This is a genomic window from Bradyrhizobium sp. CSA207 (assembly GCF_029051685.1).
Classification (GTDB): domain Bacteria; phylum Pseudomonadota; class Alphaproteobacteria; order Rhizobiales; family Xanthobacteraceae; genus Bradyrhizobium.
This window is the reverse complement of record NZ_JAACFT010000005.1, coordinates 1-57671: the sequence shown is the minus strand read 5'-3', so window position 1 is coordinate 57671 and position 57671 is coordinate 1. Positions and strand designations below refer to the sequence as shown.

Below are 57671 nucleotides of genomic sequence, written 5' to 3'. Positions count from 1 at the left end.
CCGGAAGGCCGGCGAGCTGCTCGAGCTGGTGGCGATGACCCCCTATGCCGCGCGGCTGCCGGCGCAGCTTTCCGGCGGCCAGCAGCAGCGCGTCGCGCTCGCCCGTGCGCTGATTACCGAGCCGCAGATCCTCCTGCTCGACGAGCCGCTGTCCGCGCTCGATCCGTTCCTGCGCGTCAGGATGCGCGGCGAGCTGAAGCGGCTCCAGCGCGAGCTTGGCATCAGCTTCATCCAGGTCACCCACGGCCAGGAAGAGGCGATGGCGCTCGCCGACCACATCGTGGTGATGAACCACGGCAAGATCGAGCAGCAGGGCTCGGCACGCGACATCTTTCACCATCCCCGCACCGAATTCGTGGCGCGTTTCATCGGCGGCCACAACGTGCTCAGCGATGCCGGCCAGCTCATTGCCGTGCGCGCCGATCAGCTCGGCATCTTGCCGTTTGTCGAAGGCGTGTACGGCGCGCCGGCGCTGCTGACCCAGACCGAGTACCAGGGCTCCTATATTGCCGTCTCGCTCACGCTCGACGACGGCACCGCCCTGTTCTCCCACCTTCCCGAGGCCGCCTTCGACGTCCACCCGTTCCGTCCGGGCGATCGCGTGCTGGCCACCTGGGATCCTGCCAAGGCGCAGCGCCTGCAATAGCGCCCGCCGTTTCTGAGAATGTGCAACAGAGGAGTGATCGATATGACCAAGACCACTGGGAAGACCGGCGTCAGCCGCCGTACGCTACTCAAGAGCACCGCGGGTCTCGCCGGCCTTGCCGCCGGCTCCGGCGCCATCACCGGCTTTCCCTATGTGATGTCGGCTGAGACGAAAGTGCTGCGCTATCTCGGCACGGCCGTGAACGAAGGCGACGAGATCTCGAAACAGTGCTTGAAGGACACCGGCATCAAGATCGAATACATCACCGCGACCACCGACGACGTCACCAAGCGCGTGATGACCCAGCCGAACTCCTTCGACGTGCTGGACACCGAATATTTCTCGCTGAAGAAGCTGGTGCCGTCCGGCAACATCCTTGCCCTCGACGCCAAGAAGATCAAGGAATTCGGCAACATCACGCCGGTCTTCACCAAGGGCGAGACGCCCGGCGGCAAGAAGATCGGCAACCAGGGCACCGCGCCCTGGAAGGTGCTCTATCTCGAGGGCAAGGACTCCAAGACCTTCTCCAAGACCGCGACCGAATTCGTTACGCTGATCCCGACCGTCTACAACGCCGACACGCTCGGCATCCGTCCCGACATCATCAAGCGCCCGATCAGCTCCTGGGCTGAACTGCTCAACCCTGAATTCAAGGGCAAGGCCTCGATCCTCAACATCCCTTCGATCGGCATCATGGACGCCGCGATGGTCGTGGAAGCCACCGGCAAGTACAAATATGCCGACAAGGGCAACATGACCAAGGAAGAGATCGATCTCACCATGAAGGTGATGACCGAGGCCAAGAAGGCCGGCCAGTTCCGCGCGTTCTGGAAGGACTTCAATGAGAGCGTCAACCTGATGGCCTCGGGCGAAACGGTGATCCAGTCGATGTGGTCGCCTGCGGTGACCAAGGTGCGCTCGATGGGGATTGCCTGCACCTTCCAGCCGCTCAAGGAAGGCTACCGCTCCTGGGCCTCGGGCTTCTGCGTCTCCAAGGGCGTGTCGGGCGCCAAGCTCGAATGGGCCTATGAATTCGTCAACTGGTTCCTGTCCGGCTATGCCGGCGCCTATCTCAACCGCCAGGGCTACTACTCCGCCGTGCTCTCCACCGCGAAGGCGCATATGGAGCCCTACGAATGGGCCTACTGGATGGAAGGCAAGCCGGCCGAGAAGGACATCAAGGCGCCCGACGGCTCGCTGTTGGAGAAGGCCGGTGCGGTGCGCGACGGCGGCTCCTACGAGGACCGCATGGGCGGCGTTGCCTGCTGGAACGCCGTGATGGACGAGAACGACTACATGGTCCGCAAGTGGAACGAGTTCATCGCCGCGTGATGGATACGTCGGAGGACATCCTGCAACAGGCATCCCCGGACCTCGTCCGGGGATCGGGCACGGCGCGCCGGACCAAACCGGCGCGCCTGTCGCCTTCCTTCGTCTCCTGGCTACAGGCCGGGCCGATGATGCTGGTGTTTCTCGCCTTCTTCCTGATTCCGCTGGTCTTCGTCGTCATCGTCTCGTTCTGGGATTACAACGAATACCAGTTGCTGCCGGCCTTCTCCGGCCGCGGCTACACCGACACGTTCGAAGGATGCATCGCGCAGCTCCCAGATCTCTGCACGATCGGGCGAACTTACGTAATGACGCTGAAGCTGTGCTTCCTGGTCTGGGCGATCACGCTGTTCGTCGGCTTCTGGGTCGCCTACTTCCTCGCCTTTCACGTCAAGTCCAAGACCTGGCAGATGGGACTGTCGCTGCTCTGCACGATCCCGTTCTGGACCTCCAACGTCATCCGCATGATCGCCTGGATCCCGCTGCTGGGACGCAACGGCCTGGTGAACTCCGGACTGGTCAAGACCGGGCTGATCAACCAACCGCTGGAATGGCTGCTGTTCTCCGAATTCTCCGTGGTGCTGGCGCTGGTGCACCTGTTCACCTTTTTCATGGTGGTGCCGATCTTCAACTCGATGGTGCGCATCGACAAAGCGCTGATCGAGGCGGCCTATGACGCCGGAGCGAGCGGCTCCCAGACGCTGGTCAACGTCGTCATTCCGCTGGCCAAGCCCGGCATCGTGATCGGCTCGATCTTCGTCATCACCATCGTGATGGGCGATTTCATCACCATCGGCGTGATGGGCGGCCAGCAGATCGCCGCCGCCGGCAAGATCATCGAGACGCGGGTGAACGCGCTGCAATTCCCGGCGGCCGCAGCAAATGCCGTGATCCTGCTCGCGATCACCTTCCTGATCATCACCATGATGTCGCGCATCGTCGACATCAGGAAGGAGCTCTAGACGATGACGGAGGGCCGCCCGCGCAGCTTCTATGTTCTCGCGATCTTCTTCGCGGCCTATGTGCTGTTCCTCTACGGGCCGATGATCGCAATCTACATCCTGTCGTTCCAGGGACCGCAGGGCGGCCTCACCTTTCCGATGAACGGAGTGTCGACCTACTGGCTGTCAAAACTGTTCCAGGGCACCGGCATCGTCGATCTCGGAGCCGCCTTCCGCCGCTCGCTGCTGCTCGGCCTTGTCGTAATGGCCGTCACCGTCGTGCTGTCGGTCGCCGCCGGCATGGCTTTCCGCAGGAAATTCAAGGCGCAGAGCATCCTGTTCTATTCGGCGATCGCGAGCCTCATCGTTCCCTCGATCATCACCTCGCTCGGTATCTCGCTCGAATTTCGCATCATCGACGACCTGATCAAGGGCTATTTCAACGAGAACTTCGAGACATCGATGGGCCTGCTGACCTCAGGGCTCGGCGCACATCTGACCTGGACGCTGCCATTCGGCTTGCTCATCATGTTTGCGATCTTCAACCGCTTCGATCCGCGCCTGGAGGAAGCCGCGCGCGATCTCGGTGCGACGCCGTGGCAGGCCTTCCGTCATGTCGTGTTGCCGATCATCCTGCCTTCCGTAATCGGCATCGGGCTGTTCGGCTTCACGCTGTCGTGGGACGAACTGGCGCGCTCCAGCCAGGCGATCGGAGCGGTGAATACATTGCCGCTCGACCTCCAGGGCCTCACCACCACCGTGACGAACCCGGACATCTATGCGCTGGGTACCGTGATCTCGGCGGTGTCGTTCGCGGTAATCACTCTGGCGCTCGGCACCATCCACATGCTGAACAAGCGGCAGGCGGCCAAGGGCTCGGACGCCGGCAAGGGACTTGTCTGAACCGATGCGACTTCACGTCGTCAACCCCAATACCACTGTGACGATGACGGCAAAGATCGCCGCTGCGGCGCGCGCGACCGCGCGGCCCGGCACCGCGATCGATGCGCGCCAGCCGACGATGGGCCCGGTCACGATCGAGGGCTTTTACGATGAGGCCTTTGCGGTTCCCGGCATGCTCGGCTGCATCCGCGAGGCCGACCGAGACGGCGCCGACGCCCACATCATCGCCTGCTTCGACGACACCGGCCTCGACGCGGCGCGCGCCGCCGCCAAGGCGCCGGTGATCGGCATCGGCGAAGCCGCCTTCCACATCGCGAGCCTGATCGCGGCGCGCTTTGCGGTGGTGACGACGCTCAGTGTCTCGATCGTGCCGATCGAGCACAATCTGAAGAAGTACGGCCTGGCCGAGCGCTGCGCCCGTGTGCGTGCCGCCGAGGTGCCGGTGCTGGCGCTCGAGGAGCGCAATGTCGAGGCGCTCGACAATATCTCTGCGGAGATCACCGCTGCAATCCGCGACGACCGTGCAGAGGCCATCGTACTCGGCTGCGCCGGCATGGCTGATCTTGCCGCCGAACTCGCAGACAAGCACGGCCTGCCCGTGGTCGACGGCGTCGCCGCCGCGGTGACGCTTGCGGAAGGACTGGTGCGGCTGGGGCTGAAGACGTCCCGCCTCGGCCCTTACGCAGCGCCGAGGGCAAAGACCTATGCCGGGTTGTTGTCGCCGTTCCAACCCTGAGCCGCGCCGATCAGGCTGCAACAAGATTGTTTTTCGGTCCTCGATCCGCGCAACCCAAGTTTCGCCCCAACCGTTGGTATGAGTAACGCCCACCGATTTTACGGGGGTTCCATGAAGAAGAACGATGTGACCTGTTCCGCCTGCGGTGCAGGCTTCCGCCGGCTCGAGTTGGCGACACAGCCGGGGACGAAGGGCGATTATCGATGTCCTGCTTGTGGCGAGGTGCTGGAGACATTCGACGGCAGCGCTCTTGTCGCCTATCGTCTCACGATCCAGCCCACGATGAAGGCCATTCGCCCCTAGTTATCGCGGCGAATTCCGGGGCTGTCACATCACGGTCCAAGCTGCGCGACGTGTGATCGCGGTGGCGCAGCCCTGCTCGCGCACATGCCGAATTCGGAACGAGCGCGATTTTGGCGAACCAGGCGCCAATCCCCGGATTTCCGGTCGCCGGGACGAGGCAGGCTACGCTTTTTCGGCCATCGGCCTCTTTTTGGTCCCATTCCTTGCCGAAACGTAACGTTTTCGAGACGTCCCGGCCGCCCTTGGGGATTGCCGGTCTTCGCCACTTTCCAAGTTTCAATTTGGGCTTTGTCAGCGATGATCGATCTCGCAGAGGATACGTCCTCCAATCCGTTCGCCCGTCTCGGTGCCCAGCCTATCGCGCTGACCGCCGCGGTCCTCCTGCTCCTGATCGCCGGCGTGACCTCGATCGCGATCTGGCGTGCCTACACCGGCAGCGCGCCGGAGAGCGATCGGGTGGCGGCGTCACGGCAGCTTCAGGCCCGCACCGCGCAGGCGTCCGAGCAGCTCGTCGAGAAAACCAAGGGGCTGGAGGCGACCCAGCAGGAATCGATCGATCAGCTCCAGGTCGTGCAGGACCAGCTCCAGGCGATGAAGCGGCTGCTCGCATTGCAGCAGGCCGACACCAAGCGCCTCTCGGAGCAGGTTGCAACCCTGAACGAGTCCATCGATGGCCTGCGGCAATCCTTTGCCAGCGCCCGGGCCACCGAGGCCGAGGCCCCCTCGGTTACCCGCAGGAAACCGGCGCGCCACCGCGTCCACGCGAGTGTGCGCAAGCAGAGCTAGTCGCGCGGCTGACCCGCGTCGCGTTTAATTTTTCGACTTGTGAACTGGATCACATTCACCCGCATAATTCCGAGCGATGCTCGGGTTCACCGGATGGCGTGAGCCGATTTCAATATCCGGGGCTGGCAAGGTCGTTGACGGTATACTGCGTCAACGGCCTTGTTTTTTGCTGGTACAGCCGGCGCTTCCGCCTCACTCGCAGACGTCGACGCGGCGGATTCGCCATCCCGAAGGTGTCATCACGCGCTTGCGCACGACGTAGCAGCCGCCATAACCACCATCGTAGCCGGTACCATAATAGTAGGGATCGCCGTAGTAGGGGGAGGCGTAGCCGTAATAACCATAGCCGCCGTAGTAGCCCGCCCCGGCAAGACCTGCACCAAGACCTGCGCCGAGCGCGACGCCGGGCCAGAAGCCGCCGCCATGCCAATGGCCATGCCCCCAGCCGCCGCCGCCCCAGCCGCCGTGGAAGCCACCACCATGTCCAAACCCTCGCGCCTGGGCCGCCTGCGGCGCCGACAGCCCGACCGCCGCCACGGCCAGTGCCGCCATGATCATCCTGCGTAACATCACTCGATCCTCCGCGTGGACACGCTCCACGCTCCAAAGCAAGATCAAGCTAATGTCACCCGGGCGTTCCTGACAGCCACCCTGTCTCACTTCCGCGCGAACGTCAGCAGCCGCGGCAGATGCTCTTCATCTTCTTGTCGAGCAGCCTGTTCTCTTCACTCACGGTCGCATCGGCGGACGCACCCGCGCCGCCGTCTGTGGTGGTCCCGCGCGCCGCGTTCGGGCCGGACGACTGCGCGGTGCCGAGGCTGTTGGTGCCGGGTGGCGGCGCCGGAGAATTGGCAACGCCGCCGCTCAATCCGGCGGAGCCGCCAGTGCTGCCAGTGCTGCCTGTGCTACCTGTGCTACCGGTGCCTTGGGCAAGCGATGCGACCGGCATTGCGACGATGCCGCAGATCACGATCAAGGCCTTGATTGAAACAGTTGCATGCGATGCGGCCATCGCAAATTCTCCCTTGGCAAAGTCTCCCTTACCGGTCAACGGCCGCGGCAAACACCGGTTCCGGAACAAATCCCGTCACATCCGCTTGAGAGCAAAGAGGCGGAAGGCAAAATCACGATGACCGATCGCGATCCCTTTGCAGAGGGCGAACGCGCCGCGAGCGAGAACATTCCGGCCGAAGCCAATCCGTACCAGGACGGCAGCGACGAGCATGCGCTGTGGGCCGCCGGTCACGAGAAGGTCGCCGGTGCGATTAAAGCGCGCAAGTCCGAGCGAAGCTGACGCTTCGCTTGCCATGGCGCAGCCGATCTATGCGGCCGCCACCATCGTCTCGGTTCGATCCTCGACCATGGTCACGAACATGTGGGACTCCTCGCCGGCGCCGCCGATCTGGACCCGGCGGGCGGAGATTACGCGTCGGCCCCGCTTGGGATTGTCGACGACATCGACGATCGGTTCGAGCTGCTGCTTCTGCGCGAGAAGTTGCCGGTCGCGCCGCTCGATCAATTCGGCCGTCTCCGGGGAGAACAATTCCCGCGCGGTCTTGCCGATGATCTCGCCGCTCGACATGCCGATCATCTTCTCGGCGGCCTTGTTGACGAAGACGTAGCGCAGATTGCGCGCATCCTTGGCGATGATGCCTTCCGCCACATTCTCGATGATGGTGGCGAGGAAACGCTCCATCCGCTCGAGGATGCGCTGACGCTGACGCTGTTCGGTGACGTCCTCCTGCACAGACACCCAGCCGCCGCCGTCCATCGGACGCTCGTAGATCTTGATGGTGCGGCCGTCATTCAAGCTGATCTCGTAGGCCGTCGGCTCGCGCCTGGCGATCCGGTCGAGAACACCCGAGACATATTTCGCGACATCGCCGCTGAACAGGCCGCTCTTGACCCGATGCTGGAGGATATCCTCGAGCGTCGATCCGGCCTGGATCGTCTCGGGCAGGTTGTAGATCTGCCGGTAGTTGGCGTTCATTGCGACCACGGCCGCCTTGCCGTCGAGCATGATCAGGCCCTGTGGCATGCTGTTGATCGCAGCCGAGAGCTGCCACTTCTTGGCCTGGTACTTGTCGTTGAACTTGTCCCGTTCGGTCCTGGCCGCGTCGCGCGCCTGCGCGGTGCCGAGCTCGAGCTCCTCGAGCTCGAAGATGCGCGCGACGGCATCGCGGAAGTTCTGCACAGCGCGCGCGAGGCGGCCGATTTCGTCATGACGGTACAGATGCGGCACTTCGCTCGTGACGTCGCCGGCGGCGATCCGATCGGTCGCCTGCGTGATCTCGGACAGCGCGCCGACCACCGAGCCGCGCATCACAACGACGTTCAGCGCCGCGAGCAGCAGCGCCGTAAGGCCGAGCGCGAACAGATAGGCCGCGGCGTAGCGGTTCTCGTTGGCGAGCTCGTCCGCCTCGCGGGCGCGCTGCCTGTAAATTCGCTCGAGGGTCTCGGTATTCTTACGGTATGGAACGCTTGTAGGTGCCGGGTGCACCGAGGCGTGCATGTCACCCGATCCGCTTCAGGCCCTTCTTGAAGCGCGGCCCGTTGGCGATATAGAACCTTGCCGCGCTCCCCATCTTCTGCACCTGGGTGTCGTCAAGCGTGCGGACCACGCGCGCGGGCGAGCCGATGATCAGCGAGCGCTCGGGAAATTCCTTGCCCTCCGTGATGACGGAGCCGGCGCCGACGATGCTGTTGCGGCCGATCCTGGCGCCGTTCATCACGATCGAGCCCATGCCGACGAGCGCGCCCTCCTCGATGGTGCAGCCGTGCAGAATGACGTTGTGGCCGACGGTGCAGTTCTGGCCGACGACCAGCGGAAAGCCGAGATCGGTGTGACAGGTCGAGCCGTCCTGCACGTTGGCGCCCTCGCCGATCTCGATCCACTCATTGTCGCCGCGCAGCACCGCGCCGAACCAGACGCTCGCGCCCGGCTTCAGGCGTACGCGGCCGATCACGGTCGCGGTCTCCGCGATGAAATAGTTGCCGTCGGCGGGAAGATCGGGCGCCTGCCCGTCGAGCTCGTAGATCGCCATGGGGGTCTCCTGTCACCTAACGCATGATCCGGAAAAGTGTGCAGCGGTTTTCCGGAAAGATCATGCGCACAAAGAGCAGAAGCGCGATCAACGATCGCGCTTTGGACCTGCATAGCGAAACGCGCCGCATCAGGCAAAGGGCCGCCTTGCCGGGCCTTCCGCGTCTGTCAGGTCAGAACGCCGGCTGCGCGCAGCGTCATCAGGAAGAAAGTGCCGCTCATCATGCTCCAGAAGCCGGCGATGACGGTCGCCATCATCACGAACTCGACGCGGCGGCTTTCCACCCGCATCCCGCGCAGCGTGTTGCGCATGATGATGAAGGGGGCGGCGAAGACCAGGAACGGCACTGCCGCAAAAGTCTTGGGGGCCACGCCCTCCTGCAACAGCCCGAAACCGGCGGGCCGCTGCGCCAAGGCCTGGTATCCGTTCACGAGGGCGCCCGCGAGCGCGAAACCGATGCAGATCGAGAAGAAAGTGTTGAAAGCTTCAGGTGTCATCGGAACGGTCCGCCCATACGCAACGCCGGCGTCTTCCTGTGACAAATAGTGCCGGTTAACGCTACATTATCCTTAAGCGAAGGTTAACGCCGCCTCCCCGCCAGCGCAGGGCCCTCTCCCGTTCCCAGCAGCCGGGAACCCTCCGCGAAACCGCCGCCGCGTGGCATATTTGCGCTGATTCGTCGGCCACCGGCCGACCTCCGGCTCAGTCGCGCAAGTTTCATGACGTTGTTTTCGGCAACTTCCCCTCCGTCCCGCAGCACGCGAACCCGGGCTCATTTGCTCCCGATCGCGCTCAGTGGCGGTTGCGCGGTGATTGCCATCGCGCTTGTCGCCTATCTGTTGTGGCCGACCTGGGGTGCCGGTGGCGGCGCCAACGCTCCGGACAAGCTGCCCGTGAGCATCGGCGGCACGCTGTTCAACCTGCCGGCGGCGGCGATCCGAATGAAGATCCAGCGGCACTCGGGGCCGCAGGAACGCATCGACCTCGACTTTCTTTATCCCTCGCTCGAGTCGCCGGGGGCACCGAAGCATGTCACCGTCGACAGCGTGGATACGACGCTGCAAGCGATCGACCGCATCTTCCTGTCGATCGCAGCGCATCACGATGCGCTGGCGCCGGAGCAGCGCGTCGGCACGATCTATCCGCGCTATCTCGACCAGGCCGCGACGATGCCCGAGGACGGGCTGACGATGCGAATGTTTCGCAGCGATACGCCCTATGCCGGCGAAGACCTCTATTCGGCTGCAAGCCCGGTACTGACCGCACGTTGCACGCGCGATGCGGCCACCCCGGGCATGTGCCTTTCCGAACGCCGCATCGGCGGCGCCGACCTCACCTTCCGCTTTCCGCGGAAGTGGTTGTCGCAATGGCGCGAGGTGACTGAAGCGATGGACAGGCTGGCGCTGCAGTTGCGCGGGCCGAGGGGCTGAGCGCGGCCCCGCCGCGGGATCGGCTGGAGCCTCCAAAAATAAAAACTCGAAAACAACCCCATGCACAGTAGCCAAGCATCGGCAGCATCGAGCATTTTCGTATTTTTCGAATAGCCGTTGATCCGTCGGGCAAAACAGGGGCATAATGGCATCATGGGAAGATTGGTTTGAATGGTGCGGTCATGCATCTTCCACCCGTAGTTTCTGGGATGGCCCCGCGGATGTGTGACTGATATCACTGATCGCCGGATAGCATTTTGGCCATTCTGCGAATACTCTGACGCTATTGCATTCGGGGGCTGGAATGCGGCTTCGGCTGTTTGTTTTATTGATTCTTGCGACTTGGCTCGGGACCAGCTCTGCGCTGGCCGAGAAGCGCGTCGCGCTCGTCATGGGCAACTCGGCCTACAAGAACGTGGCGAGGCTGGCGAACCCCGCGAACGATGCCGCGCTGGTCGGCGGCATGTTCAGGAAGGCCGGCTTCGATACGGTCGACGTGAAGCTCGACCTGAACGTGGTCGACATGCGCAAGGCGCTGCGCGAATTTGGCGGCAAGGCTCGCGAGGCAGATGTCGCGGTCATCTACTACGCCGGCCATGGCATCGAGCTTGACGGCACCAACTATCTGATCCCTACCGATGCCGCCTTGGAGACCGATACCGATGTTCTCGATGAGGCATTCCCACTCGACAGAGTGCTGTTTGCGATCGAGCCGGCCAAGCAACTGCGCCTCGTCATCCTGGACGCCTGTCGCGACAATCCGTTCGCCAAGACCATGAAGCGCACGGTTGCCGCCCGCGCCATCGGCCGCGGCCTTGCCAAGGTCGAGCCGACCAGCCCGAACACCATGATTGCCTTCGCGGCGAAAGCGGGCTCGACCGCCTCGGACGGCGACGCGAAGAACAGCCCGTTCGCCACGGCTCTCGTCGAACGTCTGCCGATGCCGGGCCTCGATCTGCGCAAGGCGTTCGGCTTCGTGCGCGACGATGTGCTCAAGACCACCGGCTACAAGCAGGAGCCGTATGTGTACGGCTCGCTCGGTGGCGATGACGTTTCGCTGGTGGCAGCGAAGCCGGTGGCGGCCGGGCCGCAGGCCAACCCCGACAGCGAAATCCGGCGCGACTATGAGCTGGCGCTCCAGCTTGGCACGCATGAAGGATGGGCGGCCTTCCTGAACCGCTTTCCCAGCGGTTTCTATGCCGACCTCGCTAAAGGCCAGTTGAACAAGATCGCCGCTGAAGAAACCCGCGCTGCCGCTGCGGACAAGGCCAGGCAAGCCGAGGACGAGAAGGCCCGGCTGGCACTCGACCGCACCAAGAAGGCCGAGCAGGAGAAAGCCGCTGCGGCCGCTAAGGCCGCTGAGAACGCCAAGGCAGCGGCGGAGAAGATCAAGCAGATCGAGGAGGCCAAGGCGGCCGCCGCCGAGCAGCGTCGGAAGGACGCCGAGGCCGCAGCGGCCAAGGCGCTGGCCGACAGGCAGGCCGCCGAGAAGGCGCTCGCCGACAAGACCGCGAGCGACAGGGCTGCCGCCGAATTGCAAGCCAAGCAGATCGCAGAGAAGCAGGCGGCAGAAAAGAAGGCGCTGGGTGATAGTGAGCAGAAAGTTGCAGCCATTGCCCCGACCTCATCACAGCCAACCTTGTCCCCCGCAGAGACGGCGAAGCTGGTTCAATCCGAGCTGCGCCGCGTCGGCTGTCTAGGCGCCGCGGCCGATGGTGACTGGAATGCGTCATCGCAACGCTCGCTGACGGTGTTCAACAAATATGCCGGGACGAAGTTCGACGCCAAGCTGGCGAGCTTCGACGCGCTCGACGCCATCAAGGCCAAGCCGGGCCGGGTCTGCCCGCTGGTGTGCGATCACGGCTTCAAGGCCGACGGCGATGCTTGCGTCAAGATCACATGCCGCGCCGGCTATCGCATCAATGACGACAATGAATGCGAAAAGGTGCAGGACAAGAAGCCGGTTGCGACCCGCGAAGACACTAAAAAGCGAGACGCGGAGCGGAAGCAAACCGAAGCGGCACCAGCGAAGCCCTCCGCGTCTGGGCAAATGGTTTGCAACGGTGCGGGCTGTCGTCCCGTCCGACCCGGCTGTCGCGTTGCACAAACACGTTGGTACAGCAGCACTCTTGTGAACAGCGAAGTCTGCAACTGACGACGAGCGCCAGGCGAGGAGGAAACCTGTACATGAATCGTGTTGGTGGCAGAACTCTCCGAATACTCTCGTCGTATTCTGATTTGAGGCTGAAATGAGCGCGCTTCGGCCAATTGCCTTATTGATATTTGCAGTCTGGTTAGGTTGCGGCTCCGCGCACGCCGAGAAGCGCGTCGCGCTCGTCATGGGCAACTCGGCCTACAAGAACGTGGCAAGGCTGGCGAACCCCGCGAACGATGCCGCACTGGTCGGCGGCATGTTCAGAAAGGCCGGCTTCGATACGGTCGACGTCAAGCTCGACCTGAACGTGGCCGAGATGCGCAAGGCGCTGCGCGAGTTTGGCGGCAAGGCCCGCGAGGCCGACGTTGCGGTGGTCTACTATGCCGGTCACGGCATTGAGCTCGACGGGACCAATTACCTGATCCCCACCGACGCGACGCTCGAGACCGACAGCGACGTCCTCGACGAAACGCTGCCGCTGGACCGGGCCCTGTTCGCCGTCGAACCCGCCAAGCAGCTCCGGCTCGTCATTCTGGACGCCTGTCGCGACAATCCCTTTGCCAAGACCATGAAGCGGACGATTGCCGCCCGTGCCATCGGCCGCGGCCTTGCCAAGGTCGAGCCGACCAGCCCGAACACCATGATTGCCTTCGCGGCGAAGGCGGGCTCGACGGCCTCGGATGGCGACGCGAAGAACAGCCCGTTTGCCACGGCTCTGGTCGAACGTCTGCCGATGCCGGGCCTCGATCTGCGCAAGGCGTTCGGCTTCGTGCGCGACGATGTGCTCAAGACCACCGGCTACAAGCAGGAGCCGTATGTGTACGGCTCGCTCGGTGGCGATGACGTTTCGCTGGTGGCAGCGAAGCCGGTGGCGGCCGGGCCGCAGGCCAACCCCGACAGCGAAATCCGGCGCGACTACGAGCTGGCGCTCCAGCTTGGTACGCGCGACGGATGGACAGCCTTTCTCAACCGCTTTCCCAGCGGCTTCTATAGCGATCTCGCCAAGGGGCAATTGAACAAGATCGCCGCTGAAGAAACCCGCGCTGCCGCTGCGGAAAAGGCCAGGCAAGCCGAGGACGAGAAGGCCCGGCTGGCAATCGACCGGGCCAAGAAGGCCGAGCAGGAAAAGGCGGCTGCCGCCGCCAAAACAGCCGAGGACGCTCGTGTCGCGGCGGAGAAAGCCAAGCAGATCGAGGAGGCCAAGGCGGCCGCCGCCGAGCAGCGCCGGAAGGAAGCCGAGGCCGCGGCGGCCAGGGCGCTGGCCGACAAGCAGACCGCCGAGAAGGCGCTTGCCGACAGGCTGGCAAATGACACCAAGCAGATCGCCGAACAGCGGACTACAGAGAAGCAGCAGGTTACCGACACCGCGCAGAAGGTTGCGGCTGTCACACCAACCTCATCGCAGTCGAGTCTGTCGGCGCAAGAGACTGCGAAGCTGGTTCAGTCCGAGCTGCGCCGCGTCGGCTGTCTGGTCACCGCGGCCGATGGCGACTGGAATGCGTCGTCGCAGCGCTCGCTGACGCTGTTCAACAAATATGCCGGGACGAAGTTCGACGCCAAGCTCGCGAGCTTCGACGCGCTCGATGCCATCAAGGCCAAGCCGGGCCGGGTCTGTCCGCTGGTCTGCGATCACGGCTTCAAGGCCGATGGCGACGCGTGCGTGAAGATCGCCTGCCGCACCGGCTATCGCGTCAATGACGACAATGAATGCGAAAAGGTTCAGGACAAGAAGCCGGTCGCGACCCGCGAGGATACCAAGAAGCGGGACGCAGATCGGAAGCAGATCGAAGCTGTACCCGCAAAGCCGCAGGCGTCTGGTCAAATTCTTTGCAACAATGGAGGCTGTCGGCCGGTCAAGTCAGGCTGTCGCATTGTTAACCCGAAGAATGGAAACATGGGAGGATCTCAAACGGAAGTGTGCGACTGAGCCGCGACCGAGACGCAAGCATTCCATTGCAGGCCAGATACGTAAGGCGCCAATGCGGCGACCGACTGTTGAAGGGATCTCTTGATAGGCTCGCCGTTTCATGACAGGTGCGGTGATCAATGAACGACGCGGCAGCAAATCTGCCACCGGGCGCCGAATTGCTGGGACGCGAATGGCTCGGCTTGGACGAGGGCGGGCGTGCCCTGATCCGTTTCCAGGCTCAGCCCGCATTCACCAACAGGCATGGGACGATCCAAGGTGGATTCCTGGCAGCCATGCTGGACTCCGCCACCGGGATGTACGCGCTGGCCGCGCTGTCGCCCGACCTGACGGTGGTCACAAAGAGCCTGAATACACGCTTCCTGAAGCCCGCGACGGTTGGGCCGATCACGGCGCAAGTGCGCGTCATCGAGCGGACGGAGCGCGACATGATTGTGCAAGCGGAGCTCATCGATACGGAGGGGCGCATCGTCGCTGATGCCACGGCCCGCCTGCGCATTCTTGCAAGAGATAGAGTTATGCAGCCGCGACGCTGATGCTCGTCATTGCGAGCAAAGCAAAGCAATCCAGAATCCCTCCGTAGAAAGATTTCTGGATTGCTTCGCTTTGCTCGCAATGACGGCTGGCGAACTATTCCTGATCGACGAGATCGTCCTCGAGGATCGCCATCTGGAACTGGAACGAGCGATCGTCGTCCTCGTCGTCGACGAACAGCACGCCGATAAACTCCTCGCCGATATAGACCTCGGCGGAATCATCCTTCTTCGGCCGCGGCACGACGCGGATCTTGGGATTGCCGAATACGCGCTTCAAATACGCGTCGAGCTTCCTTACTTCCTTGACGTCCACGGCAGTCTCCAATCCAAATCTGGGTTGGCGGGGTTTTAGGACGAGACGCGACGAACCGCCAGCATCAATTGCCAAAGAATTTGGGGACGAGAAAGGGCCGGAAAAATCAGGCCCTCTTCAAGCTCAAAGCCCCACCTCAAAGTCCGATCTCAGAGTCCCGTCTCAAAGTCCCATGGCGTTGATCATCTGATCCATGGTGCGCGAGGGCTCGGCGCAGCCGGCTTCGCCGACGATCTTGGCGGGCACGCCCGCGACGGTGACGTTGTGCGGCACCGGCTTCACCACGACCGAGCCGGCGGCGATGCGCGCGCAATGGCCGATCTCGATATTGCCGAGGATCTTTGCGCCTGCACCGATCAAGACGCCATGGCGGATCTTGGGATGACGGTCCTCGTTCTCCTTGCCGGTGCCGCCGAGCGTGACGCCGTGCAGGATCGAGACGTCGTCCTCGATGACAGCCGTCTCGCCGCAGACGAAACCGGTGGCATGGTCGAGGAAGATGCCGCGGCCGATGCGCGCGGCGGGATTGATGTCGGTCTGGAACACCGCAGAGGCGCGGCTCTGGAGATAGTACGCGAAATCCTTGCGGCCCTTCAGATAGAGCCAGTGCGCCAAACGATGGGTCTGGATGGCGTGAAAGCCCTTGAAGTAGAGCAAGGGATCGATGAAGCGCGAGGTCGCGGGATCGCGGTCGTAGACGGCGACGAGATCGGCGCGGAAGGCGTTGCCGAGGTCCGGTTCGTCGCGCAGCGCCTCGTCATAGGTCTGGCGCACGAGATCGCCCGACAGCGCGGCGTGATCGAGCCGGTCGGCAAGACGGTGGATCACCGAATCTTCCAGGCGGCTGTGATGCAGCACCGTCGAATAGATGAAGGTCGCAAGCTCCGGCTCGCGATGGACGATATCCTCCGCTTCGCCCCGGACCCGCTCCCAGATCGGGTCGAGCGATGCGAGCTTTCCTCCCGGATTGACCTGATGCACTGCCATGGAAACTGCTCTTTCGAATTGGCCCGTTTTGCTGGCTCTATAGCACAGCTTAGGCGACAAAGTCCTGACCGGCTTGCCTGAGAGTGAACAGCACCTTGCCTCGCGAAAGCCTGCCAAGGCGTTGAATCACAACACTTTCCCCTGACGCCCAAGGCGGCAGGGTCGGCTCAAAGTGGTCAGAGTTCTGCCAAATTCAAGCCGGGCGGCGTCAAACTATTGGTGAATTCCGTCCCGACCCTTATTGCAGTCATGGTCCGAACGACGATGGAGCGGTTTTGAGCACCACCACCGAAAGTTTGCGCGCGCGCGCCGCGGGCTCGTTCTGGCTGCGGCTGGCCGCGCTGGCCCTGCCCCTCTTCATGCTCGCGCCGGCGTTCTGGAATGGCTATCCCCTGCTTCAATGGGACACCGGCGGCTATCTGGCGCGCTGGTACGAGGGCTATCTCGTCCCCAGCCGCTCCACCGTGTTCGGCCTCTATCTGCACTATGGCGAAAGCTTCGGCTTCTGGATCAACCTCGCCGTCCAGTCGCTGGCGACGCTGTGGCTGCTGCAGCTCACCTTGCGCGTGCTCGACCTGATGCAGACCTTCCGCTTCGTCGCCATCAGCCTGCTCCTGATCCTGTCGACCGCCCTGCCCTGGCTTACCAGCATGCTGCTCACCGACATCTTTGCAGGGCTGTCGGTGCTGTCGCTGTTCCTCCTGGTCATCGGGGGACATCGAATCTCGACACGCGAAAAGGTCGCGCTGTTCGTCTTCACCGCCTTTGCCGCCGCAACCCACAGCGCCACGCTCGGCGTGCTGCTCGGCCTCTGCGCCGCAGGCTGGATGGCGCGGGCGCTGGTGGGACGCCGGCTGCCGCTGTGGGGGTTGGCGCAGGCGAGCCTGTCCATCGTCGCGGGCAGCCTGATGCTGGTGTCGGCGAACCATGCACTCTCGGGCAAATGGGCCTGGACGCCCGGCGGCTACGGCGTCGCCTTTGGCCGCATGATGCAGGACGGCATCGTCGCGCGCTACCTTGGCGACCACTGTCCGCGCGAGCGATTCAAGCTCTGTCCCTATCGCAATGAACTGCCGGCGACCGCAGACGAGTTCCTGTGGGGCAAGAGCATGTTCAACACGCTCGGCCGTTTCGAAGGCATGAACGACGAGATGGGCTACATCGTCGTGCATTCGCTCGCCGACTATCCGGCCTGGCAGGCTGGCGCGGCGCTGCGGGCGATAGGCCAGCAATTGCTGCACGTCGCGACCGGCGAAGGCACCAGCGGCTGGATCCCGCACACCTACGGCATCATCGAGCGCTACATCCCGGCGCAGGTGGCGCCGATGCGTGCGGCGCGACAGCAGCACTGGGCCGTCAATTTCGACACCATCAACTGGCTGCACGTTCCGGCGGCGCTGGTCTCGATGCTGGCGCTCGTCGCGCTGCTCGCGCATTCGCTGGCGAAGCGCAGGCTCGACGATCTGACGCTGCTGGCGGCGACCGTCACCTTGGCCCTGCTCGGCAATGCTTTCATCTGCGCCGTCATCTCCGGTCCGCACGACCGCTACGGCGCGCGGATGGCGTGGCTTGCGACCTTCGTGGTGCTGACGGCGCTGACACGTCGTTTAGGCGACGACGAGCCGGCGGACGACATCTCAGCCGCGGCGTGACAGGAAATCGAGCACGCCGGTCTTGTAGACCTTGTCGCCGACGGCACGCATGTGGTCGCGGTTGGGGATCTCAAGCACTTCCGAGCCGGGGATGAGTGCGCCGAGTGCGCTGGCGGAGCCTGCGACGTCGTCAGTGCTGCCGACCGCGATCAGCACGGGCACGTCGATACCCGCGGCTTCGTCCGTTGTCATGAGGTCGCGCGTGCCGCGCAGGCAGGCGACGAGCGCACGGCGGTCGGAACGGGTCTGATCGGCGAAGGCGCGAAAGGTGCGGCCCATGGGATCGGTGACGTCATCGAGCGAGGGTGCTTCCAGCGCCTTCGCCACGTTCTCTCCCGGCCCGGTCCCATCGATCAGGCCGCCGATGCCGATGCCGCCGAGGATCGCCGAGCGTAGGCGCTGCGGCTCGTTGAGCCCGAGCCACGCGGTCATCCGCCCGCCCATCGAATAGCCCATGATGTCGGCCTGCGGGATCGCGAGATGATCCATCAGCGCAAGCACGTCGCCGGCCATGGTCGGAATCGAATAGTGTACGGGCTCGTAGAGCTTTGCGCTTTCGCCATGGCCACGATTGTCCAGCGCGATGACGCGGCGTCCGTTCTTGCGCAGCTCGGAGACCCAGGTCGGATAGACCCAGTTCACGTTCTTGCTGGAGGCAAAGCCGTGCACCAGGATGATGGGATCGCCCTCGCCCTCGTCGAGATAGGCAATTTCAACGGCGCCGTTGTGAAAGCTCGGCATCACTTGTTCCGCGGTCTTGAGGGGAAGGTTGTGGTTATTGTTTGAGCATGATCTTTTCGGAAAACCGCTGCGCACTTTTCCGGATCATGCTTAGGCCATAACGGCCGCGTTCGTCAGATCGGCTTCGGCGGCGATCCGCGCCCGGCGAAGCCGCCGCGCTCGTCTGCGATCGCACCAGGACTGGGTCAGGCGCTCGGCGGTCGTCTTGATCGAGGACAGAAGGCCAAACAGCGTCAATGCGGCGCCGAACAGCCAGAGCGCGAGATCGAACGCGCCGCCCACGAGCAGCAGCGCACCGCGACCGAGCAGCTTCATGATCGCGCGCGTCTTGCCGCCCTGCGCTTGCGCAAGCCGCGCCGCACGCGCGACATCTTTCGGGCCTTCGGCGATACGCAGCGTGTCCATGGCGCCGCGCGCGCCGGTCTTTTCGGCGACGCGCGTGACGTCCTTGCCGAGCCGGACCAGCGCGCCGGCCTTTTCGGCGTGGAATGCTGCCTTAATGGCGCGTGCGGTCTCGCCCGGTCGTAGCACCGAACCGGAGGCAACCGCGTTCTGAAGCATCGGCGTATCGACCACCTCGCGCGCGGACCGGCCGGCCCATTTGGCCAGCCCCTCGCCGAGCCGCCCGACCTTCCGGGCATCCTTGACCAGCGTCAGCCCGGCGCGAACCGGCGCCGCGCCCCCGACGGACACGTAGGTTGCCGCCGTCACCGCAAGCCCCACGGCCGCGAGCCCGAGCACGAGACGATCGGTATCCTCGCCCATGGCGAGATGCTTGCCCTCGCGAACGACGTCCCTGATGTCGCCGATCACAAAGAGATCGCCGGCTACGGTTCCGGACAGGCTTGCGACGTCATCCGCGCTGCCGGTGACGAGGCCGGTGGCGAAGCGCCTGGCGAAATACGAGGTGGAATTTTCCTCTTTGACCGCGTCACTCACGCGCGTGAGGATGTCATCGGGAAGCGCGATATTGCGCTCACGCGCGAGCACGACGAAACTGTTCGCGAGATCGGCATCGCTCGATGCGAGCGCGGCTTCGATGTTGTCCTGAACCAGCCGCTCGTTCTGTCGCAGAACCGTGTCGAGCTTGAGCTCGGACAGTGCGGCCGGATCGTCCTGGGCGGCGAAGATCGCGCCGGCCTCGCGGGCATGCGGCGCTATCTGCGCGAGCACGAAGCCGCATGCCGCAATCCCGCTCAACGCTGTGCCGATTCGCAGCCACTTCATGCTGAAAGCCTGGACGTCTGCCTGATGGTTGGTCTTTTGCCGCAATTACCTTCGTCCGCAGACATAGTATGCCCAAATTGCGACACAACGTCCCCGACGAAAGAAGGGCTTCTCTCAGGCCGCAAGATTGTGTCGAATTTGCAAGAGCAAATGAGCATGGGGCATTGCGAACCTTTCGGTTCCGCCGGACTAGCAATCACCTATCCTCGCCAGTATGGTCCGCGGCGCCTTAAAGAAGCCGCGTCAGTCGTGATTGTGTCTGCCGCCATTGCCACTCCAGGATGAGTTACGATGTCCGACCATGTCGTCCCGCACTTCCATAACGATGCCGGTGTTCCCGTCATCGAGATCGGTTCGCAAGAATTCATGTGCGTGGGCGCCAATCCTCCGTTCGATCATCCGCACGTGTTCCTCGACCTCGGCAACGACAACGAGATCATCTGCCCCTACTGCTCGACGCTGTACCGCTTTGCCGCGGACCTGAAGGCCGGCGAGGCGCGTCCGCCGGAATGTGTCCTGAAGGACAAGGTGGCCTGACGGTCGCTTCAACCAGGGGTGGCGCTCTCCCGAACAATCGTCATCGCCGGTGCCGGAATCGGAGGCCTGACGGCCGCACTCGCGCTCGCGGCCCGCGGCTTTCGTGTCGTGGTGCTGGAAAAAGCCGAGCGCCTCGAAGAAGTCGGCGCGGGCCTGCAACTCTCCCCCAATGCCAGCCGCGTCCTGGTCGAGCTCGGCCTGACCGAGCGCCTCAGGCTCCGTGCGGTGACCCCCGAGGCGGTCAGCATCATGAGCGCGCGGGCCGGCGGCGAATTGCTGCGCATGCCGCTTGGTGAAGCCGCCTCGGCGCGGGCCGGAGCCCCCTATTGGGTGGTGCATCGTGCCGACCTGCAAGCGGCGCTGGCCGGCGCGGTCTCCGACCATCCCGACATCGAGCTGAAGCTCGGCGCGACCTTCGAGGATGTCGCGTCTCACGCCAAGGGGCTGACTGTCGTCCATCGCAGCGGCACGATACGCCGCAGTGATCTCGCGAGCGCGCTGATCGGCGCCGACGGCATCTGGTCGACGGTACGCCAGCATCTGTTTCCCGAGGTGCAGCCGCGCTTCTCCGGACTGATCGCCTGGCGCGGCACGATCGATGCCACGCAATTGCCGAAGGACTACACCGCGCGCCGGGTGCAGCTCTGGATGGGCCCAAACGCCCATCTGGTCGCCTATCCGATCGCGGGCGGGCGCCAGCTCAATGTGGTGGCGGTGCTGCCGGGCACATGGAACAGGCCGGGCTGGAGCACGCCGGGCGATCCCTTCGAGATGATGGACGCCTTTGCCGCGCCGCGCTGGCCGTCACCGGTGCGGATGATGCTCGCCGCGGTCGACAGCTGGCGCAAATGGGCGCTGTTCGGCGTGCCCGAGGGCTGCCCCTGGAGCAAAGGCCAGGTGGCGCTGCTCGGCGACGCCGTGCACGCGATGCTGCCCTTCGCCGCCCAGGGGGCCGGCATGGCGATCGAGGATGCCGCCGTGCTCGCCAGGCACTTGAGCTTTGAGGCAGCCGAAAGCGCAAGCAGCATCGCCGCAGCGCTGAAGCAATACGGCCGAACGCGCCAGACGCGGGTGCGGCGCGTGCAGCAAACGGCACGGCAGCAGGGCCGCATCTATCATTTGAGCGGTCCGCTTGCGCTCGCGCGCGACCTTGCGATCCGCTCGCTCGGGCCGGAGCGCATGCTGGCGCGGCAGGACTGGATCTACGGCTGGCGGGCCTGAAGCGCGGTGCGATTAGCAGCGATCATCATCGTCAGTGGATGGCGTCGCCGGATTTCGAGCCCAGCAGCTTCGACGGCTTGGCCGCGCCTGCCGGTGCAGGCACAGGTGTCGGCTGAGTCGGCGGATTGGCTGCCTCCATGTCGCTCTCGCGGCATCTGTCCCTCCGCCAGGTCTCTTCCAGCAACTTTTGCTGTCCGCGCACGGCGAGGTAGTCGTTGCGATAGGCGAGCTCTGCCACGACTGCGCCGCCTGCCCCGGTTTCGGCCTTCGCCATCAGCCGCTCCAGCTCATCACGGCGCTTGGCGAGGGTTTTCCGCTCGGGCGCGAGTTGCTTGCAATCCCAGAGGTCATAGCGGGCCGGATCGACGAAGGCCGGGCTGATGGTCTCGGAGATACCCGCGCAGCCGCCAAGCGCCGCGCAGAGTCCCAGCAGCGGAAGCAGCACACGCGCAAGGCGACGTTGGTGGAGAAACGAGACAGACATGTCGGATTGGTAGTCCCCGTGGATTGAGATTGCCTAAAGCAAGCCGAGATGTCCGGATTGAGGCTTTGCCTTGCGCGGGCGGCTCGCTTAAGGAAGAGACAACCCGTCCGGCTTCCGCCACCAAAAGCGGCCGAAACGGGACTTAAGTCGTTGATCTCGTTGGATCAAGCGGGCATGGCGGAATTGGTAGACGCAAGGGACTTAAAATCGTTACCTAACGAGATTAGAAATTAAAAAAAGTAAGTAATTTCAATACGATTGACAGGAATCTTAAGACGTGAGACTGTTACACATTGCTTACACAAATTACACAATTGGACGTTGCGGAGATGGACGTACTGACACCTGAGGCGAGCGCAGAAGCATCCCTGAAGCAGGACGGGACGACCGAGCGCCACGATCTAATGGGTGGCAAGTGCTACATCTACAAGCGCAGCGCCGATAGCAAATTCTGGCAAGCCGCCGCCTACGTCGGAAACCGCAACTATCGCGTCAGCACCAAAATGGAAGGCATCACCAGCGCGCTACGCTTTGCCGAAGAATGGTACCTTGAGCTTCGGGGCAAGCACGTTCGCGGCGACCTCGACAAGCTTGTTCTCGCGAACGCCGAGAAAACCTTCAAACACGCTGCGGAGCAGTTTCTCCGGGAATTTCCCGTAATCACCGAAGGTCAGCGCAGCCCTATCTATGTCGCCGGCCATGAACGGCGGCTGCGCAATTACCTCATTCCCTTCTTTGGCGACAAGCCGTTGTCCCAGGTCAACTCCGGCGCCATTCAGGAGTACCGGATCGACCGCATCGAGAAATCAAAGGCTGCGCGCGGAAAACTGCCTGCCCGCAACACCCTCCACCAAGAAATGGTGGCTCTTCGTCAGACGCTCAAAACAGCCCTCCGCCATGGCTGGCTCTCCAGCTTGCCAGACATGTCCCAGCCCTATCGCAGCAACAGCAAGATCTCCCACCGCGCGTGGTTCTCGCCGATTGAATACAGAAAGCTCTATCTGGCGACCTCGCGCCGGGCTGAAAATCCCATCAACGAGCGTTGGCGCTACGCCTGTGAGCAGCTCCATGACTACGTGATCTTCATGGCCAACACGGGCCTTCGTCCCGATGAGGCCAACCGCCTTGAGTATCGTGACGTTACAGTGGTGATGGACAAGGAAACCAACCAGCGCATCCTCGAGATCGAGGTGCGGGGCAAGCGCGGCGTCGGCTACTGCAAAAGCATGCCCAGCGCGGTTGCGCCCTTCTTCAGGTTGCGCAAGCGCAACAAGCCCAAGCCTACCGACCGCATCTTCCCCAGTTACCAGCACGAGCTCTTCAACAGAATCCTTGAAGAAGAAGAGCTGAAGTTCGACCGTGAAGGTCAGCGGCGCACGGCTTACAGCCTGCGTCACACCTACATCTGCCTTCGCCTCATGGAAGGTGCCGACATCTACCAGATCGCCAAGAACTGCCGTACCAGCGTTGAAATGATCGAGAAGTTCTACGCCTCTCATATCAAGAACCAGCTGAGCGCGGCAGCGATCAACATCAAACGGCCGCCGAGGATCGCAGAGGGCAAGGCTGCGGAAGATGGCCAATCTCAGCCGACCAAACCCGCTCCCACAAAACGAAAACTACAGCCTCGCTCCAACTACGTCCGGCGGAAGCCGCAGCATTCACCGGCTTGAAGGTCTCTACCCGGCATGACGCCCGTTGCTCAAAGCGTGTGCGAAAACAACTGTATTCCCTTTGCCTTAGGCAATTTGCGCCGTATAGATGGGCCGATGCGGGCGTGGCGGAACTGGTAGACGCATCGGACTTAAGCCATTGAGTGCCCTGGGGGAAACTCCAGGAGCAGAACTGCTCAAAGTCGGGGAAACCTTCACTGGCAATCCCGAGCCAAGCCCCCGCCAGGGGGAAGGTGTAGAGACTAGACGGGCAGCACCTACAGCGGGCATCGCCAAGGTGAAGGGATAGTCCAGACCACGAACGCCGGATCGGCGGCGGCGAAAGCCGAAGTGGTATGAAAATCCGTGGGGCCGCAAGGCCTGTGCCGGTTCGAGTCCGGCCGCCCGCACCAATCGGATTGTACGGCGAATCGAAAACTACTTTAGGCTTTACTCCGGTTGCAGTATTGTCGAGGTAATTGATTGGGGATCGATGACCATCGCGTATGCATACAACAAGGATTTTGCGTTCAACGCGATATGTCCGTACTACACGATGTTTCCGTTGGAATTTCCCTTACGGCTCCTGAAAAAGCACAGGAAGGACTCTCCGACGGTCTACGACCCATTCTGTGGTCGGGGGACAACCATCTACGCCGCTCGAAAGCTTGGTCTGCGGTCTTACGGCTTGGACACATCGCCAATTGCCGCCGCAATAGCGCAAGCTAAATTGGCCAGCGCAGACTACGAAGACGTGATTGCTCTTGCAGAGAGACTGATTTCCAAAGCTCCGAAGAATATTCCCGAGGGCCAGTTCTTCCGACATGCTTTTTCAAACAAGACGCTGTTGCAGATTTGCAGCCTTCGCGAGGGACTCCTCCGCGAGAAGAAAGTTACCGACGCCTCGGCGATATTACGAGCGGCCACACTGGGATGCCTCCATGGACCATTGCCCGTTCCGGGTGGCTCGTTCAGCTATTTCTCAAACCAGATGCCGAGAACGTTTGCCTCGAAGCCAGACTATTCGGTGAGGTACTGGCAAGAGCGTAACCTCATCCCACCGACGGCATCTGTTATTGACGTGCTTACAAAGAAACTGAAACGAATCGCTGATCTGAATTCGGCCTCCGCTAGCCGAATTCAGAACGTGAAATGCCTTGACGCGCGAAAAGCCATGTCATTTGCCAAGGTCAAAGGACCCATAGTGACGATTACGTCACCGCCCTACTATGGCATGCGGACCTACGTCCAAGATCAGTGGCTCCGGATGTGGTTTCTCGGCGGGGACGAGGAGATTGACTACGAGAATCACAATCAACTCACTCACACGGGGCACGAACGCTTCATTGAAGATCTTGCCAAAGTTTGGAGCAATGTTGCCAAACGCGCGCAGGACGACGCGCACCTTTACGTTCGGTTCGGTAGCATCCCGTCCGCGAAGAGCGACGCCCGGCAAATAATGAAGGCGTCGCTTGAACTTGCAGGTGATTGGAAGCTCTTGTCAGTAAGGAACGCTGAAACCTCACACTCAGGCAAGCGGCAGGCCGATTACATGGGGCGAGAGTCAGACCCAGCCAGCGAGTACGACTTCCACGCTGTTCTCAGCTAATGCCAGCGGACCTCTCCGCTCCGCTTCTCCCCGTTCCACTCAATGTTGATGGCTTTGCGCTGGCCGCAGAACTCCTCAAGATAGGATTTCAAGGCGATTGATGTGGCTGCGGCCTTTTCATCGGTTGGCAAGTGGTATGCGAGAGACTTGGGCATTAGCACGATACACTTTGCCCGCGCTCGGGAGACAGCAACATTCGTGCGCTCCAACTGAAGAAGAAACTCCTCCTCACCTTCAATAATGTCGGTATCTCCGACTCCGAAGGAAACGATGATTGTATCCCGCTGCCCGCCTTGAAAGCGCTCGACGGTGTCGACTGCCTCGAAGACGGCGTTTGGATCCGCTTTAGGGAACAGTTCAATTAGCTTGCGCACCACGAGGGCTTTCTGCGCCTTGTGCGGGGTGACTATGCCAATCCCTTGCGTGAAGAAGTCATCGTCCGAATACGCTGTTTTGGGCCCATCTTTTCCCTCAAAAAGCTCACGCGCCGCGACTTGCCGCGCCACATAAGCTAGGCCCGCGACCAGGCCGGCTTCAAGTTCGTTCGCCTGGGACGAAGTAACATCCTCATGGATGAGTGCAGTCACACGCCGATCTGTCTTCAACAATTCGTCGTAAGCCGACGTGACTGGCAGCCCTTTGGGCATGCTCTTCGTTATCGGCTCGAGTGGTTGGACAAACTGCAGATCTCTCACTGGCACAGCGGCTTTGAGTTCAGCCGGATAACCCAACAACCGTGCATAATCCACTAGATCGCTGTTCGAACGATAGTTCAGCAGCAGGGGCAGCGGGACGATCCCAAACCGAGTGATCAGATATTCCTGAATGCTCCCGACGAGGTGCTCAGCACCCTTTGGCGGCTCCAAGCGCTGGATGGGAGGCATTTGCATATGATCACCAGCAATGATGACCTGCCCATGTGGCTTAAGCGTCCCGAGCGGGCGAAGCGCCAAGGTGACCGGAATTTGAGAGCTCTCGTCAAGAACAACGAGGTCAAATAGCTCGTCAACGACAGAACCAATCGTCCCAGCATCTTTGGTGAGCGAATTCACGATATGCGACGTGCTGGATACGACGGTGACCTTTTCATCCTCCGCAATGCTTCCGAGGAGTTCTTGATAGACAGGGTCGTTGGAGTCTCTCGTCGCAGACTTCAAGAGAAAATGTTTAGTTGCTGTTTTGATTGGCTTTGGCCCTCTTGATTTCGAGTACAGCCAATAAAAATCGCAGGCGGCCGAAGCGTCCTTTTCGAGATTTGCGACGAGGCGCTCAGACAACTCTTCAACCGTCCGGTAGTTTGGACCCGCAATAAGGATCTTCCGAGCTTTCTTTTGCCGGATAACCGAATGCAGAAAAGCAACAAGAGTGTCCGTTTTCCCGGTGCCCGGCGGACCCCACACGATTGTAAGCTGGCGCTCCGCACATGACCTTACGGCCGCGATCTGGCTCGCATTGAGAGTGTGCTTGTTCGCAGTAGTCGCAAAGGCGACGATAGCATCGACGTCCTTTGTATTCCTTATCGTGTTGGCTGCGAGCTTGTTCGCTTGCCAAATAACCTCGGCTATCGGCGTGTCATCGTCGGTTCCCTTCGCGATCTTCTTCGCGGCCGACGCGCCCATAGCAGCCAACGCCTCGGGAGCAGCAATCGCGCATTTGGGATTTCCAATCTCTTTGAGGATGGCGCTGACGACTCCAGAATCGTCAAACGAGGAGTCCTCCAGGAGGTAAATCGGCTCCTTTCCAATCGGAAGTACGTCGTTGGCCATTACCTCGTTAAATATTGCGTCGACGCCGGCCCACTTGGAGCGCAGCGTCAGCGTCAGCCTTTTTCCGATCCTGTCAAACACATCGATATGGGCGGCAATGACCTTGTACATCGGCGTAAAGGCAAGCTTGAGGTCCAAGTTCAGCCCCAGAAACTTCCCGTGGCACAAGGGAAATCCGGGCCAGCTAACGATGCCGATCGTACACGTGTCGCCCTCTTCTATTTTGGCCTCTGAGGAATCTTCGCTTACTTCAAACTCGTATTGATTGTTTCCGTGGTCCTTGATGAGCTTCGTTAGGAGAATGGCTTTGTAGGAAGCTTCCAAGGCCTCGGCGCGAGCTATGAACGATCCCAGAGATTCAGTCTTTGCAACAGCGGCCGAGACCTGAGACCATCGATCCCATAGCTTCGAGTCGTACGCGACGCCGGTCATGCCAGTTGGCACTGTCGTAGAAAGAACTGGAGCGTCACCGCTGATGCTGTTCTTCAGGTCGTCATGGAGGCGGGCAACGATACTCGCGAGGGCCCATGTGTGGGCCTTTAGCACGTCACCATACCGGTTGATCGCTTCAGTGATCGGTCGCGTCTTTCCAAATATCCGTACTGTTCCGGTTGTCGACTTCCAGATCTCGAAGATGCGTTCGCGCGGAATCGAGTTACCCAGAGGCTCAAGATAGTAGTTATCAATCTTGCGCGGTGTCATCCGGTCAAGATGATAATGCTCGGCTGTGCCAAGCAGCGTCACCGCAAAGCGTTGTGGTGACCGCACGGAGCCCGACACAATGTCTCGAATGAAAACAATGTTGGGACAAATGGCGTCGGACTTCTCCATGAGTTCTTCTGGCGGGAATATCCACGCTAGCGCTTTTTGCGCGCGCTCTGGGAGATCAAGAATGTTCAGCAAGTGACGGCCAAATGCGTTGCACAACTCTTCGTATTGGCGGACCTCCCAGAAACAAATCTGGGTATGCAAAGTACCGAACTTGTTTGCAGAAAATTCTTTCTCCGCTCCCTCAATCCAATCGGCAAACCGCTCGATGAAAGCCAGGAGTGCGGCCCATTCAGCGACTGCGGTATCCTTACCTACTACGAAGGCATCTTCTCCCAGCGACTTTATCGACAGGGGTTCCTTGCCTTCCGCCGCTGGGAATTTGTGGAGGTAAGGCGCAAACAGCGTACCGCGTATCGCTATTCCAGTTAGAAGTCCGGAGCCCGAGTCAAAGTTCACGACAATGTTGAACTCGGCATTTCGGCGCTTGGCCAGGCCTCCGACTTTCGATGACGTATCGACGCTGATTTGTCCTGACGCAATAGCGAGGGCGCGAAAGGAGATCTGCCCTCGATCCTGCTTGAGCAACGAGTGCTTTCGCAAAATTGGAGAATCTGGAGTGATTTTCTCCAATGCGGCCACCTTCGGATGGCCGCCCGCTTGAAGCACGTTGCTAGCCCCTCGGCTCAGCGTCGCCATTTTCGAGAGGTGATCGGAACTTTCGGCAGCAGGCGAGCAATAATGGTTCGGATCGGCATCGAAATACTTGCGGTCGTCGTCCGAGAGCCAGACCCTATTCCCTAGCCAGTCGCAAGAACTACAACGTGGATTGACGTGGTAAGGCACCGCGTTCCAGCCTTGCGTGTCGCCGAGGTGGACGACCCGTGGCAAGTCCTCGGCAAAGAACTTACGGACGCTCGGCATGTAGATCAGGAATAGGACGAGCCCGTCTTCCAAGTCCTGTCGCAAGGCCTTCAACCGATTCTCATGATCGCCGCCGGCCTTGGTAGCCAGAATGCCTGTGAACGTAGGCATCTCCACGTGGCGCCATAGATACACACGATCCGATACGAAAAACTTCTCCAAGTAGGCCTTACCTTCGTTATGGAGCCAGTTGGAAACGAAGATGGCATACAGGCAGACTTCCGCCGAGTAGCTGGCATTTGCCTCGGTTATATTTTTCAAATCGATGACCGAAAGCGCCATGCGCTTGTCGTCATCCGCCAGCTGGCGGCGCGTACCATCGGGCAAGATTTCAAATTCGTTTTTTCGGCGCGCATCTGCAAATACGATATCTGGGCGCAATCCCGACATCGGCGGAATGTATTTCAGGTTCTCTTTGGCGACGCCAATGTTCGTCAGAACCGTGTCTCGGAACTTCTCAGGCTCGAATTGGGGCTGAAGGATCAGCGTTGGCTTGGTGACTTTTCCTAGCGCCTCAGCAAGCGGTACAGGCGCTGTACCGCTGCTCTTCGCATAGACGTTGTTGGGCAACGAGCTGCAAAGGATGTTGTATTGCTCGTATTCGAACTCGCGGCCGGAAGCTGTAATCAGCTGAACGCCGGGACGGGATTTAAGAGGTATCGGCAGCCCGGCTTTGCTAAGTTCGACAGGGTTGTTTGAAAATAAAGATAAATAGAGCTCCCTGTCGCAGAGCGTGCGCAGGTACATTGACATCTTGCTCTTGGTGAATTCACGCTTCGGAAGCGCTGCCCCGGCACTAGCCACGTTCGATTCGTCCCCCCTCTTAAGATTTTGAGAAACTATCCTATCACGTATTTGCAAGTCATGGTTGAACCCAAACAACTTTGGTAGCATGACCAAGCAAGGGACCCTCTCAAAGCGATCGAGAAGTCTCCGCGCGTCGCAGACCGAGCCTCGACTCGACTTGCCCGGTGCACTTCTCAGCGACACCCAATGACCTAGGCGTCACATGAGTCTCCGCCAATTTTCCCGGGATAACGCCTAAGTCGGGGTAGTCTAACGAGCTGAAATCATTACAAGCGGCGATCAGAATCCACAAATTCCTAGACGTTTTCGTCAAGTTTCACATAGAGTTAGGCCCAGCAAACAGCAAAGAGGGCGAGGAAGACCGGGCAATGATGATGGGTGGCAGCGAGCTAAGGAAGTTCATTCTTGAAAACGTTCCCCGGGATGGAACGCCCATTGCCACCAAGGCCCTTCTCGCAATCTTGGCGCATCAACTCCCCGATTTCTCCGAGACCGCCTTCAACAAGGCGAGTACAGAGCTAATCGAGGCGGGAGAGATCGCTCACGGCCGAACGCGTGGCAACGGCTCTGTCATTTACAGACCAGAACCGCCCCTGCAACCCGCCGCAGAAGCGGATAACGAGTTTGAGCTGGAGGCGCAGGAAGAGCCAACGACGACCACCTCGCCGACAGCCAAGAAAGCGAAGGCGAAACGGCGAAAGGCACCCTCCGGACCTGGGCAGATCGTCAGCTACCGGTACCCGGATAGGCGGGTGAACAATCCGGAAGTGGGCATGGTCCATCCGGAAAACGATCCCGATCAACCAGAAACCGTTTGGCGCTACGACCCCCACATTGATCCTGCCCTGCAATTTGACGGCGCGCGAAGCAGGGTCGAATCGCTCATCGACGATGCCCTGAAGAGCAACGATTCAGAGCGCATGCGGGAAGCGCTCGCGGAGCTTAAACGTCTGCAATCTCCTTATCTCGATTGGGCAGGTAAGGCCGAACGCACGACGTTCGAGGTTGATACCGTCTCACTGCACGTTCATGAACGCATCGACCCCGCGAGCATATTGGCAGCAGTGCGGCGTCGCATGAAAGCCGATAAATCTGCCGCAGAACGGCCTGTACAGCCAGGCTTGTTTGATGCTCCGTTCGAGAACCTACCGCTTCGCCAAGCTGTTGATTTCTATAAGCACGAGAAGAACTGGTCCAATCGCCTGATCGCGGGTGACTCGCTACTTGTCATGAACTCCCTTCTGCAGAAGGAGAGTTTGGCGGGCCAAGTTCAGATGATCTACATCGACCCGCCCTACGGCATTAAGTACGGCTCCAACTTCCAACCATTCGTCAGCAAGCGCGATGTAAAGGATGGTGCCGACGCCGACCTGACCCAAGAACCCGAGATGATCAAGGCCTTCCGCGATACGTGGGAGCTTGGGATCCATTCGTACCTTACGTATCTCCGCGATCGGCTGCTGCTGATCAAAGAACTCCTGCATGAGACAGGCAGCATCTTCGTCCAGATTGGAGACGAGAACCTTCATCTCGTGCGGCAATTGCTTGACGAGATTTTCGGAGCGGAAAACTTCGCGGCTCAAATTGCGTTCAAGGCCACCGACCCCTTAGGCCAAAAAGGGGTGGCTCGTGTATACGACCACTTGCTCTGGTACGCCAAGGATGTCGAGCAAATGAAGTTTCGCGGCATCTTCAAACCGCGCGACATTTCCGACGACAACGAATATCGCTTCTTCGACCTTTATCCTGGAGAGGGCGCGCCCGACGACCGCGACAGCGAAGACTTTCAGAACACGGTATATCGCAGACGAAATGCGACATCCTCTGGCTTCACAGAGTCATGCACCTTCGATCTGGACTTCCAGGGCGAGAAATTTCCCCCTCCAGGAAACAAAAGCTGGTCGACCAATCCCGAAGGGATGGCACGGTTGATACGCGCCAATCGCCTTTTCCTGCTTGGCAAGGACCCCTACTACAAGCAATTCAACCGCGATTTTCCGCTATCTCAGTTTGAAAACTGCTGGACGGACAAGCCAGCCGCGCAGGGCAAGCGCTACGTAGTGGAAACCGCCCCGAAATTTGTCGAACGCTGTCTATTGATGACGACTGACCCGGGTGACTTGGTTTTTGATCCCACTTGTGGCTCCGGCACGACCGCGTTCGTCGCCGAAAAATGGGGGCGGCGTTGGATTACATGCGATACGTCCCGAGTTGCAGTTACACTGGCCAAGCAGCGGTTGATGACGTCGAGCTTCGACTACTACGCACTTCGGTATCCCCACGAAGGGCTTAAGGCCGGATTTTCGTACCGGACGATCCCGCACGTCACATTGCGGTCCATCGCTACAAACCCAGAGATCGATGATATTTTCGAAAAATATCATCCCGCGATCACAACCGCATTGGACGCTCTCAATAGGGCGATGACCTCCGGTCCAAAGTTCGTGGTCCCAATCGGCCCGCGCAAGCAGAAGACGCTGAACTTCGCCAAAGGTGATTCCCTTCGCGAATGGGAGGTGCCGGTGGAGTGGCCTGCCGACTGGCCTTCTGCGGCTGAGGGACCTTTCAACGATTTCCATGCCGCGCGACGTGTGATGCAAGAGAAGACTGACCAATCAATTGCGGCACACGCAGAGCCGGAGGTTCTTTACGATGATCCAGAGATCGAGCCGAACAAACTCCGCATCGCGAGTCCGTTTAGCGTAGAAGCCGTTCCGAATCCCACGGTCATGAGTCTTGATCAGGCGGTGGCCGGAACAAGCTCAGACAGTTCGATTGCGCGATCTGGTGAAACCTCTCGCCAAGCCTCCTGGCGCGACGAACTCATTAAAGCTGGTGTTCGCGGCAAGGGCGGCCAAAAGCTCAAGTTCGCAGAACTGGAGCCGATACCCGGCTTAAGAAACCTACATGCGACCGGCGCGCTGGCAGATACAGGCGAGCGAGTCGTCGTAAGCTTTGGCCCAGAGCATGCGGCTCTCGAACAGCGTCAGGTCGAGCTAGCTCTGAAAGACGCCGAGAAACTGCGTCCCTCTCCAAAGTTTGTCATTTTCTGTGCCTTTACCTTTGATCCAGAAGCAGCCAAGGACATTGATGAAATCAACTGGCCAGGCGTAACCATGCTTCGGGTCCAGATGAACACCGATTTGTTGACGGAGGATCTGAAGAAGGCTCGTTCCAGCAACGAGAGCTTCTGGTTGATGGGGCAGCCCGATGTCGAGGTGCGAGCGCTGCCGGATGGTCGTTGGCAGATCGAGGTTCACGGCTTCGACTACTTCGACACCAAGCTTGGAGAGCTGGTCTCAGGTGGGAAAAATAAAATCGCTATGTGGTCGCTCGACCCGGACTATGATCAACGCTCCCTGTTCCCTCATCAGGTATTCTTCCCAATGGCCGGCAAGAAAGACGGCTGGCTTCGACTGAAGAAGACTCTGCGGGCCGAGCTAGACCAAGATCTGCTTGATCAGTTTCACGGGACGGTTTCCCTGCCCTTTACGGCGGGAGAAAATCAATGCATCGCGGTCAAGATAGTCGACGATCGAGGCATCGAATCCCTAAAAGTCATCCCGTTGAACAGGTAAGACCGGCCGCGTGACCAAGCCAACCTCCCTCATCATCAACTCGCCCTTTGAATGCCCACAGCAGCATTGGGTGCCCGGCACCAACGCGCTTGAGGTAAAGGCCGAACGTCGGCCGGCTGGTTATGAGATATTCGACATCCGCAACAACACTCGACGTTTTGTTGAGCTGAACCTGGTCAATACGATACGTGGCCGCGTTGATCAATGGCGCGCAGCCGGCTACCCCGGCATCACCGCCGTAACGCGCCGGCTGCTTGAGCATTGGTACGACTCAAGCGCGAGGCAAAACCCATTTTACTACTGCCAATTGGAAGCCATAGAAGCCCTCATCTGGTGGGTGGAGGCCGCAGCAGAATATCGTCAAGGGATATTCCTGCCCGGAGACGGAGGACCATGGGAGCGCATCTGCAATAAGATGGCGACTGGCAGCGGCAAGACCACCGTGATGGCAATGATCATCACGTGGCAGGTGCTTAACGCCCTAACCTATCCCAAGCGCAATAAGGACTTCAGCAAAGCCGTCTTCATCGTCGCGCCAGGCCTTACCGTTAAGGACCGCTTGCGCGTCCTCTACACCGGTGAGCCGGACAACTACTACGATGAATTCTCACTGTGCCCGTCAGAAGCCCTCCGCCAGAAACTCAACCAGGCGGAGATATTGATCGAGAACTGGCACACGTTGATGCCGCTCAAGGACGCCAAGCGTTCGGTCGTCAAGAAGGGCGTCGAACGAGACGAGGGCTTTGCGCGGCGAGTACTCGGCAAACTCTCCAGTTATAAGGACATTGTCGTCATCAACGACGAGGCACATCACGCTTACCGGAAGCCTGCCGAGGTCAAGATCAGCAAGCGCGAGGCTGAAGAGCAAGGCATTGACCTCGAAGAAGCCACGCGCTGGATTGAGGGACTCGACCGTATCCACAACACGCGGCGAATAATGCGGTGCTTCGACCTCTCCGCGACTCCGTTTGCACCAACAGGTAAAACCGCGACCGAGACCGCGCTGTTTGACTGGATTGTCTCAGATTTCGGTCTCAACGATGCAATCGAGGCCGGTCTGGTCAAAACGCCACGGGTTGTCGTTCGCGACGACGCGCTCCCGGACGCCAAGACAATGCGCTCCCGGCTCTATCACATATATCGTGATCCATCGGTCTCCGAAGACCTCAACCGAAAGGCCGCACCAGACGATGCGCTGCCTAAGCTCGTTCAAGATGCGTACACGCTGCTCGCCGCAGATTGGCGAGATATCCGAAATCAATGGTTAGCGGCTGGTGACACTACGCCGGTCATGCTGACCGTCTGCAACAGAACGGAAACTGCCGCTCGCATCGAGAACTATCTTAACAAGGGAGATGCTCACTGGCCGGAGCTGCATTCGCCGGCACAGACGCTACGGGTTGACTCCAAGGTGCTTGAGAAGGCCGAAATTGGGGAAACATCCGCATCCGACAAGGGCTATGAGGCTAGGCTCTCAGCAATCGTGGAAGGGAGCGGGTTACCGGAGACAAAGAAGGCTCGACTTGCAGACCTAAAGAAGGAAGATCTGCTTCGAGAGATCGTTGACACCGTAGGCAAGCGGGGCGGCGCTGGTCAAAACCTTCAGAGCGTAATTTCCGTCGCGATGCTCTCGGAAGGCTGGGACGCGAAGACCGTTACCCATATCATGGGCCTGCGAGCGTTCACATCTCAACTGCTTTGTGAGCAGGTGATAGGGCGGGGCTTGCGTCGTGTCACGTACGACAAGGACGAGAACGGCTTTTTCAAGCCCGAGTACGTAAACGTCTTTGGAGTACCGTTATCCATTTGCGAAGAGGTGAGCGGTGCGGGGGAAGCCCCGCCACCGCCGCGCCCGAGCACGCAAATTGAGGTGCTACCCGAGCGTAGCCAGTTGGAGATTCGATGGCCGAACGTGCTCCGGGCGGAGACTGTCATCAATCCAACCCTCAACGTTGATTGGACCGCGGTTGAGGTCCTGCATCTCGACCCGGCAACAACGCCGATTACAGCCGAGCTCGCGCCAGCACTCGGCGGCGCGGCGGACCTTAGCAAGGTCCAGGCAATAGATCTGGAAAAGCTTCCAGAAGGGTTCCGCTTGCAGCGCCTTATCTTCCAGGCTGCGCGAAAGGCTTTCACTGCCCTCAAGAGCGGCTTCAAGGGCAACGAGGACTTCCTCGCCTTCCAGCTTATCCAGCTGGTCGAAGCCTTTCTGAAGTCGGACCGCCTCGACATTCCTTCCCTGTTCCACCGGGACCCTCTTCGGCAGCGCATCCTGTTCGCGCTCAACATCGACTTGATTGTGCAGCACTTGCTCAGGTTTGTTACCCAGCAGAACACGACCAGGCTTGAGCCCATCTACGATGAGGAAAATCCCATCGGCTCAACGGCGCAGATGCGCACTTGGTATACGACTAAGCCGAACAACCCCACGGTGAAGTCGCATATCAGCCACATCGTTGGCGATTCCTCCTGGGAGATCTACGCGGCCAACGTCTTTGAATCCCGCGACGATATCGAGACCTATGCCAAGAATGACCATCTTGGATTCCAGATTCACTATCTGTGGGCTGGTTCACGTCGCCGCTACATTCCCGACTTCCTCGTCAAGCTCGCCAACGGCAAGACTTTGATTCTGGAGATCAAGGGAGAGGATTCGCCCCAGGACAAGGCCAAGCGTGAAGCTTTGAGTGAATGGGTTCTCGCCGTGAATGCCGCCGCCGGATTTGGCAACTGGTGCTGGGATGTCGCTTTCCAACCCGCTCAAGTACACGACGTCCTCGACCGTCATTCGGCGATGGCCCAAACGGCAACGACGGCCTAGTACGCAGGTCACTTTGCGGCCGGCGGAAAGTACTTTGTCCGATCAACCGTGCCTCCACGGCCACGCTTGACCAGCGCACGTGCGGCCGAGGGATTCTTGGTTGGCGATGTCCTGCTAAGCTCACACCAACCGCTTGCCGGCAACGACCGGCACAGGAAACGTTTTTGTCTCCCGACCGGTCTGCCGCTCGCGGCATCATCCAACGGGAGAATACAATGGCTGCTAAGTCATCCTCGCGAACCAGAAAGCCTACTCACGAGGCATTTGTTGTCACCGGTGCAGGGGAGAACGCGTTCTGGACTAAGATCGGAGCGGCATGGCCTCACGAGGACACCAAAGGGTTCAACGTCGAACTGATCGCACTACCCGTCAGTGGACGGCTTGTCATCCGCGAACGCAAAGAAACGAGCCAATAGCTACCTGCTCAGAACGGCTCTGTGCGAGTCCTTCCCGGAGCAGCGGCGAGGCACGCTGGCGTGGCGAGGGAAACCATCCTCACAGGTGGTCGAAGCCCGTGGAGAGCTGATGACCCGCAAGGTGCAGAGCTTGCCCCACACCGGAAACGGTGTGGGGCTTCATTCAATGAGTTTGCTGCAATATCATGTGTCGCGATTATCGCCTCGCACTGATTCAGGGCCTTCCCCTCTCGGCAAATCCGCTCATCATAAGGTGGTGGGCCCGTCCCACGACCCATAACGAAATTGCTCATCCGCCATGCCACCAACAATCACTCAACGATTCCCGCCGCTTCCGCTCGATGAATTGGTCACTTTGATCCGCAGCTATCCCAGCTGCGACGTTTCGGGAAAGAAGACGATCATCTCTCGCCTAGTCGGCGTTCATCCGACATTTAACGTCGAATGGGGCCCAGGCTGGCGCTTTCGGCGTGTCCGAAAGCTACGATTGGGCGAACGCCCCGACCATGTGGCTGGGCTCATTTGGCGTAAAGATGCTCCGGCTGCGCTTGGTCGAGCAAATCCGGCGGGCTATCAGGTCCTCTACCTTGCTGATCGCATCGACACAGCGCTTCAAGAAACGCACATCGTCGATGACGCGGTTGTCATCTCCGAATTCTCGATTCAGCACCACCACAGCGTACGCATCGCCCCCATCGGGGAGTTTATGCAAATTCAGCGCACGGGCCGAGGCTTCCTTTCGGGCGAGTACTCCGGAGCGGTGAGCTCAATGTTGAACGCTTGCGAACCGACCGAGGCCAAGTCACTCATAATAACAGACGCATTTCTGTACGAATGCCTAACGGCTCATGATGACTATGAGATCTCCTCCCACGTGGCTCTTTGCGTGTTTGAGAAGAATCCACAGGTGTCGACAGTCGCCTACACCAGTCGTCGCCATACCGGCGCTCTCTGTTTCGCTGTGAAGGTCGATGAATTCTGGAGAAATTGGTGCCTCGTAGCCGTTCGCCAGGCCCAAGCTCAACATCTTGCTTGCGGCATGTATAGACTTGGAGAGGTCATGGGTGTCGACGGGATACTCGCCGACGGTACTTTGTTGTGGAGCGATCAAGGCCTAGCGGAGAATGAGCGCCCGGAATTGGAGCCGCCCTTCACTCCCGTCTCCCCAGAATGAAGGGACGCAACACCAACCTTCTTGGTCGCGTCGGTGAACCGACCGGGCTCTACACGCGAGCGCGCCGGGCCAAGGGTCCCGGCCTTCGGTCACGATCCCTCGCGCAAGACGACTCCACTTCATGTCGCCTTACACTCCATATTGCTTCTGCAAGGATTGTATGAGCTTCGCGACCACTGCTGCATACGATTGATCTATCCATGCGATCATCGTGCCCGCAAATTCCTCTGGTTGGCTCAACGCGGCGTGCAGCGGCCTGAACGTTACAATCAACGAATAATCAGAAAACGAAAGATAATGCCAGTCTTGACCGAAGTCCTTTGACCTGGCTTCCAGAAGTTGCATCTCCTTTTTCGTTTCGACTCCGACGGCCAGGAAGATCGAATCCTCATCTGGTAGCGAATCGATCGAAAGGGAGCGCCGCGGCTGAAGGTTGATCCCGTAGGCGAAGTACGCGGACTTGAGTGGAGCAGCGGAAAGATACTTCCATCCGTGTATGACGCTGCCCTCGGAATCGAAGTCCACTATCGCATCATCTTTGGAGAACCCTTTCACGAACGGTCCGCCAAGCTCCGAGAGGTGGTCGTAGATCTTCTCGAACGTATGCGAAATGCGCGATCCGGATCTGACGTACACAATGGCTGCTGCGAAATCTTCAAAACGGGCAAATTCGGTGGTCATGTTCTGCTCCAGCAAAAACAGGTGGAATTCACGCGCAATGGTACGGATGTCGAGGGGCAGCCCGCCCTCTCTTGCGATCGCCTGAACCTCAGCCGCTATTTGCGACCATCTCACCACCTTGGGAGTGGATCCATACAGATCCCGCTGATCTTCTTTGAAGGTCTCGGGTGGACTGGTGACGTGCGTAAGCAAGCAGAGCACCGCGAGCTTTTGGCCGGATCGGACGGCCATCTGCTTTAGCCAATCGCCATATACTCTCAATTGGTCGATGTTGTTCGAGCGCTTCCCGATGGGAGCCCCGACCTTGTTCTCGATGACGAATGTTGGCTGATTGTCGAGGAGGATCACAATATCCAGACGCCCATTTGGTATCTGATATTGTGTTTTCATGTGGATGGTCGCCGCGTCCGAAATGGACGAGCGCCACTCGCTCGCGCAGACGGAGGGCACGAAGGTCTCTTGCACGAACGAGACCTTGGCTTCGTGCGGAAGCCGATTGAAGAAATCGGCGAGACATTCCGACAAGTAATCCTCTAGGGGCGTGCGATTTGGCCGTTCTCGGTATCTAAAAAGTCGCCCGTACAATGATTGCATAGCGCGAAGGCGTCCCCAGAATCATAACGCGAGAAGTTAAATCACGGCAATTTATACTTGTAAATGCAACTGGTTAGGGACGCATACTCCCTGTTTTCTGCTCTGTTCGCTAAGGGGCGCCGCCCCTGGCGCCTGCAAGGGATCGCGTGAAGGACGCTCGTCCGCAGCCGTTTCCCCAGTCTTCCGCGCTGCGCTTGTGCAGACCGGGAGATACCCCTCGGCTGCGTCCGCCCTTGCACTTGCCTCCCCGGTCTCGCCGACGGGCAGGGCTTCAGCGCGGTTTTTGCGCTGAAACCTGAACCCAACGAAAGAGGCCTAAGATGACGAAGACAACCCAACCCAAGAGCGGCAGCGAGATTTTCGTGCCGCTGAACATGCTCAAGAAGTCGCCCCGCAACGTGCGCAAGGTCGAGCACACGGCGGCGGAAGTGGAAGGTTTGGCGGCCAGCATCGCCGCCAACGGCATGCTGCAAAACCTCGTCGTCGAGCCTGAGCATGACGGCGAAGGCCGCGAGACCGGCCACTACTTCGTCACCATCGGCGAAGGCCGCAGGCTGGCGCAGTTGCTGCGGGCCAAGCGGCGTCAAATCAAGAAGACCGACCTCATCCGCTGCGTGCTCGACACCGAGCATGACACCCACGAAATCAGCCTTGCCGAGAACGTCATCCGTTCCTCGATGCATCCGGCAGACGAGTTCGAGGCCTTCGCGTTGCTGCACAACGAGAAGGGGATGGCGGCGGACGACATCGCGGCGCGGTTCGGCGTGACCCCGGCCGTGGTGCGGCAGCGGCTCAAGCTGGCGGCGGTGAGCCCGGCGCTGATGGCGGTCTACCGCGAAGGCGGCATGCGCCTTGAGCAGGTGATGGCGTTCACCCTCACCGACGACCATACGCGGCAGCAGGAGGTCTGGCAGTGCCTCGGCTGGGACAAGGGCGCCGATGCCATCCGCCGGGCGTTGACCGAGGGCCAAGTCGCTGCCAGCGACCGGCGGGCGCAGTTCGTCGGTGTGGAGGCTTACGCCGCCGCTGGTGGCGTTATCATCCGCGACCTGTTCGACGATGAGAACGGCGGCTACTTCGCCGACCCGGCGTTGCTCGACCGGCTGGTGCTGGCCAAGCTGGAGCAGGAGGCGCAGGCGGTGCGTGCGGAAGGCTGGGCGTGGGTGATGGTCACGCCCGAATACGACTTCCGCGCCACCAGCGCCATGCGCCGGGTTTATCCCACCGAGCCGGACCTATCGGCCAAGGCGCAGCGCAAGCTGGAGAAGCTGGCGGCGGAATACGACGAACTGGAAGCCCTCGCCGAGAGCGAAGAGATGACCGAGGCGATGCAGGCCCGCGTCAGCCAGCTTGAGAGGGAGATGGAGGCCCTGAAAGGCCAGCCGGTCTACGATGCTGCCGACATCGCGGCGGGCGGCGCGTTCGTGTCGCTGGGCTACGAGGGCGGTGTGCGGGTGGAACGCGGGTTCATCCGCAAGGAGGATGAAGCACCGGCTTCGCAGCGCCGGGAGGCCGAGCAGGAGGCGGCAGGCAAGGATGGCGAGGTGTCCACCGCGCTACCCGACCGACTGGTGGCGCAACTCACCGCCCAGCGGACGGCGGCGTTGCGGGAGGCGGTGGTGCAGCGTCCCGACATGGCGTTCATTGCCGTTGTGCATGCGTTCGTGGCATCCACGTTCTACGTCGGCAACCGCGTGTCGTGCCTCGATATGACCGTGCGCACGGTCTACCTGTCGGCGCATGCGGCGGGGATTGATGAGAGCCCGCAGGGACGCGCGTGCAGCGACCGGCAGGCTGAACTGGCCAAGGGGCTGCCCGGCGACGTGCAAGACCTCTGGGATGCCTTGCTCGGGTTCACGCAGGAGCAGTTGATGCACCTGTTGGCGCATTGTGCGGCCCTTACGGTTGATGCGGTCGTGCGTCCGGGCGCAGGCTCATCCTCCACCCTCAAACACGCCGAGGGCCTCGCGGAGGCGGTCTCGCTGGATATGGCCGGGCACTGGCAGCCCACCGCTGCCAACTACCTTGGGCAGGTCACCAAGGCGGTCATCGTCGAGGCGGTGCGCGAAGGGGTGTCGGAGGAAGCCGCCGCGCAGCTGGCAGACTTGAAGAAGCCCGCGATGGCCGAGGCCGCCGAGCGGTTGCTGGCTGATAAGGGCTGGCTGCCCCCCGTGCTGCGGTCGTCGCAGCAGAGCACCGAGACTGCACTGGCTGCGTAATCTCTAGGCAAGCCGGGTCGCGAGCGCGGCCCGGTTTCTTGTCTTGAGAATCTGCCACGTGCCAAGGGCGCGCGGCGGTGAACCAGCACGATTACGTGCACGAGATCTCCGTACCTATTGTTGAGCGATTGCGCAAAGGATATGAAGAATTCTCCCTTTGGTTGCATTCAGCGATTTGCCTGCTAAGCTAGCTCGTCTTACTTACCATTCCTTGTTTGGGATTTTTTTCACCAATTTCCCGCTCGACCCCAATCGGGCGTTCCTGCTCAAACGAGCTATGGCTTTGAAACTAGCACGCCAATTGAAGCGCGGGGGCGCCCATGAACACCGTTTCCGTTTTCGCCTGGGCTCTATTTGGGGGCGCATTCTGCGAACTCCTCCATTGGGGTGGACTTAAGAGGAGCGCTTATGTTGAGATCTATGCGCGCTCGATCAAATATTGGCTCATCACCGTTCTCATGATCATTGCCGGTGGGCTACTAGCGACAGCCATGAGTCTTTCCGGATCGGGCTTGACGCCGCTGACCGCAATTCTCGTCGGCTATTCAGCTCCCTCGCTCATACAGAAGCTCGCGAAGAACACACCTACCGGCAACTTGGGAGCTCGCGACATGACAAGCCAGGATCCCCCGAGCATTCGTGGTTTTCTGATTGGATAGATTATGAAGGCACTGAGTTTTACTTTTTTCTTCCTACTCTCAATCATGTCGTCGGCGGCCGAGGCGCAGATCCTGAGGACTCCGGTCGACGCCGACTACGTTGATTTTCTGCGAAACGCAGATGCCCGCTGTAATAGCTGTGAGCTTCTGCTGACGATCCCCGACGAGACGCCCCGATCATCGTCTCTCGCGTATGTAAGAGCAAAGACTGCGAAGAGCGGTGAAACGGAGATTCAGGCCGCCTATTTCAAGCTAGGGACTGGCACGGATGCCTCAGGCAAGAACGCTGTCGTGAACGATTACTTGGCTTCTGCCATTGCTCCACAGCGTCTCAAGGATGCGCAAGCATCCAAACATTTTCAGGCCAATGCGCTTCGCGCCATCGCGGCTCACAAAGCGCTAGCACCGAACGCTACAATAGTCGTCTCGCGTGCCGATCCCTTTGATGCGAGCGCAAAAGCTAGCCCTATCGATACTTCAGCACTCATCAGTTTCGGCAGCGCGGCTAGCCTTATAGTCGAGCAAGTTAGCGAGGTACCTCAGTTTGCTGCAAATATGAAATGGCTTCGTGAGCGTCCCTTCTCCCAAAACGTGACGCTGTTCGATTTTACACCGAGATCAAGAGATGCGGTGAAACAGATGGGCGTCGACGCGCCCCCGCTTTTTTGGCAGCATTTATCGCGGCGAGTGTCCGCGACCTTCCGTTCGTATGGGAAGTCCGATGTTATTGGTCCAAGAACAAAAAAAGCGCTGCTGTCGAGACTAAAAGATCCGACCGGCGGGGTTGTCATACTGTATGCTCACTCTGATGGTGAGAAGATCTGGCTTCATACCGACACTGACGTCGATTACTTGACACCAGATGATATCAAGGAGGTCGGCAAGGCTGCCGGCGGCCGTTTACCGCCCATCATCCTATTGAATTGCGAGACGAGAGCTGCGCTCGGCCCGCAATTCCTGGCTGCTGGCAGCCCAATCGTCGCTGCCACTGATCTCAAGCTAAGCGCATCCGCTGCAAAGAACTTTATTTCTCAGTTTGCTAAGGCCCTCTACGTTGGCAAGCAAGATGCGATCGACGCCTATTTTTCGGCTCAAAAGATAGCCGATCCGAGTCGCCTACATCCAATCGTAGAAAACGAAGCTCCTGATCGAGCGGCTAAAGCGCTGTGGTCTCAACTGACATTTCTCTCAGAACCGCCAGCCGGATCTGATTAGTAGCACCGCGACATATCGCCCAGGACGATTGCGCCACTCTTTGCCAGGAACGCTCGACGATATCTCCTATAGGACGGCGTGCTTCCAGCCAGTGACCCGCCACACACTACGGCAATTTGCTTGCTCTAGAGGTGTAGCACTGCTCGCCTACGCCCGCCGGTTTTGGGCGCACCGAACGCTATCCAGCCGGGCCGGTAAAGGCACTTCACTCAGGACGAACCCTTTTGAGCACTGGCGCTCAGCGTAAGCTTCTCCACCTGCGATGTCCCGTCTTCCTCAACCACAAAATTTTGGCGCGGTTAAGTTGCGTTAGAAGCAATCTCCCGTCGCGCGTCTAACCCCAATACACGGCCAGGAGGACGGGGAAACTGGCGCCGAGGCGCGTACGCGCAAGGCATCCAACCGTATCCCTGAAGGGTCCCTCGGCCGGACCCTCCGTTGCGCGCCCGCTATCTCCTCGTCTCCCGAAATTTCCCGTCCGGCCGCGATTGGCGCAGCCGGCAAAACCAAACGGGAGATAGTCAAATGAAACGCAACGAAAAGAAACCGCGCCCACATGGAGTTTATGTGGTCGAGGGCGAAGGCGACAAAGCCTTCTGGACCCGGATCGGCGCAGCATGGCTCCACGATGATGGCAAAGGCTTCAACATCAGCCTGAGCTGCCTGCCACTGGATGGCCGCCTGGTCGTTCGCGAACCGAAGTCCGCCGAAGTCGATGAGGAGGCGGGGCAATGAGCCCCGTTTCCTCTTCCCGTTTCATGGTCAAGTGCTTCGACTACGAGGAATGGGCGGTGGTCGTCGAGGCTGCGACGCCTGAGGACGCCGTTCGCAAGGCCGAGCGCATCTATCTGACCGACAGTCTCGGTACGATGGACGGCTTTGAGCTGATCCGCAGCGCCTTCGGGTGGCAAGCCAGACCGCTGATCGAAGCCACCTCTTCAATGTGAGCTCGCGTCTAAACGCGTCGCGCCCGGCCTTGCCGGGTTCGACGCGTTTCTATTTCAAGTCTTCCAGAGCCTAGGCCCAGTTAAGCCGGGCCTCGCATGCATGCAGGGGTACGGAAGTGTCGAGGCGGGGGTCCGGGGGCTTGCCCCCGGCCGATTTGTCTGACCAACGACATCGGGCCTGCCGGCTGATTTTCCCGGCGTTTTTGTTCGAAGGAGTGATGTTTCCTTGCAACTTGCACCGAGAAGAAAGAGGCTTCGCCAGGTGAATGGCGCACTTATACATCGCTACGCGACATAGGTGCGCGGCCGCCACGGCGGCCGGAAGAGTCGCTATGCGACAAGAACAAGAAAGCAAAATCCCTGGCCTCTTACCATTTGTCCGCTCAACCGGTGAAGCGCTCCGAGGGGCGCTCGGTGGTCGCGGTGGCGGCCTATCGAGCGGGCGAAGCGCTGAAGGACGACCGGCGCGGCACTGTCGCTGACTACAGCAGGCGGCGCGGCGTCGTTCACGCGGAGATCGTCGTGCCTGAAGGTTGCGCCGAGTGGCTGGGAGACCGCGAGACTCTGTGGAATCACGTGGAGGCCATCGAGCAGCGCCGTGACGCGCAGCTCGCCCGGGAAATCAATATTGCGTTGCCCCACGAACTTACCAAAGAGGAACGCTTGGACCTGGTCCGCGCCTTTGTGCGCGAGCAGTTTGTTGCCGAGGGTATGGTGGTCGATTTCGCCATCCACGCTCCGGTGCCGGAGAAGGGGGATGATCCGAGAAATTTCCACGCGCACGTGCTGCTGTCGATGCGGCAGGCTACGCCGCTCGGCTTGAGGCGCGTCAAGACGCGGGAGTGGAACAGCGATTCTATGCTCATCAAATGGCGCGAGGCCTGGGCCAGCCACCAGAACAAAGCCCTGCGGGAAAGGGGCCTCATCGCGCGCGTCGACCACCGCACGCTCGCCGTTCAGAAGGCCTCCGCCCTCTCCCACGGCGACCGCGTTCATGCGCTGACGCTCGAACGCGTGCCGGAAGTGCATGTCGGCCCAAAGGTCAGGAAGGCGGTGCGGCAACGGCCGCCCGCAAGCAAGGACAAGGTGAAGGGACCCGTACGCCGCAGGCCGACCGGCCGGAAGACCCGCCGGGTGGTGCGCTATACCGAGTTCGATGAAGGCAGCCGTTCGGAGTTCAATACCGCCCGGCTCCGCGCCAATGCGGGTCGCTTCGCGATGAAGGCCGCCAAAATTCAGGCGCACCTCGCCAAGTTTAAGACGCGGCAGGCTCACTATGTGGCGCGCATTCGGGAGTCCGAGCTCGTTGAACAAGCGCGCGAAGATCGCGCGACTGCCTGGGAGCGCACGTTGCACGCTCGCAAGCGTGCCGCGCAAATTCAATGGCTTATCTCGGAGCTCGACCGGTTGTTCTTCGAGTTGCTGCATCTGCGCGAGAACCAGCTTGTACGCCTCACGGTCTGGTCGAACCGTTTCGGGTACTGGCGCCAGGATCTCCCGTATCTGCATGTCTGGGGCCGTGCGCGTCCGCGCTGACCGGCGGCCACCGGTCGTAGAGCCTTCGCCAGCGCCAGTGCCGCCAGGAGCGGTAGTTGACCTTCGATGCGAGCACGGGATAGCGGAGGATGTCGCTGCGGTACATCACGATGGACCGGCGCCCCGGCAGGCGCATGACCTCGGATGGGTCAAGCAGCCAGCGCCCGGTCTCGGATGAGCCCAGGGAGTGCTGCTCGCGCATTAAGTCGGCTGTCGAATGCGACGTACCCTGGTTGCGTGCGATCGACGTGTGCTGGCCGATGGTCTCCGAGACGAAGCGCGCCGCCTCCAGGTCCGAGACGTTGAAGAATACCTTGCAGGTGGCATTGGCCAGGAAAGAGCCAGCGCGGCGATAGATCGCGCGTAGTTGGCTCATGTCCTGAAAGACAAGCAGCGGTGTGCAATAGGCACGCAAGTACCCTACCCCGCGCTCAAGCGGTTCAAGGTGACCGAGGGCGGCAGCCTCGTCGAGCAGCAGGAGGACCTTTCGCCTGGGGCGCGGCAGGTTCTTCGAGCGCGTAAGCGTGTTGATGACGCTGCCGACCATCACCCGCAGGAAGCCGGCGTAGATGTCGAGCTTCTCCTCGTCTACGACGAGGTAGATGGTCTTGGTCTCCTTCACCAGCTTGCCGAGGTCGCAGTCGGAATACCGGCTGATCTCGCTGGCGGGGCCGCCCGCGGTCCAGACCCGCGTGGCCTTTTCGGCGTTGGAAATGATACTCCTGAACTCCTCGCTGGCGTCCATTGACAGGAAGCTGGCTGCGATCTCGGCGGCGGCGCGGCAGCCGCTGGTGCCGATCTCGCGCAACAGCTCCTTGAACGACTCTGGAGGGAGCGTGGACAGGGTTCGTACTTCCGCCAGGTTACGTCGTTCGGGCGCGAACCGGACGACATGAAGGATCAGACACGCCAGCAGGCCTTCAGCCTTGGCGTCCCAGTGGCTGGTTTTATCGTCGGGGATTATCATCAGGCGGGCCAGAGCCTCGGCATCGTCGCGCTCGTGGAAGGTACCGGCGCGGATCATGTCGAGCGGGTTGAAGTGGTCCGACTGGTGCGGGTTGGTGGTATCGAGGACGCGGACAATGCCAAAGGAGGCACGACGGCGTCGTGTGATGGCGCTGTTCTCGCCCTTGATGTCGGTACAGACCACCGAGCCCCGGTAGTCGAGCAGGTTCGGAATAACCACGCCGACGCCCTTGCCGGCGCCCATGGGCGCGAACACGGTGATCATGCCGTCCCGATTGAAGCGCAAAAAAGAACGGCCTACCCGGCCGACAATTGGTCCCTGTCCGCGTCGCACGCCGGACCAGAACAACTCCCATTGGTTCGCAAACCTTGCCGAGCCCAGGGCACCGCCAGGGCTGAGGCTACCCCAGCGCAGCAGTTCACGTGCGAGACTTAAAATGAGCCAGCCCGTTCGCACGAGCAGGATAACTACCCACAACGCCAATCGCAGCCACCAGGCGACCATGGCCAACTTTGGGGGATGCGCACGGCGTTTGGCGAGCTGGAACGAAACCTTGCACTGCAAGGTGTGCTTCTATCTTGGCGTTTTCGCGTAAAATTCCCGGCTCTGTCCGACAACTTACGTCCATCAATTACCTCACGGGCGCGTCGTGGCCGGCAGCTTGCCGTTCCGCGCTCTCTCCGCCTCGAACTCGCGCTGCAGCTTTGCAAGCCGGTCCTGGGTGGCACGGTGATCGTCCCGCTCCCGATTGAGCACGACGATAGTCTCCCTGAAGTCCTTCAGATACTGGTCACGTAACCGTTCGGCCTGGCGCAGGGTCTCAGACCAACTATCCTTCTCCTGGCGCAAACTCTTTCGCTCCCTGTCCGCAGTTTTCAGTGCCGCGGCGAGTGTGATGTTGTCCGCCTGCTCCGAGCCGGGTTTGGTCGTCTGCGTAACAAGCCAGCCCAAACCGACCAGCACCGCCCCATAGACGATTTCGCGCGTGCCGATGGGTCTCTTGTCCGCGTCGGACTTTGCAGCTGTCCGCCGCTCAGAAGACCACGGCGGCGTCGCTGTGACGAGGAGCGTATCCCAGTTGACGTCAGCGGACTTGGCCGGTTCGGATCTCAAGGTCGAAGGTGGAGGAGCTACCGATGCTTCGGCCCCCTGAGGTTCCGCTTTTATTGCGTTCTCTACGGATGGGGCACTCTGTATGACGGGGGGCGCTGGAGGCTGCGGCTTGGTCCAGTTGCCTGAACTCCTCGCCTGACACTCGGCGTCGGCGTACGCCGGCATCTTGGTCAGGCGCGCAGGAGGCGCCCCGCGCGAGAACACGACCATCTGGTCATTGAACTCCGGGCCGGTGAGTACGTGGTGCTCCACCAGCGGCTTGCGATTACCATCGAGCAAACCCTGCCGGGTACCCAGGTTCTCCGACATCCAGCGCGCGGCGTCCTCGTCCGGGTTCATGTAGCAGCGCACCGCGCAATTGCTGACCATTCCCTTTGCGTTGGGATAAGTGACTTCAAGTTGACCGAAGTTTTGGCAGAAGAGCCACAGGCGGACGCCGTAGCCGCGGCCCACGTCGAGAGACTCTTCGATGACGTCCATGCGCCCAAGGCGAACCAGTTCGTCGAGAAAGAACGTGATGGTGCGCGCGTCGGTCTCCGGCTTCTCCCGGTAAACCTTTATGAGAGCCTGTCCAATCAGAACCCGCAGGATAGACGCAAACTTCCTGATGTCCTCAAGTTTGACCGCGAGATACAGCGTGGCATTCTCTTTGCGGAGACAGCCAGGATCAAAGTTGGAGTCCGCGCTGATCTTGCGGATGGCCGGGGATGTCCAGATCTCCAGCCAGGCCCTGGCCGTGTCGAACACGCTCTCGCGCGGCTTCTTGTCGAGTCCTTTGAGGGCGCTGGCGCCAAGAATGAGTTGTCGGTTGCCGCTTTCTTCGAGTTGTTCGCACCACTGCAGAATTTCTTCATCGCCTGACGTGAAAATGCGGTCCAGCACGCCCGCCATGTTCCTGTGTTCAGGGGCCTCGTTGAGCGCGACGTCGAGCAGCGCCAGCGTGATCATGTCGCGTGCCCGGTTCTCCCAGTACGAGTCATCCCGCGAGGTTCGCCCGGAGGGCACCATGAGGAAGTCGGCGAGACGGCGCGCGTCGTCCCACGCGAGATCGGGGTCCGTGCGAATTTCATCGATGGGATTGAAATGGAGTGACTCGTCTGGATCGGTCGGCTTGAACAGGTAGGTTGGGCCGACGTTCTCTTCGCGCCATTGCCGCGTTTGATCGTGCATCTCGCCTTTGACATCGAGCACCAGCGCAGGGGCTTCCATGTAGAGGAGGTTACGAAGCACGTGGGACTGGGTCTTGCCGCTGCCTGATGGAGCCAAGGTAACCAGGCTCTCGCGCTTGTCGTAGATGAACTCCGCTTTGGTACCCGGAAAGCCGCCGATGCGCAGCGCCGAGGCCGACAAGTCGTCGCGAGCATGGGCTCGCTGTCCCTCGGCTTCCGTCATCCAGCGGTTTCCGCTGAAGAGGTAGCGCTCGATAATTTCTCTTTTCGGCGCGGCCAGACCGCTCGCCGGTTCGAGAGCGGCACGCACAGCCTGGTTGAGGTACTCGCGGGCGCCCCCGACCGTACCAACAGAAGCGTTCAGCAGTTGCTTGAGCACGTCAAGGGCGGCTGCCCGTTCATTGAAGTTGAATCCCACCCCGAACTCGTAGGCGCAGTCGCCGCCATTCCAGGCAATCGGCACGGCTATCCGCAGGTATTCGTTGCGTTCCATATGACCAAGCGCTGAGAGCACATCCGCCATCCGGAGGATGGCGCGCTCGGCATCCGACATGGATACGAGCGACCGCCTGATGGCGAATTTGCTCATGCCGGAGGCGATCCCGTGGGCATCGACACCGTCACGAATCCTGTTCTCGATGTTGGCAAGTGCCCCGAACACGACGGCGGCACCGCCGCCGCCCGAACTGGCCGTGTTCAGGTTCATTGAGCGCTGGTTTTTGGTCCATTGGCTCTGGCTTTCAAGGGCGATGCGCAGCGATGCTTCCTTGATGGCGGCCTTGCCGATCAGTTGCTCAAGCTCCCCCAGCTCGAAGCAGAGGTCATTGAGCTGATTGTCGTGAATGGTATCGATCTTGGCGAGGTCGCCCTGGAGACGAAGCTCGGCTTCCCTTGCCTCTACCAGGCGCCGCTCCTGGCTGCGCCTTTCGTCTTCGGCCAGGGCTTCACTCTTTGCCCGCTCCAGGGCCGAAAGAAGGGCGGGCAATCCTGGATCGGAGACAATCTTGCGAACGGCTGCCCTGGTGCGCCGGTTGACCGCCGAGGGTGTGGAAATTCCTCGGGCGATATCCGCGGGAGCGTACTGAAGGTTTTCCCTCAGCGTCTGGTAAAGCCTGAATTCTTCATCGGTTATCGGCGGCTCCTGGTCCTTAATGCCAACCCATTGATGCAGGAAGGACGCCGGCCGATCCGGTGAAGTCAGCATGTGTGTGCCCCGCGAGTACCCCTGGCGGCACTATCCAACAGTTGTGGCGCCAAAATCAACGTCGGCGCGTGCCCAGCGGCCTGAATCAGCTAGGGTCGGCGGTCCGTGGAATGCTCGTGGGCGAAAGCGGAGCGAGCCCTAGGACGGCGCATCGTTCGGCTTGCGAGGGACCGGAAGGCTGGCTATCGTGGGGTCCGGCGGGCAGTGCGCACTTATGGGTTTGCAGGCAAACCCGCGCACGGCCCCACGGAGGCGAGCGTTGGCTATCTACAGCCTGCATCACACTCCTGTCGGCAAGTCCACGCAGGCGCAGCCGTACACGGCCGCCGCCCATATCCGCTACATCACCCGCAAGGATGCGCTGAGCGACATTCGGCAGGCGCGGTTTCCGGCCCGGACCCCCCGCGAGATTGCCGACTATCTCCGCGGCTGCGAGGACAGAGATCGCAAGAACGCCCGTGTGCTGGACAAGGTTATGCTCGCCCTACCGCGCGAGCTGACCGAGGAGCAACGGATTGGCCTGGTAAAGGACTTCGCCGAGCACGTGACCAAGGGAAAAGCACCTTGGCTCGCCGCCTTCCACACCAAGGGGAAGGACGCCCGCAACCCGCATTGTCACCTGGTGATCCGCGACCGTGATCCGTCGACCAACAAGCGGGTAATCGGCACAAGCGAAATTGGCAGCACCGAGCGCCTGCGGCGGCAGTGGGAGGATTATGCGAACCGAGCCCTTAGTCGCGCCGGCCATAAGGAGCGCATCGACCGCCGGACGCTTGAGGCTCAGGGCATTCAACGGGAGCCGACCATTCACGAAGGTCCGCAGGCCCAGGCCATGGACCGTCGCGGTGCGCGGCCGGACTCGCGCTCGCGCCGCCGCAGAAATCGACCCGGCTCACGACGTAGCCATCGTGATGTGGACTATCGGAAGATCGACAAGGGGCGTAGCCGGCCCGAGGTCAACCGCGCGAGACGGGCCGGCGGGCGAGAGACCGAGCGCGACTATTGGGATGCGGTCGACGCCGACAACCAGCGGCGGGAGATTTCCGCGCTTCGCGGCATTCACAACCCTCATCGCGCAGAGCCGGTGGAAGAACCGCGGCGGATACGGCCATCCTTCAGGGCACTCAAGCACGCGCCCCGCGATGGCAGACCGCGGGACGATGACGGAAAGGTCGTCAACATGGCAGACCACAAGCGAGAGAAGGACCGGAGCCGCCAGCGCCAAGGAGTGCTCCCTCTTGGCCAGGGCGGCGAGACCGAGAGCGCAGATATCAAAGCCGCCCGCAATGGTGAGCGCGAAGGCCCTGGCTTGACGCGCAAGACCTTCTCGCAAATGCGGGAGGCAGAGAAGGGGCCCCACCGACCGCCCCCTCAGCAAGGGCAACCGACCTTCAGCGAGCGTCTCGCGTCAAAGGGTGCCACGCGTCCAACCGCGAAGCCTGCGGCCGCCAGATATCGCAGCAGCAAGCCCGGTCGCGTAAAGCCGGACCGCGCGGAAGACCACACTCCGGAACGATAGCAACTGCATGGCTGTTTCTTCGCTTAGTGGCGCCTCGTCCGGCTCGTGAGGGGATCGGAGTTCTCGTCAAGCACCTTCAGAATCTCACCAGCCTTCAGCCCAATCGATTTCATCGAGGCTTCATCGATCTCGCCGTTGACCACAGCTGCATCGCTGTTGGCGGCTCTCAACGCAACCTGCACGGCCTGCTCTGGATCATCGACCGCAACGGCATACATTTCATGGCCGACTTTGCCATCGTCCCTTACGACTCCAACCGTCACCATCCATCCCGCCATGAAACCGTTCCTTCGAACCAGAGCTTGATGCTGCCTCGCCGAGCGCGCCTTTCTAGCCGGTGGTGTCCATCCGCTTCAACCGGGAAATCGTCGAGCAGCTGACGTCGTATGCCTTGGCAATGACCTCCTGCTTCTCACCCGCCAAGCGGCGCGCCAAGGCGGCTTGGCGCTGCGCCATGCTGAGTTTTGGCTTCCGACCGAACCTCACGCCATTCTGCCGGGCGCGCTCGCGTCCGGCGCTGGTGCGACGAATAATGTCTTCTCGCGTTTTCCTGGCGATGTAACCGACGAGGGCCGCCAGCACCTCGCCAAGCTCGTGTGTCGTATCCGCCCAGGGTTCAGCCAATGACTTGTAGGCAGCACCACGCGAGGTGATTTCATCTAGAACGCTCAGCATCTTGAACGGGCCGCCGCGAGTAAGACGGTCGAGAGCCGGGACGATCACAATGTCGCCGGGCCGCAGTCTCCGAATGAGCTGGGAGAGTACGCGGCGATGATCCTTGATGCCGCTTTCCTTTTCGCAAAACACCCGCTCGCAGCCAGCGGTGTCGAGCTGGGCGAGTTGAATGTCCAGCTCTTGGCTGCTGGTGCTCACACGGGCGTACCCGTAGACACGCATGGGATTCAGTTTGCTACTTGCAAAACTCCTGAATTTTGCAAGCCCCCTTCCCTGCGGTGGGCTAACGCGCCGCCTCGCACAATTGTCGAATCTTTTGAGGAAGTTATTCGGTGCATTGAAACTTTGCAGAGCGTTTCTTGTTTTTCCCGAGACTGAGCTTTTCCGGCTCATGCGTAAATCAGGAATTTCGCTATCACGGCAGAAGGCTGCGCAATTCGCAATCACTGACGGTTGCTGCGCACTCGTTGGGGGTTACATGCCAGAACGGCTCATTCCCGATTACACCGAGCAACCGGCGTACCTAGGCCCAATTGCAGTCATCGTTGCGCTCGCGATTGTTTGCGGGGGCGCCGCGCTGCTCTACTTGCAACTGGCGTCTCCCGAAGAGAAACGCGCCCTGCTGTCGCTCTTTCAGAATGCACCCGTCGCCAAGAAGGCGGAGCCACTAAGCCGGTTCGGCAAGGTCTACGCCAGTCTTGATGTCACAACGATGCCAGTCACGTTCGAACAAAAGAGTGAGGCTGCCCGGCTCCTCGACCAGCTTCAGCGCGAGCCATGCGACCGGGAAGCCATAGAGCCGCTGGCCAAGCTGATGGTCGACTCAGGCTATCCGCGAGAAGGCGCCAGAAGCGCCATGAGCTTCGGCGAACGGTGCGGCCACAATGACGACCTGCTTGAACTGGCCTATGCAGCGCTCACGCGATTGGCAGACTACAGCGGTGCGCTCGGTGTGTCCGAAGAGATGGTCAAGCTCAGTCCGGCGAGGCCGCGATATAGATTTTTGCGTGGGACGGCTTATGAGCGCTTGAAGAACTACAAAGCGGCACTCAGCGACTTCATCAGTACGCTGCAACTTTTCTCGGACCTATCTAATGTTGCCGCCACTGAGTTCTATCGGATATCCCGCATGTACGATGCCGTCGGGCGTCCGTGCGATGCGATTACGCCTTTGGAGATGTTCCTCTCCTACGACGTCGCCAAGCGCCAGACCCCACAGATTTCTCAGCTGATTTCGGAATACGCCACCAAGGGCAACTGCCGGGCATCCTACGCCACCGGGAGCGACCGGGTCGTGGTCGGTACCTCCAATATTGTGGACGTGACCATAAACGGGGCCAAGGGGCGCATGATCGTTGATACGGGTGCGTCGATGGTTTCGATGACGCCTGCCTTCGCGGCTCGGGCGCGCATCCTGCCCGACGAGAGCAATCCCATCACCTTCCAGGTCGTCGGTGGCACCGTGCAATCCGCCCCCGGTAACGCACAGCTGATGGAAATCGGCAATGTGCGGGCTGCCAACGTGCCGGTCGCGATCAATATGGGCAACGCCGCTGCCTACGGCCCGCAGGTTGATGGCCTTTTGGGCATGACATTTCTTGCGCGCTTCAACATAACACTTGCCGGGGGCGCTCTCGAACTGAAACCACGTACCTTGAACTGACCTTGAGTTTTCCCAATGTTGTTTATCAACCAGCCGAGAGGATATTATGCGTTTACCGTCCCTGCTTCTTATCGCCGCCGTTGTGATCTCAGGTCCGGCTATGGGCCAGCAAAAGCCCTCGAAACCGCAGCCCAAGCAGGCTGGCACGTGCACCTACGATGACTGCGTATCCGGCGCCAAGGCGCGCGGCTGGAGCGGGTCGGAAGCAAGCAATTGGTGCGGGCGTAATCCTGGTGGGTGTCCGCCCCGGTGATTTGTGAGCCGTAAGTCTATTTTCAGAAAGGCGGCCAACGAGCCGGATTTGCGGGTCCACGGGGGAGGTGTTGCCGATCCCACTTGCAAAATTCAAGCTTCGTCCCATACTGGACGGGCAATGCCGCGATCACTGTACTCAGTATGAAGACCCGCATGATTTTATTCTTTCATTGTTATTCTTGGCGGGTGGCGCTTCAGCCTACTTGAGCTGTATCGCTCTTCCGATGCGCAGCCTGTTGCCAACCTTGTCGGTAAGCACGGTGTAGCCGGCAACCTTGGTCTTGGTGAACGCGGCAGCATTCTTAACGGTCACGCTGTCAGCCTTGTCACCTTCAATAGTCAGGTCAAGCCTGCTGCGGCTGTTCTCCAGCAGGCGCACCATGTCAATGTCCACATGGTTGGCAATCTTGTTCTTCAGGTCAATAACCTCAACATTGCGCAGCAGGAACTCGGTGCCGCCCAGTATCAGGTTATCCGCACCCTCAACCCTCAAGGTGTCGCTGCCATCCTGGCCGTCCACCAGCAGGAACTGCTTCTTGTAAACCAGCACATCGTTGCCGGCGGTTCCATACAAAGCCTTAACGGCGCTATCGAGCAGGAAGATATCGCTAGCCGGACGCGTAGACCCATCCTTCATCAGCACCTTGGCGGTGAAGGGGAAGAAAGCATCCTTGGTGTGCTCGGTGCTGTCGCTGTAGGTAAGCGGAATGGCGGCAACCCCAAGGCTATCCAAACTCTTCAACTCATTCGGTTGTCCAACGCCGTCGCCGTTGAGGTCGAACCAGGCCACCAGCTTCTTCCAGTTCTTGTCCTTGGCATCAATCACGTTGTCGTGGTTGGTGTCCTCGGCTACGCGCAGCGCTTCAAAACCGTTGGTGGTGTCTACGTTACCAAACACTTCCAGGCTGCCGTCAATGGTGCCGTTGCCGTTGTAGTCCATCGCCAGCAGCGGGTCCTTGGGGCTAACCCAGGCGGTCTTTACGCGCTTGCCGGGGGTAAAGTCGAAGGTGGCGGTGCTGGCATCTTTCGAAATGACATTGAAACCGTCATTATCCATATCGATGGTCACCGGGCTGTCGTCACCGCCCGCATCTCCTTCACCGCCAGAGCTGCCGCCGCCACCATCACCGTCAGTTCCGTCATTCCCGCAATAGCCACCGCCCGATTCTATAACTTGCCATGAGGGGTAGAGATTGGTGCACTCCAAGCAGCCATAGTAAGCTATATCGCCACTAAACCTCTGGCCCCAGCAAAGGTCTGGGCGGCAGTATCCGTTATAAGGGCGGGTGCCGCCGTCAGGGCAAGGTTTGGTGCACTGACCATCGGCAGGCATTGCCGAACCGTCAGGACAAACGCACTCGTTCAAAGTTTGGGTGGCTGCATCATAGCTGTCGGTCACCACAGTAGTCAGGTCACTCGCAAGGTGCTGGTGTCCCACCATGCTGGAACTTTTTTTCGGGCTGGCCGGCATGCCGCAAGTGTTGGCCATAATGGCGCCGTTACTGCTTACAGTATCTTTGTAACAACTAGCGCCGCTCAGGCAGCTATCATATGTGTCGCGCTTGATATCACGCGTGCAATTCACATTGCCCACCAAACTCCAGTCGGTGACGGAGGTCTCGGAAACGGTCCAGGGAATGGAAGAAGCGGAGACCGTGGTGCCAAGCGGAGCCACCAGCACCTCGTGGTGGGTGCGGGAGTAGGTGGCACCGCCGCCGACCCAGCCGCCGCCGGCCACATTGGGGCAGGCATCGGTGCGGCCCTCGGGGCGGTCGCGGGAGCAGTTGACGCTCAGCAGCTTCACCTGTCCGGTGTCGCCCATGGTGGTGCCGCAACTCTGCACGTCGAAGTAATGGTCCTGGCTGTAAGTGCCGGTCCAGCCGGAAGGGCAGGCCTGGGTCTCGCCGACCGCCTGTTGTGGCCAGGCGCAACGCCAGGTGCGCGGGTCGCAACTGTCGCCGGCAGGCAGGGAAGTATTAGGCACCGCAATCATGCAACTCTGCGGACAAAGCTTGGAAGCCTCGTCCTGGACGTTGCCGGTGCAGTTGGCGGCCACCTGACGAAGATAAGCCTCGTTGGCCCCCCGCAAGTCGTCATGGGGGTCCTGGGCCACCCGCTCAAGGGGAATATCAGCCTGGGCGAAGGAGAAGGAACAGGGAACCAGGGCACTGGCGGTCAGTGCCGCAGCCTGCAAACGGGGCGAGTAACGCATCCGCATATCTCCTTATGGATAAAGATATTATGCGCTTCACTGACACGCAGGCATCCCCGCTCCTTCAGAACGGTCGAACCAGTGTGACTTATTGGTTTGCTATGCTGCCAGGCCGTCGCCGTCGACGCGATCTCATCCGCGCCAAGTGAGCCCTCCTCTCAGCAGGAACTCCGCCTCCTCTGCCCGTCTCTCCTTCACGTCCCTCCAGCCATGCTCATCGGCTGACCTGACGCGGATGTCCGTCCGCCGCAAGGGTCAAGCCCTCGCGCAGGCGCGCACCTCTCGGTGTGCGGCGTCCGTCTCTCCGCGTCTCTCCGGTCGCCGGCACGGCCGGTGGCCGCAAACAAGGAGAGACGAGATGAGCAAGGAACGCTTCGATATTCACCAGCACTTGACCGACCGCATCGTAGCGGCGATCGAGGCCGGTACAGGACAATGGCAGATGCCGTGGCACCGTGGCAGCGGGGGACGCCATCCCGTCAATATTGCCTCCGGAAACAAGTACCGCGGCGTGAATGTTCTCGGCCTTTGGGTTGAGGCCCAGGTGAACGGCTACGGCTCGCACCTGTGGGGCACCTACCGACAGTGGACGGAGAAGGGGGCCAGCGTCCGCAAGGGCCAGAAGGCTTCCTATGTGGTTTTCTACAAGGAGATCGAGGTCGACTGAGGAAGGCGGGGACGAACGTAAGAGCCGTCTGTTTGCGCGGGCGACGCCCGTCTTCAATGCCGACCAGGTCGATGGCCTGAACGAGGGTCCGGTTGCTACTCCAGTTCAAGAGCTGCAAGACGTCGATGGCTTCATTGCCCGTACCGAAGCGAAGATCGTTCATAGCGGCAACCGCGCCTGCTTCATACCCAAGCTGGACGAGATCCACATGCCGCCGCGAGAAGCCTTCACCGGATCGGCGAGCTCGACGCCGAGCGAGGCCTACTACTCCACCCTGCTGCACGAGCTGACCCACTGGACCGCCCTGCCTCATCGCTGTGACCGCGACCTGTCCGGGCGCTTTGGTACGGAAGCCTATGCAATGGAAGAACTGGTCGCCGAGCTGGGCGCTGCATTCCTTTGCGCAGAACTCGGGATTGCTGTTGAGCCGCGTGCTGATCATGCGCAGTACCTTGCGCACTGGCTGAACGTGCTGAAGGCCGACAAGCGCGCTATCTTTACGGCCGCGTCCAAGGCCGGTGAAGCGGTGTCTTTCCTGCAACGCCGTGAAGCACCGATTACTTCACCAATGGCTTGATAAGTAGCAGCCCTGCTGCTGCATACATCTTTGCCAGCTAAACTGGCCCCGTGCACGGACACAAAGCCCGCGTCGCTGCCTACGCCCTGATAGGGGCATCCGTGGCGGCGTCCCCGCTTGCAGCGGACACGACACGGCCGGCACACACGCCCCCGGCCGCACGGGTGGACGCCGCATCGCCGACCACGCCCGCACCCCGTCGCGACGGCGCGCCGGCATGCAAGGTCGGCACCGAACGCATCAGCCCCCTCACAGGGCGCAAGCAGGCGTGCAAGTGAGCGCCGTGCTTGCCCGCATCATCGTTCTCCTCACGAGGGGAAGGGGCCCAACATGCGGGCAACGGATCTGCAAGGCGGCAGGCGACGGATTTGCAAAATGTATACAAT

The 57671-nt window shown here is 60.7% G+C and carries 47 protein-coding genes and 1 tRNA gene (1 of these 48 running past the window's edge); 31 read left to right on the top strand and 17 right to left on the bottom strand.

The window, feature by feature from the left end; all coding sequences use genetic code 11:
• From GWG65_RS06580 to GWG65_RS06550, 7 genes are all read left to right on the top strand, one after another.
• Window positions 1–646, top strand: the 3' portion of a protein-coding gene (locus GWG65_RS06580) for an ABC transporter ATP-binding protein (RefSeq protein ID WP_275194593.1). It extends 341 nt beyond the left edge of the window; the window shows 646 of its 987 coding nt (coding positions 342–987); the start codon falls outside the window, past its left edge; its stop codon occupies window positions 644–646.
• Window positions 647–688: 42 nt separating this feature from the next.
• Window positions 689–1978, top strand: a complete 1290-nt coding sequence (locus GWG65_RS06575) for a PotD/PotF family extracellular solute-binding protein (RefSeq protein ID WP_275194592.1) — start codon at window positions 689–691, stop codon at window positions 1976–1978.
• Window positions 1978–2937: an ABC transporter permease gene (locus tag GWG65_RS06570; RefSeq protein WP_275194779.1), complete on the top strand. Its 960-nt coding sequence runs from the start codon at window positions 1978–1980 to the stop codon at window positions 2935–2937. The genes GWG65_RS06575 and GWG65_RS06570 overlap by 1 nt, the downstream gene beginning before the upstream one ends.
• Before the next feature lie 3 nt (window positions 2938–2940).
• Window positions 2941–3819, top strand: a complete 879-nt coding sequence (locus tag GWG65_RS06565; RefSeq protein ID WP_275194591.1) for an ABC transporter permease — start codon at window positions 2941–2943, stop codon at window positions 3817–3819.
• A gap of 4 nt (window positions 3820–3823) precedes the next feature.
• Window positions 3824–4555, top strand: coding sequence for an aspartate/glutamate racemase family protein (locus tag GWG65_RS06560; protein ID WP_275194778.1), 732 nt, complete (start codon window positions 3824–3826; stop codon window positions 4553–4555).
• Between the two features lie 111 nt (window positions 4556–4666).
• Complete coding sequence (locus GWG65_RS06555) at window positions 4667–4858, top strand: hypothetical protein (RefSeq protein WP_275194590.1); 192 nt, start codon at window positions 4667–4669, stop codon at window positions 4856–4858.
• 297 nt (window positions 4859–5155) lie between these two features.
• Entirely contained in the window at window positions 5156–5644 is a 489-nt protein-coding gene (locus GWG65_RS06550; protein ID WP_275194589.1) for a hypothetical protein, read from the top strand.
• A 192-nt stretch (window positions 5645–5836) separates the two neighbouring features.
• Here GWG65_RS06550 and GWG65_RS06545 read toward each other — a convergent pair whose 3' ends face one another.
• Entirely contained in the window at window positions 5837–6214 is a 378-nt protein-coding gene (locus GWG65_RS06545; RefSeq protein WP_275194588.1) for a hypothetical protein, read from the bottom strand.
• Between the two features lie 103 nt (window positions 6215–6317).
• Window positions 6318–6656, bottom strand: coding sequence for a hypothetical protein (locus tag GWG65_RS06540; protein ID WP_275194587.1), 339 nt, complete (start codon window positions 6654–6656; stop codon window positions 6318–6320).
• 117 nt (window positions 6657–6773) lie between these two features.
• Here GWG65_RS06540 and GWG65_RS06535 point away from each other — a divergent pair, with 117 nt between their 5' ends.
• The gene (locus GWG65_RS06535; protein WP_247390869.1) at window positions 6774–6938 is read left to right on the top strand and encodes a hypothetical protein; all 165 of its coding nucleotides are present in this window, start codon (window positions 6774–6776) and stop codon (window positions 6936–6938) included.
• A 27-nt stretch (window positions 6939–6965) separates the two neighbouring features.
• On the opposite strand, the gene GWG65_RS06530 is transcribed toward GWG65_RS06535, so the two are convergent.
• The 3 genes from GWG65_RS06530 to GWG65_RS06520 all read right to left on the bottom strand — a co-directional run bounded on the left by GWG65_RS06530 (window position 6966) and on the right by GWG65_RS06520 (window position 9185).
• Window positions 6966–8156 carry a PAS-domain containing protein gene (locus tag GWG65_RS06530; protein WP_275194586.1) on the bottom strand — a complete coding sequence of 397 codons (1191 nt, stop codon included), beginning with the start codon at window positions 8154–8156 and terminating at the stop codon, window positions 6966–6968.
• 1 nt (window position 8157) lies between these two features.
• Complete coding sequence (locus tag GWG65_RS06525) at window positions 8158–8688, bottom strand: gamma carbonic anhydrase family protein (protein ID WP_275194585.1); 531 nt, start codon at window positions 8686–8688, stop codon at window positions 8158–8160.
• 167 nt (window positions 8689–8855) lie between these two features.
• Window positions 8856–9185, bottom strand: a complete 330-nt coding sequence (locus tag GWG65_RS06520) for a hypothetical protein (protein ID WP_247390871.1) — start codon at window positions 9183–9185, stop codon at window positions 8856–8858.
• Window positions 9186–9407: 222 nt separating this feature from the next.
• Between GWG65_RS06520 and GWG65_RS06515 the strand changes: the two genes are divergently transcribed.
• The 4 genes from GWG65_RS06515 to GWG65_RS06500 all read left to right on the top strand — a co-directional run bounded on the left by GWG65_RS06515 (window position 9408) and on the right by GWG65_RS06500 (window position 14736).
• A complete protein-coding gene (locus GWG65_RS06515) occupies window positions 9408–10118 on the top strand; it encodes a hypothetical protein (RefSeq protein ID WP_275194584.1) in 711 nt (236 codons plus the stop codon).
• A gap of 304 nt (window positions 10119–10422) precedes the next feature.
• On the top strand, window positions 10423–12273 hold the full coding sequence (locus GWG65_RS06510) for a caspase family protein (RefSeq protein ID WP_275194583.1): 1851 nt from the start codon (window positions 10423–10425) through the stop codon (window positions 12271–12273).
• Between the two features lie 94 nt (window positions 12274–12367).
• Window positions 12368–14200, top strand: coding sequence for a caspase family protein (locus tag GWG65_RS06505; protein ID WP_275194582.1), 1833 nt, complete (start codon window positions 12368–12370; stop codon window positions 14198–14200).
• 119 nt (window positions 14201–14319) lie between these two features.
• Window positions 14320–14736 carry a PaaI family thioesterase gene (locus GWG65_RS06500; RefSeq protein ID WP_275194581.1) on the top strand — a complete coding sequence of 139 codons (417 nt, stop codon included), beginning with the start codon at window positions 14320–14322 and terminating at the stop codon, window positions 14734–14736.
• Window positions 14737–14830: 94 nt separating this feature from the next.
• On the opposite strand, the gene GWG65_RS06495 is transcribed toward GWG65_RS06500, so the two are convergent.
• Both GWG65_RS06495 and cysE read right to left on the bottom strand, forming a co-directional pair.
• A complete protein-coding gene (locus GWG65_RS06495; protein ID WP_007602550.1) occupies window positions 14831–15049 on the bottom strand; it encodes a DUF3126 family protein in 219 nt (72 codons plus the stop codon).
• Window positions 15050–15211: 162 nt separating this feature from the next.
• Window positions 15212–16036 carry a serine O-acetyltransferase gene (gene cysE / locus GWG65_RS06490; protein ID WP_275194580.1) on the bottom strand — a complete coding sequence of 275 codons (825 nt, stop codon included), beginning with the start codon at window positions 16034–16036 and terminating at the stop codon, window positions 15212–15214.
• Between the two features lie 275 nt (window positions 16037–16311).
• Here cysE and GWG65_RS06485 point away from each other — a divergent pair, with 275 nt between their 5' ends.
• On the top strand, window positions 16312–17688 hold the full coding sequence (locus GWG65_RS06485) for a hypothetical protein (RefSeq protein WP_275194579.1): 1377 nt from the start codon (window positions 16312–16314) through the stop codon (window positions 17686–17688).
• Here the strand turns inward: GWG65_RS06485 and GWG65_RS06480 are convergent.
• A complete protein-coding gene (locus GWG65_RS06480) occupies window positions 17674–18429 on the bottom strand; it encodes an alpha/beta hydrolase (RefSeq protein WP_275194578.1) in 756 nt (251 codons plus the stop codon). The genes GWG65_RS06485 and GWG65_RS06480 overlap by 15 nt on opposite strands.
• 90 nt (window positions 18430–18519) lie before the next feature.
• Complete coding sequence (locus tag GWG65_RS06475; RefSeq protein WP_275194577.1) at window positions 18520–19656, bottom strand: hypothetical protein; 1137 nt, start codon at window positions 19654–19656, stop codon at window positions 18520–18522.
• 291 nt (window positions 19657–19947) lie between these two features.
• Here GWG65_RS06475 and GWG65_RS06470 point away from each other — a divergent pair, with 291 nt between their 5' ends.
• Together GWG65_RS06470 and GWG65_RS06465 are read left to right on the top strand one after the other, a co-directional pair.
• Window positions 19948–20193, top strand: coding sequence for a zinc-finger domain-containing protein (locus tag GWG65_RS06470; RefSeq protein ID WP_007602543.1), 246 nt, complete (start codon window positions 19948–19950; stop codon window positions 20191–20193).
• Between the two features lie 18 nt (window positions 20194–20211).
• Window positions 20212–21414 carry an FAD-dependent monooxygenase gene (locus GWG65_RS06465; protein ID WP_275194576.1) on the top strand — a complete coding sequence of 401 codons (1203 nt, stop codon included), beginning with the start codon at window positions 20212–20214 and terminating at the stop codon, window positions 21412–21414.
• Window positions 21415–21445: 31 nt separating this feature from the next.
• On the opposite strand, the gene GWG65_RS06460 is transcribed toward GWG65_RS06465, so the two are convergent.
• Entirely contained in the window at window positions 21446–21898 is a 453-nt protein-coding gene (locus tag GWG65_RS06460) for a twin-arginine translocation pathway signal (RefSeq protein WP_275194575.1), read from the bottom strand.
• Between the two features lie 329 nt (window positions 21899–22227).
• Between GWG65_RS06460 and GWG65_RS06455 the strand changes: the two genes are divergently transcribed.
• The 3 genes from GWG65_RS06455 to GWG65_RS06445 all read left to right on the top strand — a co-directional run bounded on the left by GWG65_RS06455 (window position 22228) and on the right by GWG65_RS06445 (window position 25159).
• On the top strand, window positions 22228–23571 hold the full coding sequence (locus GWG65_RS06455) for a site-specific integrase (RefSeq protein ID WP_275194574.1): 1344 nt from the start codon (window positions 22228–22230) through the stop codon (window positions 23569–23571).
• A gap of 262 nt (window positions 23572–23833) precedes the next feature.
• Window positions 23834–23963: transfer RNA gene (locus GWG65_RS06450), tRNA-OTHER, on the top strand.
• 80 nt (window positions 23964–24043) lie between these two features.
• On the top strand, window positions 24044–25159 hold the full coding sequence (locus GWG65_RS06445) for a DNA methyltransferase (RefSeq protein ID WP_275194573.1): 1116 nt from the start codon (window positions 24044–24046) through the stop codon (window positions 25157–25159).
• On the opposite strand, the gene GWG65_RS06440 is transcribed toward GWG65_RS06445, so the two are convergent.
• Entirely contained in the window at window positions 25156–29364 is a 4209-nt protein-coding gene (locus tag GWG65_RS06440) for an AAA domain-containing protein (RefSeq protein WP_275194572.1), read from the bottom strand. The genes GWG65_RS06445 and GWG65_RS06440 overlap by 4 nt on opposite strands.
• Window positions 29365–29792: 428 nt before the next feature.
• Here GWG65_RS06440 and GWG65_RS06435 point away from each other — a divergent pair, with 428 nt between their 5' ends.
• From GWG65_RS06435 to GWG65_RS06420, 3 genes are all read left to right on the top strand, one after another.
• Window positions 29793–33002: a site-specific DNA-methyltransferase gene (locus tag GWG65_RS06435; protein WP_275194571.1), complete on the top strand. Its 3210-nt coding sequence runs from the start codon at window positions 29793–29795 to the stop codon at window positions 33000–33002.
• A gap of 10 nt (window positions 33003–33012) precedes the next feature.
• A complete protein-coding gene (locus GWG65_RS06430; RefSeq protein ID WP_275194570.1) occupies window positions 33013–35823 on the top strand; it encodes a DEAD/DEAH box helicase family protein in 2811 nt (936 codons plus the stop codon).
• A 903-nt stretch (window positions 35824–36726) separates the two neighbouring features.
• The gene (locus GWG65_RS06420) at window positions 36727–37413 is read left to right on the top strand and encodes an RES family NAD+ phosphorylase (RefSeq protein ID WP_275194568.1); all 687 of its coding nucleotides are present in this window, start codon (window positions 36727–36729) and stop codon (window positions 37411–37413) included.
• Between the two features lie 129 nt (window positions 37414–37542).
• Here the strand turns inward: GWG65_RS06420 and GWG65_RS06415 are convergent, their stop codons facing one another.
• Window positions 37543–38619, bottom strand: coding sequence for a PD-(D/E)XK nuclease family protein (locus GWG65_RS06415; RefSeq protein WP_275194567.1), 1077 nt, complete (start codon window positions 38617–38619; stop codon window positions 37543–37545).
• 389 nt (window positions 38620–39008) lie between these two features.
• Between GWG65_RS06415 and GWG65_RS06410 the strand changes: the two genes are divergently transcribed.
• The 6 genes from GWG65_RS06410 (at window position 39009) to mobQ (ending at window position 45264) form a co-directional block, all read left to right on the top strand.
• Window positions 39009–40907: a ParB/RepB/Spo0J family partition protein gene (locus tag GWG65_RS06410; RefSeq protein ID WP_275194566.1), complete on the top strand. Its 1899-nt coding sequence runs from the start codon at window positions 39009–39011 to the stop codon at window positions 40905–40907.
• A 320-nt stretch (window positions 40908–41227) separates the two neighbouring features.
• The gene (locus GWG65_RS06405; RefSeq protein ID WP_275194565.1) at window positions 41228–41566 is read left to right on the top strand and encodes a hypothetical protein; all 339 of its coding nucleotides are present in this window, start codon (window positions 41228–41230) and stop codon (window positions 41564–41566) included.
• A 3-nt stretch (window positions 41567–41569) separates the two neighbouring features.
• The gene (locus tag GWG65_RS06400; RefSeq protein WP_275194564.1) at window positions 41570–42781 is read left to right on the top strand and encodes a hypothetical protein; all 1212 of its coding nucleotides are present in this window, start codon (window positions 41570–41572) and stop codon (window positions 42779–42781) included.
• Between the two features lie 525 nt (window positions 42782–43306).
• Window positions 43307–43516 (top strand): hypothetical protein, encoded by a 210-nt coding sequence (locus GWG65_RS06395; RefSeq protein WP_275194563.1) that lies wholly within the window; start codon window positions 43307–43309, stop codon window positions 43514–43516.
• Window positions 43513–43728, top strand: coding sequence for a hypothetical protein (locus tag GWG65_RS06390; RefSeq protein ID WP_275194562.1), 216 nt, complete (start codon window positions 43513–43515; stop codon window positions 43726–43728). Before GWG65_RS06395 ends, GWG65_RS06390 begins: the two co-directional genes overlap by 4 nt.
• A 375-nt stretch (window positions 43729–44103) precedes the next feature.
• The gene (mobQ, locus tag GWG65_RS06385) at window positions 44104–45264 is read left to right on the top strand and encodes a MobQ family relaxase (protein ID WP_275194561.1); all 1161 of its coding nucleotides are present in this window, start codon (window positions 44104–44106) and stop codon (window positions 45262–45264) included.
• Here the strand turns inward: mobQ and GWG65_RS06380 are convergent.
• A complete protein-coding gene (locus GWG65_RS06380; RefSeq protein ID WP_275194560.1) occupies window positions 45182–46795 on the bottom strand; it encodes a type IV secretory system conjugative DNA transfer family protein in 1614 nt (537 codons plus the stop codon). The genes mobQ and GWG65_RS06380 overlap by 83 nt on opposite strands.
• A gap of 72 nt (window positions 46796–46867) precedes the next feature.
• Window positions 46868–49717 carry a type IV secretory system conjugative DNA transfer family protein gene (locus GWG65_RS06375; protein ID WP_275194559.1) on the bottom strand — a complete coding sequence of 950 codons (2850 nt, stop codon included), beginning with the start codon at window positions 49715–49717 and terminating at the stop codon, window positions 46868–46870.
• Between the two features lie 259 nt (window positions 49718–49976).
• On the opposite strand from GWG65_RS06375, the gene GWG65_RS06370 reads away from it, so the two are divergent.
• Window positions 49977–51236 (top strand): MobA/MobL family protein, encoded by a 1260-nt coding sequence (locus tag GWG65_RS06370; protein ID WP_275194558.1) that lies wholly within the window; start codon window positions 49977–49979, stop codon window positions 51234–51236.
• A 23-nt stretch (window positions 51237–51259) separates the two neighbouring features.
• Here the strand turns inward: GWG65_RS06370 and GWG65_RS06365 are convergent, their stop codons facing one another.
• Together GWG65_RS06365 and GWG65_RS06360 are read right to left on the bottom strand one after the other, a co-directional pair.
• On the bottom strand, window positions 51260–51514 hold the full coding sequence (locus tag GWG65_RS06365; protein WP_275194557.1) for a hypothetical protein: 255 nt from the start codon (window positions 51512–51514) through the stop codon (window positions 51260–51262).
• A gap of 52 nt (window positions 51515–51566) precedes the next feature.
• Window positions 51567–52133: a recombinase family protein gene (locus tag GWG65_RS06360; protein WP_275194556.1), complete on the bottom strand. Its 567-nt coding sequence runs from the start codon at window positions 52131–52133 to the stop codon at window positions 51567–51569.
• Between the two features lie 256 nt (window positions 52134–52389).
• Between GWG65_RS06360 and GWG65_RS06355 the strand changes: the two genes are divergently transcribed.
• On the top strand, window positions 52390–53574 hold the full coding sequence (locus GWG65_RS06355) for a retropepsin-like aspartic protease (protein ID WP_275194555.1): 1185 nt from the start codon (window positions 52390–52392) through the stop codon (window positions 53572–53574).
• A gap of 454 nt (window positions 53575–54028) precedes the next feature.
• Here GWG65_RS06355 and GWG65_RS06350 read toward each other — a convergent pair whose 3' ends face one another.
• A complete protein-coding gene (locus GWG65_RS06350; protein ID WP_275194554.1) occupies window positions 54029–56041 on the bottom strand; it encodes a hypothetical protein in 2013 nt (670 codons plus the stop codon).
• Between the two features lie 358 nt (window positions 56042–56399).
• Here GWG65_RS06350 and GWG65_RS40420 point away from each other — a divergent pair, with 358 nt between their 5' ends.
• On the top strand, window positions 56400–56708 hold the full coding sequence (locus tag GWG65_RS40420; RefSeq protein ID WP_342760629.1) for an ArdC family protein: 309 nt from the start codon (window positions 56400–56402) through the stop codon (window positions 56706–56708).
• Entirely contained in the window at window positions 56674–57285 is a 612-nt protein-coding gene (locus GWG65_RS06345; RefSeq protein WP_342760628.1) for a zincin-like metallopeptidase domain-containing protein, read from the top strand. Before GWG65_RS40420 ends, GWG65_RS06345 begins: the two co-directional genes overlap by 35 nt.
• Window positions 57286–57671: the final 386 nt, after the last annotated feature.

Bases quoted from the DNA above. Each gene is read 5' to 3' on its own strand.
- GWG65_RS06575 (WP_275194592.1), top strand. From the start codon at position 689: ATGACCAAGACCACTGGGAAGACCGGCGTCAGCCGCCGTACGCTACTC.
- GWG65_RS06570 (WP_275194779.1), top strand. From the start codon at position 1,978: ATGGATACGTCGGAGGACATCCTGCAACAGGCATCCCCGGACCTCGTC.
- GWG65_RS06565 (WP_275194591.1), top strand. From the start codon at position 2,941: ATGACGGAGGGCCGCCCGCGCAGCTTCTATGTTCTCGCGATCTTCTTC.
- GWG65_RS06560 (WP_275194778.1), top strand. From the start codon at position 3,824: ATGCGACTTCACGTCGTCAACCCCAATACCACTGTGACGATGACGGCA.
- GWG65_RS06555 (WP_275194590.1), top strand. From the start codon at position 4,667: ATGAAGAAGAACGATGTGACCTGTTCCGCCTGCGGTGCAGGCTTCCGC.
- GWG65_RS06550 (WP_275194589.1), top strand. From the start codon at position 5,156: ATGATCGATCTCGCAGAGGATACGTCCTCCAATCCGTTCGCCCGTCTC.
- GWG65_RS06545 (WP_275194588.1), bottom strand. From the start codon at position 6,214: ATGTTACGCAGGATGATCATGGCGGCACTGGCCGTGGCGGCGGTCGGG.
- GWG65_RS06540 (WP_275194587.1), bottom strand. From the start codon at position 6,656: ATGGCCGCATCGCATGCAACTGTTTCAATCAAGGCCTTGATCGTGATC.
- GWG65_RS06535 (WP_247390869.1), top strand. From the start codon at position 6,774: ATGACCGATCGCGATCCCTTTGCAGAGGGCGAACGCGCCGCGAGCGAG.
- GWG65_RS06530 (WP_275194586.1), bottom strand. From the start codon at position 8,156: ATGCACGCCTCGGTGCACCCGGCACCTACAAGCGTTCCATACCGTAAG.
- GWG65_RS06525 (WP_275194585.1), bottom strand. From the start codon at position 8,688: ATGGCGATCTACGAGCTCGACGGGCAGGCGCCCGATCTTCCCGCCGAC.
- GWG65_RS06520 (WP_247390871.1), bottom strand. From the start codon at position 9,185: ATGACACCTGAAGCTTTCAACACTTTCTTCTCGATCTGCATCGGTTTC.
- GWG65_RS06515 (WP_275194584.1), top strand. From the start codon at position 9,408: ATGACGTTGTTTTCGGCAACTTCCCCTCCGTCCCGCAGCACGCGAACC.
- GWG65_RS06510 (WP_275194583.1), top strand. From the start codon at position 10,423: ATGCGGCTTCGGCTGTTTGTTTTATTGATTCTTGCGACTTGGCTCGGG.
- GWG65_RS06505 (WP_275194582.1), top strand. From the start codon at position 12,368: ATGAGCGCGCTTCGGCCAATTGCCTTATTGATATTTGCAGTCTGGTTA.
- GWG65_RS06500 (WP_275194581.1), top strand. From the start codon at position 14,320: ATGAACGACGCGGCAGCAAATCTGCCACCGGGCGCCGAATTGCTGGGA.
- cysE (WP_275194580.1), bottom strand. From the start codon at position 16,036: ATGGCAGTGCATCAGGTCAATCCGGGAGGAAAGCTCGCATCGCTCGAC.
- GWG65_RS06480 (WP_275194578.1), bottom strand. From the start codon at position 18,429: ATGCCGAGCTTTCACAACGGCGCCGTTGAAATTGCCTATCTCGACGAG.
- GWG65_RS06475 (WP_275194577.1), bottom strand. From the start codon at position 19,656: ATGAAGTGGCTGCGAATCGGCACAGCGTTGAGCGGGATTGCGGCATGC.
- GWG65_RS06470 (WP_007602543.1), top strand. From the start codon at position 19,948: ATGTCCGACCATGTCGTCCCGCACTTCCATAACGATGCCGGTGTTCCC.
- GWG65_RS06460 (WP_275194575.1), bottom strand. From the start codon at position 21,898: ATGTCTGTCTCGTTTCTCCACCAACGTCGCCTTGCGCGTGTGCTGCTT.
- GWG65_RS06455 (WP_275194574.1), top strand. From the start codon at position 22,228: ATGGACGTACTGACACCTGAGGCGAGCGCAGAAGCATCCCTGAAGCAG.
- GWG65_RS06445 (WP_275194573.1), top strand. From the start codon at position 24,044: ATGACCATCGCGTATGCATACAACAAGGATTTTGCGTTCAACGCGATA.
- GWG65_RS06440 (WP_275194572.1), bottom strand. From the start codon at position 29,364: ATGTACCTGCGCACGCTCTGCGACAGGGAGCTCTATTTATCTTTATTT.
- GWG65_RS06435 (WP_275194571.1), top strand. From the start codon at position 29,793: ATGATGATGGGTGGCAGCGAGCTAAGGAAGTTCATTCTTGAAAACGTT.
- GWG65_RS06410 (WP_275194566.1), top strand. From the start codon at position 39,009: ATGACGAAGACAACCCAACCCAAGAGCGGCAGCGAGATTTTCGTGCCG.
- GWG65_RS06405 (WP_275194565.1), top strand. From the start codon at position 41,228: ATGAACACCGTTTCCGTTTTCGCCTGGGCTCTATTTGGGGGCGCATTC.
- GWG65_RS06400 (WP_275194564.1), top strand. From the start codon at position 41,570: ATGAAGGCACTGAGTTTTACTTTTTTCTTCCTACTCTCAATCATGTCG.
- GWG65_RS06395 (WP_275194563.1), top strand. From the start codon at position 43,307: ATGAAACGCAACGAAAAGAAACCGCGCCCACATGGAGTTTATGTGGTC.
- GWG65_RS06390 (WP_275194562.1), top strand. From the start codon at position 43,513: ATGAGCCCCGTTTCCTCTTCCCGTTTCATGGTCAAGTGCTTCGACTAC.
- GWG65_RS06375 (WP_275194559.1), bottom strand. From the start codon at position 49,717: ATGCTGACTTCACCGGATCGGCCGGCGTCCTTCCTGCATCAATGGGTT.
- GWG65_RS06365 (WP_275194557.1), bottom strand. From the start codon at position 51,514: ATGGCGGGATGGATGGTGACGGTTGGAGTCGTAAGGGACGATGGCAAA.
- GWG65_RS06360 (WP_275194556.1), bottom strand. From the start codon at position 52,133: ATGCGTGTCTACGGGTACGCCCGTGTGAGCACCAGCAGCCAAGAGCTG.
- GWG65_RS06355 (WP_275194555.1), top strand. From the start codon at position 52,390: ATGCCAGAACGGCTCATTCCCGATTACACCGAGCAACCGGCGTACCTA.
- GWG65_RS06350 (WP_275194554.1), bottom strand. From the start codon at position 56,041: ATGCGTTACTCGCCCCGTTTGCAGGCTGCGGCACTGACCGCCAGTGCC.
- GWG65_RS40420 (WP_342760629.1), top strand. From the start codon at position 56,400: ATGAGCAAGGAACGCTTCGATATTCACCAGCACTTGACCGACCGCATC.
- GWG65_RS06345 (WP_342760628.1), top strand. From the start codon at position 56,674: ATGTGGTTTTCTACAAGGAGATCGAGGTCGACTGAGGAAGGCGGGGAC.